The 56,712-nt window shown below is 54.1% G+C and carries 55 protein-coding genes (2 of these 55 only partly in view); 30 read left to right on the plus strand and 25 right to left on the minus strand.

Annotated features, from left to right (window positions below):
* Positions 1-48, plus strand: partial view of a murein biosynthesis integral membrane protein MurJ gene (gene murJ, locus OC597_RS08190; RefSeq protein ID WP_261256504.1) — the final stretch only. It extends 1,488 nt beyond the left edge of the window; 48 of the gene's 1,536 nt are visible here — the last part of the coding sequence; its start codon lies off the left edge, out of view; its stop codon occupies positions 46-48.
* A 73-nt stretch (positions 49-121) separates the two neighbouring features.
* On the opposite strand, the gene argS is transcribed toward murJ, so the two are convergent.
* Positions 122-1,852 carry an arginine--tRNA ligase gene (gene argS, locus OC597_RS08195; protein WP_261256506.1) on the minus strand — a complete coding sequence of 577 codons (1,731 nt, stop codon included), beginning with the start codon at positions 1,850-1,852 and terminating at the stop codon, positions 122-124.
* A gap of 898 nt (positions 1,853-2,750) precedes the next feature.
* Between argS and OC597_RS08200 the strand changes: the two genes are divergently transcribed.
* Positions 2,751-3,314 carry a VOC family protein gene (locus tag OC597_RS08200; RefSeq protein ID WP_261256507.1) on the plus strand — a complete coding sequence of 188 codons (564 nt, stop codon included), beginning with the start codon at positions 2,751-2,753 and terminating at the stop codon, positions 3,312-3,314.
* On the opposite strand, the gene OC597_RS08205 is transcribed toward OC597_RS08200, so the two are convergent.
* Positions 3,311-4,462, minus strand: a complete 1,152-nt coding sequence (locus OC597_RS08205) for a MalY/PatB family protein (RefSeq protein WP_262208328.1) — start codon at positions 4,460-4,462, stop codon at positions 3,311-3,313. The two genes, OC597_RS08200 and OC597_RS08205, sit on opposite strands and share 4 nt — an antisense overlap.
* Positions 4,463-4,563: 101 nt before the next feature.
* Here OC597_RS08205 and cutC point away from each other — a divergent pair, with 101 nt between their 5' ends.
* Together cutC and OC597_RS08215 are read left to right on the plus strand one after the other, a co-directional pair.
* A complete protein-coding gene (gene cutC, locus OC597_RS08210) occupies positions 4,564-5,322 on the plus strand; it encodes a copper homeostasis protein CutC (RefSeq protein ID WP_261256511.1) in 759 nt (252 codons plus the stop codon).
* A 409-nt stretch (positions 5,323-5,731) separates the two neighbouring features.
* Positions 5,732-6,229: a hypothetical protein gene (locus tag OC597_RS08215; RefSeq protein ID WP_262208330.1), complete on the plus strand. Its 498-nt coding sequence runs from the start codon at positions 5,732-5,734 to the stop codon at positions 6,227-6,229.
* 57 nt (positions 6,230-6,286) lie between these two features.
* Here the strand turns inward: OC597_RS08215 and cmoB are convergent, their stop codons facing one another.
* The 5 genes from cmoB to OC597_RS08240 form a co-directional block, all read right to left on the minus strand.
* Entirely contained in the window at positions 6,287-7,258 is a 972-nt protein-coding gene (gene cmoB / locus OC597_RS08220) for a tRNA 5-methoxyuridine(34)/uridine 5-oxyacetic acid(34) synthase CmoB (RefSeq protein ID WP_262208331.1), read from the minus strand.
* Positions 7,255-7,998 (minus strand): carboxy-S-adenosyl-L-methionine synthase CmoA, encoded by a 744-nt coding sequence (gene cmoA, locus OC597_RS08225; RefSeq protein ID WP_262208333.1) that lies wholly within the window; start codon positions 7,996-7,998, stop codon positions 7,255-7,257. The genes cmoB and cmoA overlap by 4 nt, the downstream gene beginning before the upstream one ends.
* 103 nt (positions 7,999-8,101) lie before the next feature.
* Positions 8,102-8,497, minus strand: a complete 396-nt coding sequence (locus OC597_RS08230) for an MAPEG family protein (RefSeq protein WP_085117161.1) — start codon at positions 8,495-8,497, stop codon at positions 8,102-8,104.
* Positions 8,498-8,599: 102 nt separating this feature from the next.
* Positions 8,600-9,415 carry a DUF72 domain-containing protein gene (locus tag OC597_RS08235; protein ID WP_261462914.1) on the minus strand — a complete coding sequence of 272 codons (816 nt, stop codon included), beginning with the start codon at positions 9,413-9,415 and terminating at the stop codon, positions 8,600-8,602.
* Positions 9,416-9,489: 74 nt separating this feature from the next.
* A complete protein-coding gene (locus tag OC597_RS08240; protein ID WP_261256517.1) occupies positions 9,490-10,068 on the minus strand; it encodes a hydrolase in 579 nt (192 codons plus the stop codon).
* Between the two features lie 241 nt (positions 10,069-10,309).
* Between OC597_RS08240 and OC597_RS08245 the strand changes: the two genes are divergently transcribed.
* The 7 genes from OC597_RS08245 (at position 10,310) to ruvB (ending at position 15,919) form a co-directional block, all read left to right on the plus strand.
* Positions 10,310-10,501, plus strand: a complete 192-nt coding sequence (locus OC597_RS08245) for an FmdB family zinc ribbon protein (RefSeq protein WP_261256518.1) — start codon at positions 10,310-10,312, stop codon at positions 10,499-10,501.
* Between the two features lie 74 nt (positions 10,502-10,575).
* On the plus strand, positions 10,576-12,366 hold the full coding sequence (gene aspS / locus OC597_RS08250) for an aspartate--tRNA ligase (protein WP_261284804.1): 1,791 nt from the start codon (positions 10,576-10,578) through the stop codon (positions 12,364-12,366).
* Positions 12,366-12,812 carry a dihydroneopterin triphosphate diphosphatase gene (gene nudB, locus OC597_RS08255; protein ID WP_262208334.1) on the plus strand — a complete coding sequence of 149 codons (447 nt, stop codon included), beginning with the start codon at positions 12,366-12,368 and terminating at the stop codon, positions 12,810-12,812. Before aspS ends, nudB begins: the two co-directional genes overlap by 1 nt.
* A 19-nt stretch (positions 12,813-12,831) precedes the next feature.
* Complete coding sequence (locus OC597_RS08260) at positions 12,832-13,575, plus strand: YebC/PmpR family DNA-binding transcriptional regulator (protein WP_174351989.1); 744 nt, start codon at positions 12,832-12,834, stop codon at positions 13,573-13,575.
* A 73-nt stretch (positions 13,576-13,648) separates the two neighbouring features.
* Positions 13,649-14,170, plus strand: a complete 522-nt coding sequence (gene ruvC, locus OC597_RS08265) for a crossover junction endodeoxyribonuclease RuvC (RefSeq protein ID WP_112348395.1) — start codon at positions 13,649-13,651, stop codon at positions 14,168-14,170.
* A gap of 112 nt (positions 14,171-14,282) precedes the next feature.
* On the plus strand, positions 14,283-14,894 hold the full coding sequence (gene ruvA / locus OC597_RS08270) for a Holliday junction branch migration protein RuvA (RefSeq protein ID WP_261256524.1): 612 nt from the start codon (positions 14,283-14,285) through the stop codon (positions 14,892-14,894).
* A 20-nt stretch (positions 14,895-14,914) separates the two neighbouring features.
* A complete protein-coding gene (gene ruvB / locus OC597_RS08275) occupies positions 14,915-15,919 on the plus strand; it encodes a Holliday junction branch migration DNA helicase RuvB (RefSeq protein ID WP_099064267.1) in 1,005 nt (334 codons plus the stop codon).
* A 70-nt stretch (positions 15,920-15,989) separates the two neighbouring features.
* On the opposite strand, the gene znuB is transcribed toward ruvB, so the two are convergent.
* Positions 15,990-16,775 (minus strand): zinc ABC transporter permease subunit ZnuB, encoded by a 786-nt coding sequence (gene znuB / locus OC597_RS08280; RefSeq protein WP_261256525.1) that lies wholly within the window; start codon positions 16,773-16,775, stop codon positions 15,990-15,992.
* On the minus strand, positions 16,772-17,530 hold the full coding sequence (znuC, locus tag OC597_RS08285) for a zinc ABC transporter ATP-binding protein ZnuC (protein ID WP_085117150.1): 759 nt from the start codon (positions 17,528-17,530) through the stop codon (positions 16,772-16,774). The genes znuB and znuC overlap by 4 nt, the downstream gene beginning before the upstream one ends.
* Positions 17,531-17,608: 78 nt before the next feature.
* On the opposite strand from znuC, the gene znuA reads away from it, so the two are divergent.
* From znuA to lpxM, 3 genes are all read left to right on the plus strand, one after another.
* The gene (gene znuA, locus OC597_RS08290; RefSeq protein WP_261256527.1) at positions 17,609-18,574 is read left to right on the plus strand and encodes a zinc ABC transporter substrate-binding protein ZnuA; all 966 of its coding nucleotides are present in this window, start codon (positions 17,609-17,611) and stop codon (positions 18,572-18,574) included.
* Between the two features lie 21 nt (positions 18,575-18,595).
* Complete coding sequence (gene mepM, locus OC597_RS08295; RefSeq protein ID WP_261256528.1) at positions 18,596-19,918, plus strand: murein DD-endopeptidase MepM; 1,323 nt, start codon at positions 18,596-18,598, stop codon at positions 19,916-19,918.
* Positions 19,919-20,067: 149 nt separating this feature from the next.
* Positions 20,068-21,036 carry a lauroyl-Kdo(2)-lipid IV(A) myristoyltransferase gene (lpxM, locus tag OC597_RS08300; RefSeq protein ID WP_012145495.1) on the plus strand — a complete coding sequence of 323 codons (969 nt, stop codon included), beginning with the start codon at positions 20,068-20,070 and terminating at the stop codon, positions 21,034-21,036.
* A gap of 66 nt (positions 21,037-21,102) precedes the next feature.
* Here lpxM and OC597_RS08305 read toward each other — a convergent pair whose 3' ends face one another.
* The 3 genes from OC597_RS08305 to OC597_RS08315 form a co-directional block, all read right to left on the minus strand.
* Positions 21,103-21,987, minus strand: coding sequence for a leucine-rich repeat domain-containing protein (locus tag OC597_RS08305; RefSeq protein ID WP_262208339.1), 885 nt, complete (start codon positions 21,985-21,987; stop codon positions 21,103-21,105).
* A 106-nt stretch (positions 21,988-22,093) separates the two neighbouring features.
* On the minus strand, positions 22,094-23,536 hold the full coding sequence (pyk, locus tag OC597_RS08310) for a pyruvate kinase (protein ID WP_085117145.1): 1,443 nt from the start codon (positions 23,534-23,536) through the stop codon (positions 22,094-22,096).
* Between the two features lie 188 nt (positions 23,537-23,724).
* Positions 23,725-24,597, minus strand: coding sequence for a MurR/RpiR family transcriptional regulator (locus tag OC597_RS08315; protein ID WP_261256532.1), 873 nt, complete (start codon positions 24,595-24,597; stop codon positions 23,725-23,727).
* 352 nt (positions 24,598-24,949) lie between these two features.
* Here OC597_RS08315 and zwf point away from each other — a divergent pair, with 352 nt between their 5' ends.
* The 4 genes from zwf to mdtI all read left to right on the plus strand — a co-directional run bounded on the left by zwf (position 24,950) and on the right by mdtI (position 28,469).
* Complete coding sequence (gene zwf, locus OC597_RS08320; RefSeq protein ID WP_085117144.1) at positions 24,950-26,425, plus strand: glucose-6-phosphate dehydrogenase; 1,476 nt, start codon at positions 24,950-24,952, stop codon at positions 26,423-26,425.
* Between the two features lie 152 nt (positions 26,426-26,577).
* Positions 26,578-27,219: a bifunctional 4-hydroxy-2-oxoglutarate aldolase/2-dehydro-3-deoxy-phosphogluconate aldolase gene (locus OC597_RS08325; RefSeq protein ID WP_261462918.1), complete on the plus strand. Its 642-nt coding sequence runs from the start codon at positions 26,578-26,580 to the stop codon at positions 27,217-27,219.
* Positions 27,220-27,784: 565 nt separating this feature from the next.
* Positions 27,785-28,153, plus strand: coding sequence for a multidrug/spermidine efflux SMR transporter subunit MdtJ (gene mdtJ / locus OC597_RS08330; RefSeq protein WP_176979420.1), 369 nt, complete (start codon positions 27,785-27,787; stop codon positions 28,151-28,153).
* The gene (mdtI, locus tag OC597_RS08335; protein WP_261256536.1) at positions 28,140-28,469 is read left to right on the plus strand and encodes a multidrug/spermidine efflux SMR transporter subunit MdtI; all 330 of its coding nucleotides are present in this window, start codon (positions 28,140-28,142) and stop codon (positions 28,467-28,469) included. The genes mdtJ and mdtI overlap by 14 nt, the downstream gene beginning before the upstream one ends.
* A gap of 58 nt (positions 28,470-28,527) precedes the next feature.
* On the opposite strand, the gene OC597_RS08340 is transcribed toward mdtI, so the two are convergent.
* Positions 28,528-28,872 carry a RidA family protein gene (locus tag OC597_RS08340; protein WP_044551823.1) on the minus strand — a complete coding sequence of 115 codons (345 nt, stop codon included), beginning with the start codon at positions 28,870-28,872 and terminating at the stop codon, positions 28,528-28,530.
* 133 nt (positions 28,873-29,005) lie between these two features.
* On the opposite strand from OC597_RS08340, the gene yoaA reads away from it, so the two are divergent.
* The 5 genes from yoaA (at position 29,006) to rnd (ending at position 35,490) form a co-directional block, all read left to right on the plus strand.
* Positions 29,006-30,910 (plus strand): DNA repair helicase YoaA, encoded by a 1,905-nt coding sequence (gene yoaA, locus OC597_RS08345; RefSeq protein WP_085117141.1) that lies wholly within the window; start codon positions 29,006-29,008, stop codon positions 30,908-30,910.
* Between the two features lie 80 nt (positions 30,911-30,990).
* Positions 30,991-31,692, plus strand: a complete 702-nt coding sequence (gene tsaB / locus OC597_RS08350; RefSeq protein WP_262208345.1) for a tRNA (adenosine(37)-N6)-threonylcarbamoyltransferase complex dimerization subunit type 1 TsaB — start codon at positions 30,991-30,993, stop codon at positions 31,690-31,692.
* Between the two features lie 100 nt (positions 31,693-31,792).
* Positions 31,793-32,383, plus strand: coding sequence for a Slp family lipoprotein (locus OC597_RS08355; protein WP_085117140.1), 591 nt, complete (start codon positions 31,793-31,795; stop codon positions 32,381-32,383).
* A 207-nt stretch (positions 32,384-32,590) separates the two neighbouring features.
* On the plus strand, positions 32,591-34,279 hold the full coding sequence (fadD, locus tag OC597_RS08360) for a long-chain-fatty-acid--CoA ligase FadD (protein WP_261256539.1): 1,689 nt from the start codon (positions 32,591-32,593) through the stop codon (positions 34,277-34,279).
* An 89-nt stretch (positions 34,280-34,368) separates the two neighbouring features.
* Positions 34,369-35,490 (plus strand): ribonuclease D, encoded by a 1,122-nt coding sequence (gene rnd / locus OC597_RS08365; RefSeq protein WP_261256797.1) that lies wholly within the window; start codon positions 34,369-34,371, stop codon positions 35,488-35,490.
* Positions 35,491-35,728: 238 nt separating this feature from the next.
* On the opposite strand, the gene minE is transcribed toward rnd, so the two are convergent.
* From minE to minC, 3 genes are read right to left on the minus strand one after another with little or no spacing between them, the layout of a single operon-like run.
* On the minus strand, positions 35,729-35,998 hold the full coding sequence (gene minE / locus OC597_RS08370) for a cell division topological specificity factor MinE (protein WP_012145482.1): 270 nt from the start codon (positions 35,996-35,998) through the stop codon (positions 35,729-35,731).
* Between the two features lie 3 nt (positions 35,999-36,001).
* Positions 36,002-36,814, minus strand: a complete 813-nt coding sequence (gene minD / locus OC597_RS08375; protein WP_012145481.1) for a septum site-determining protein MinD — start codon at positions 36,812-36,814, stop codon at positions 36,002-36,004.
* Between the two features lie 25 nt (positions 36,815-36,839).
* A complete protein-coding gene (minC, locus tag OC597_RS08380) occupies positions 36,840-37,541 on the minus strand; it encodes a septum site-determining protein MinC (RefSeq protein WP_085117126.1) in 702 nt (233 codons plus the stop codon).
* Between the two features lie 136 nt (positions 37,542-37,677).
* On the opposite strand from minC, the gene OC597_RS08385 reads away from it, so the two are divergent.
* The 3 genes from OC597_RS08385 (at position 37,678) to OC597_RS08395 (ending at position 39,800) form a co-directional block, all read left to right on the plus strand.
* The gene (locus tag OC597_RS08385; RefSeq protein WP_261256544.1) at positions 37,678-37,950 is read left to right on the plus strand and encodes a YcgL domain-containing protein; all 273 of its coding nucleotides are present in this window, start codon (positions 37,678-37,680) and stop codon (positions 37,948-37,950) included.
* Between the two features lie 63 nt (positions 37,951-38,013).
* Positions 38,014-39,060, plus strand: coding sequence for a lytic murein transglycosylase (locus tag OC597_RS08390; RefSeq protein ID WP_262208350.1), 1,047 nt, complete (start codon positions 38,014-38,016; stop codon positions 39,058-39,060).
* 83 nt (positions 39,061-39,143) lie between these two features.
* Entirely contained in the window at positions 39,144-39,800 is a 657-nt protein-coding gene (locus tag OC597_RS08395; protein ID WP_261284796.1) for a fumarylacetoacetate hydrolase family protein, read from the plus strand.
* A 73-nt stretch (positions 39,801-39,873) separates the two neighbouring features.
* On the opposite strand, the gene OC597_RS08400 is transcribed toward OC597_RS08395, so the two are convergent.
* Positions 39,874-40,122 (minus strand): CsbD family protein, encoded by a 249-nt coding sequence (locus tag OC597_RS08400; protein ID WP_012145476.1) that lies wholly within the window; start codon positions 40,120-40,122, stop codon positions 39,874-39,876.
* A gap of 409 nt (positions 40,123-40,531) precedes the next feature.
* Here OC597_RS08400 and ycgN point away from each other — a divergent pair, with 409 nt between their 5' ends.
* Positions 40,532-40,978, plus strand: a complete 447-nt coding sequence (ycgN, locus tag OC597_RS08405) for a cysteine cluster protein YcgN (RefSeq protein ID WP_012145475.1) — start codon at positions 40,532-40,534, stop codon at positions 40,976-40,978.
* A gap of 506 nt (positions 40,979-41,484) precedes the next feature.
* Here the strand turns inward: ycgN and dsbB are convergent.
* Together dsbB and nhaB are read right to left on the minus strand one after the other, a co-directional pair.
* A complete protein-coding gene (dsbB, locus tag OC597_RS08410) occupies positions 41,485-42,015 on the minus strand; it encodes a disulfide bond formation protein DsbB (protein ID WP_261256550.1) in 531 nt (176 codons plus the stop codon).
* Positions 42,016-42,139: 124 nt separating this feature from the next.
* Entirely contained in the window at positions 42,140-43,711 is a 1,572-nt protein-coding gene (gene nhaB, locus OC597_RS08415; RefSeq protein WP_261284794.1) for a sodium/proton antiporter NhaB, read from the minus strand.
* A gap of 242 nt (positions 43,712-43,953) precedes the next feature.
* On the opposite strand from nhaB, the gene fadR reads away from it, so the two are divergent.
* A complete protein-coding gene (gene fadR / locus OC597_RS08420; RefSeq protein ID WP_262208354.1) occupies positions 43,954-44,673 on the plus strand; it encodes a fatty acid metabolism transcriptional regulator FadR in 720 nt (239 codons plus the stop codon).
* Between the two features lie 180 nt (positions 44,674-44,853).
* Here fadR and OC597_RS08425 read toward each other — a convergent pair whose 3' ends face one another.
* Both OC597_RS08425 and OC597_RS08430 read right to left on the minus strand, forming a co-directional pair.
* Positions 44,854-46,818, minus strand: a complete 1,965-nt coding sequence (locus OC597_RS08425) for an acyltransferase family protein (RefSeq protein WP_262208355.1) — start codon at positions 46,816-46,818, stop codon at positions 44,854-44,856.
* A 245-nt stretch (positions 46,819-47,063) separates the two neighbouring features.
* The gene (locus OC597_RS08430) at positions 47,064-48,599 is read right to left on the minus strand and encodes a SpoVR family protein (protein WP_262208357.1); all 1,536 of its coding nucleotides are present in this window, start codon (positions 48,597-48,599) and stop codon (positions 47,064-47,066) included.
* 537 nt (positions 48,600-49,136) lie between these two features.
* Between OC597_RS08430 and OC597_RS08435 the strand changes: the two genes are divergently transcribed.
* The gene (locus OC597_RS08435; RefSeq protein WP_262208358.1) at positions 49,137-50,441 is read left to right on the plus strand and encodes a D-amino acid dehydrogenase; all 1,305 of its coding nucleotides are present in this window, start codon (positions 49,137-49,139) and stop codon (positions 50,439-50,441) included.
* Between the two features lie 72 nt (positions 50,442-50,513).
* On the plus strand, positions 50,514-51,587 hold the full coding sequence (gene dadX, locus OC597_RS08440) for a catabolic alanine racemase DadX (protein ID WP_262208359.1): 1,074 nt from the start codon (positions 50,514-50,516) through the stop codon (positions 51,585-51,587).
* A gap of 3 nt (positions 51,588-51,590) precedes the next feature.
* Here the strand turns inward: dadX and OC597_RS08445 are convergent, their stop codons facing one another.
* From OC597_RS08445 to OC597_RS08460, 4 genes are all read right to left on the minus strand, one after another.
* The gene (locus tag OC597_RS08445) at positions 51,591-52,784 is read right to left on the minus strand and encodes a multidrug effflux MFS transporter (RefSeq protein ID WP_261256561.1); all 1,194 of its coding nucleotides are present in this window, start codon (positions 52,782-52,784) and stop codon (positions 51,591-51,593) included.
* Between the two features lie 109 nt (positions 52,785-52,893).
* Positions 52,894-53,454, minus strand: a complete 561-nt coding sequence (locus tag OC597_RS08450) for a 3'-5' exonuclease (RefSeq protein WP_261284785.1) — start codon at positions 53,452-53,454, stop codon at positions 52,894-52,896.
* A gap of 62 nt (positions 53,455-53,516) precedes the next feature.
* Positions 53,517-55,235: an ABC transporter permease subunit gene (locus OC597_RS08455; RefSeq protein WP_261463405.1), complete on the minus strand. Its 1,719-nt coding sequence runs from the start codon at positions 55,233-55,235 to the stop codon at positions 53,517-53,519.
* On the minus strand, positions 55,235-56,712 hold the 3' portion of the coding sequence (locus tag OC597_RS08460) for an ABC transporter substrate-binding protein (RefSeq protein WP_261463406.1). Its footprint extends 31 nt past the window's final position; 1,478 of the gene's 1,509 nt are visible here — the last part of the coding sequence; the start codon falls outside the window, past its right edge — the gene reads right to left on this strand; it ends in the stop codon at positions 55,235-55,237. Before OC597_RS08460 ends, OC597_RS08455 begins: the two co-directional genes overlap by 1 nt.

The raw sequence follows: 56,712 nt of genomic DNA on the forward strand, positions 1-56,712 counted from the left end.
GGCGGGTTGGGCTTCCGACCACGCGACTTTGCCCGTCGGGTGGCGTAAGCGGGTATTGCTGTCGCCAAAGCAGTAAAAAGGGTCGCCGTGGCGACCCTTTTTCGTATTCAGCCTTGATGGCTTACATACGTTCTACGGTTTCGATACCCAGCGTATCCAGGCCGGCTTTCAGCGTTTTGGCGGTCAGCAGCGCCAGCTTCAGGCGGCTCTGACGGGCTTCTTCGCTATCCGCATTCAGGATCTGGCAGTGCTCGTAGAAGCCGGAGAACAGGCCCGCGAGGTCGTACAGGTAGCTACACATTACGTGCGGAGTGCCTTCGCGCGCCACGGTGGTGATCACTTCTTCAAACTGCAGCAGACGGGTCGCCAGGGTGATTTCACGCTCTTCGGTCATTACCAGCGGCAGGGTCAGATTGCTTTCGTCAATCCCTGCGCGCTTGAATACGGAGGCCACGCGGGTATAGGCATACTGCATATAAGGTGCGGTATTGCCCTCAAATGCCAGCATGTTGTCCCAGTCGAAGATGTAATCGGTAGTGCGGCTTTTCGACAGGTCGGCGTATTTAACCGCACCGATACCAACGGCATTGGCCAGGCTTTGCATTTCTTCTGCCGGCATGTCCGGGTTTTTCTCGGCGATCAGTTTACCGGCGCGATCCACGGCTTCGTCCAGCAGATCGGACAGTTTCACCGTGCCGCCTGAGCGAGTTTTGAACGGTTTGCCGTCTTTGCCCAGCATCATGCCGAACATGTGGTGTTCCAGCGACAGAGTGTCCGGGATATAACCGGCTTTGCGCACGATGGTCCAGGCCTGCATCAGGTGTTGGTGTTGGCGCGAATCGATGTAATACAGTACGCGATCGGCGCCCAGCGTTTCATAACGGTATTTGGCACAGGCGATATCGGTGGTGGTGTACAGGTAGCCGCCGTCCTTTTTCTGGATGATGACGCCCATAGGCTCGCCGTCTTTGTTCTTGTATTCGTCGAGGAAGACCACGGTAGCGCCTTCGCTTTCCACCGCCAGGCCCTTGGCCTTGAGATCGGCGACGATGCCCGGCAGCATCGCGTTATACAGGCTTTCACCCATCACGTCGTCTTCGGTCAGGGTGACGTTCAGACGGTTATAGGTCAGCTGATTCTGCGCCATGGTGATGTCGACCAGCTTGCGCCACATCTTCAGGCAGTATTGATCGCCGCCTTGCAGCTTCACCACATAGGCGCGAGCGCGTTCGGCAAAATCAGCGTCTTCATCGTAGTGCTTCTTCGCTTCACGATAGAACTGTTCCAGGTCGGACAGCTCCATATTGCTGGCGCTTTCGTTCTGCATTTTTTCCAGATAGGCGATCAGCATGCCGAACTGGGTGCCCCAGTCACCGACGTGGTTGGCGCGGATCACTTTATGGCCCAGGAACTCCTGGGTACGCGCGGCGGCGTCACCGATGATGGTGGAACGCAGGTGCCCAACGTGCATTTCTTTCGCCACGTTAGGGGCTGAGTAGTCAATAACGATGGTCTGCTGCTTAACCGGGGTAATATCCAGTTTGGGTGCGCTCAGCACGCGATCGGCTTGCTGTGCGACCCATGAGCTGTTCAGGAAGATATTGATAAAGCCGGGGCCGGCGATTTCCACTTTGCTGGCGACGTCGCCGAGATCAAGCAGCTGTACCACTTTTTCCGCCAATTGGCGCGGTGGCATGCCGAGTTTCTTGGCAACGGACATCACGCCATTGGCCTGATAGTCGCCAAACTGCGCTTTTGCGGATTGACGGACCTGGGCTTCGCAATCGGCGGGTGCGCCTGCGGCGATCAGCGCCTGGCTGACTTTATCTGAAAGAAGAACCTGAATATTCACCGGGTTACCTTAATGACGAACGAGGGGCCGTGTGCCTGCCCCTGCGGGATTCAAAGGTGGTTTTCTGGCTGCGCGTCAAGACGGCGGCCTACCACAAAACAGCCTGTAATTGTAACCGATCTGATGGGTTACGTCAGCAGTTGGCGTGGGCGGATTAGGTGAAAGTCGGGGTTCATTAATGATTGCCTGCAATGAGTGAAAATTGCAGATGGCAGAGAGAGGGGGCATTCGAGAAAAACATCAATGAGACAAAATGGAAGCTAGCGAGGCTAGTGCTTTTTCTTTCGACGGCCGGCATCCAGCGTGTTATTGCGGCGTGATTTAAAGTGGCGATATATTGCATAGGCGGCAATGATTACTAATAGCAAAGAAACTATTAAAAGGAACATAAGTGATTCTCTCTAACTCAATTTTCACTAAAGTAGCTCAATTGATATTTCCAAGCAATTACACAGCTTATGTTTAGGAAGATTCTCAGGTGTTGTTTTTTATAAAATTCTTTTTAAACAATGTGTTGTAAAATTTGTTTAAACCTTCGCCCATTTTTCTTGCTCATGGGTTAACTATTTCTTAAGATTTTTTAAGTATCCTATGGCGTGAATTACCTTACTTAATAAGCTAGTAATGCTCCCGGAATTTTTTGTCAGAAGAAAAAGCTATAAACTTATACTGCAACTATTTTCATGAATTAATAATTGAGAAAGGTTAAGTTGGGGTGTAATAAAAATGGGGGGGTTATTCTTTTGTGCTTTTCATGACAAATGAAAGGCAGATTTATTCTTTCGCGGAAATTTGGCCTCCAAAATGGCAACTTGCCGTGCCAGCCGGGTGGATAGCTACGCCTCAGCCGTGTAAATTACACCCCCTGAAAACCGCTTTCCGTAGTTGCGAGGATCCTATGACTACCTTCCCGGCGATTGCCGAACTGAACGATTTAGCGCTGGACCTGCCACGCTTTGAACTGGCACTGAGTCGGTTTGCCGAGAAACTGCATCTGGATTTGTCCCAGTTTACGGCCGATCATATCTCGGTACGCTGCCACCAAAACACCACGGCCGATCGCTGGCGGCAGGGGCTGCAGCAGTGTGGCTCACTGTTGTCAGAGTCGATGATCAATGGTCGTCCGATTTGTTTGTTTGATCTCCGGCAACCGCTCGCGGTTGGACCCTGGCTGATCGACTGCGTGGAGTTGCCTTATCCCGGAGACAAACGCTATCCACACGAGGGTTGGGAACATGTGGAACTGGTGCTGAGCGGCGAACCGGCCACCTTGTATGCACGGGCGTTGAGTCATTTGCCTGATGAAGCGCTGCTGGCACCCGGGATCAAATTGAAACAGAGCTCGCCACAGGGGGAGGGCGAACGTTTGCCGAACCCAACCCTGGCAATTACCGATGGTACGGTAACCATTAAATTTCATCCTTATTCGATCCGGGAGATTGTCGCCAGCGAACAAGCCTAAATGGGCATCAGCGCCTGGGTGGCCAGCATCATGCGATCCAACGCCTGGAGCAACAATTCGCGCCGACAACCGAAATTTAAGCGGACAAAATGCCGGTTGCCAAAATCCAGCCCCGGACTTAGGCCGACACCGGCCTGCTCAAAGAAGGCGTGTGGGTTATCGACCGCCAGTTGGCTGCAGTCGATCCAGGCCAGATAGGTCGCTTCGATGGGCTGCAGCAGCAGACCGGGCATGGCATTAATACGCTCGGTCACCAGATCCCGGTTGGCGCGCAGATAAATCAACAGTGCGTCCAACCAGTCTTGTCCATGCTGGTAGGCGGCCTGTGCGGCAACCAGTGCCAGCACATCCACTTCTGGCACGATGCCACTGCGCGCACGGACCAGCTTTTGCCGTAACTCGGGGTTGGGAATAATCGCCATCGAGGCGCCCAACCCGGCAATGTTGAAGGTTTTCGACGGTGACATCAGCGTGATGCTGCGCTGGGCAGCGTCATCATTCAAGGTAGCAAAGGGGATATGTTGGCCGCCAGGCTCAAGCAACAGGTCGCAATGAATTTCATCCGAACAGACAATCAACTCATGGGCCTGGGCAAACGCGTGTTGCTGCAATAACTCCTGCCTGCGGTAGACGGTGCCGCCCGGGTTTTGCGGATTGCACAGCAACAGTAATTTCTCTTTGCCATTGAGCTGCCCGGCGATGGCGCTGAAATCCAACAGCCAGCGATGGTCTTGCAATCTCAACGGCACCGACAGCTGCGAGCGCCCGGCGAATTTTGCCGCTTTGCGAAATGGGGGATAAATCGGTGACGGTGCCAGGGTGCCTTCACCTTCGGCGGTAAAGGCGCGCACGCATAAATTAAGACCGCAAACCATCCCTGGCAGGAAAATCAGCCACTCGGGGTTGATACGCCAGCCGTAGCGTTCTAGCATGCGGTGGGTAAAAACCTCAATAAGCTCAGGGGAAGGATGGCTGTAGCCGAACACCGCATGCGCTATGCGTTGCTGTAATGCGGCGATGATAGCTGGCGGTGACGGGAAGTCGGTATCGGCGACCCAGAGTGGAATAATGTCGCGGTCACGATATTTATCCCACTTAACGCTGTCACTGTGACTACGGTCTACCCATTGATCAAAATTGAATGCCATAGTTACTACCCTGTATAGGTTAATACCTCTGTATCAGCCTACGAGATAAATTGAAAAATTAACAATTGCCGTCGCAGGTTAGCCGTCATCTGGGGGTGACAATGATTAAACTGGAAGTTTGCTGCTATAGCGTCGATTGCGCGCTGACGGCTGAGCGGGCAGGTGCCGATCGCATAGAATTATGTGCCAGCCCGAGTGAGGGCGGTTTGACACCCAGCTACGGCTCATTACGCCTGGCCCGCGACAGGGTCAGCGTGCCGGTGCATCCTATTGTTCGTCCACGCGGCGGGGATTTTTGCTACGGCGCGGTGGATTTCGACGTAATCAAGCATGATATTGCACAAATCCGCGACATGGGTTTTGCCGGTGTGGTAGTTGGTATGCTGGATGAAGAGGGGCATATCGATCTGCCGCGTATGCGCGAAGTGATGCGCTTGAGTGGCAATATGGCGGTGACCTTTCATCGCGCGTTTGATATGTGTCAGAACCCGATGGTCGCGCTCGAGCAACTGACTCAGTTGGGCGTAGCGCGGATACTGACCTCGGGCCAACAGCAAAACGCAGAGTTGGGTTTACCCTTGTTGCGTGACCTGCTGCAGGCCAGTGAGGGGCCGGTAATTATGGCGGGAGCCGGTGTACGGCTGAGCAATCTGCATAAGTTTGTCGATATCGGCATTCGGGAACTGCACAGCTCATCCGGTCATGCGGTGCCTTCGACCATGCGCTATCGAAAGGCCGGCGTGACCATGTGTTCCGACAGTGAGTTTGACGAATTTAGCCATTATTGCGTGGATGGTGAAATGGTTGAGGCGATGAAAAACTCGCTGGCGCTGGTTGATCCGCTGGCGCAAAGCGCCTAACGCAGATGGCCAAACCCTTTCCGGGCTAAAAGCCCCTTTGAACGGTCGAAAATACCTGGCCCCGGCAAATCGCCGGGGCTTTTTTATGCCTATAAATCAATGCCATGTTGATCTGGGATGTTGATGTCATTCTGTCAGCGCTGGCACAAACAGCTTTGTGTGACCGCCTTATACCTGGCGCAGTACCCTGTGCGACAGGCCATGCTGAATGGCCGCCTTAATCAAAGGGATCTGCGTCGTTATGGAGGAGTCATGAAATTCTATTTTATTTGCCTGCTGGTGGCCTGCCTTCCCTTATCCGGCTGTGTTGCAGCCTATTACCGCTAAGGAGAGCAGCATGCGTTATTTGATTATTATCTATCTGGTTTGCAGTTTAACGGCCTGTGCAACGTTGTATTACAGGTGAACGATGAGATTACTCACGGTTATTACGATGCTGATGTTGACGGGCTGCGTGTCTGTCTATGGGCCGACAAAAACGGGGAATCAGCCAGTGGAAGGAAACTCTTCCGCTGAGCCCAGCGTCTCTGAGACCGTCAATACCACTTTAATCGGCAATAGGAAGCCCGACGAACTGTTTGACCGGGTAGTTGCTGCGCTTGATGCAAAAGGGATAACCCCGACTCTGACGGATCCGCATTTGGGTGTTGTCGGGGTCGCAGGCAGCGATGTCGAGTTGGCACAGCTCTATCTGGATTGTACCGATCAAGCAACGCCCACAAATCTGACTGAGGAGTACCGAATTCTGATACAGGTTTATTCTGCCGGGGAAGGGAGTCATGTGATGGTACAGGTTAACGGTGTGGCGGAACTGACAACGCCGGATGGCAATGACAAGGTAAAACCTTTTGCATGCAAATCCAGCGGCGTGCTGGAAAAAGATTTGCTGGAGGCTTTGCGAAAATAATACGAATCACGCCATCTCCCACGAACATAGGGGGGATGGCGTTGATTTTATTTCGATTTAAGGCTTTTTCGCCACCAGTACGGCACGTAACGGCGCGGGGTAGCCTTCGATGGTTTTGCTTGAGTCGTTGGGATCGAGGAACTCGGCCAGTGACTCACTGGTCATCCAGTCGGTGCGGCGCTGCTCTTCGGTGCTGGTCACACACATGTCGGCAATCTTCACGTCGATGAACCCGCACTTCTCCAGCCAGCATTTCAGCGCTTCGGCAGACGGAATAAAGTAGACGTTACGCATTTGTGCATAGCGGTCGCCTGGCACCAGGACCTGATTGCGGTCGCCTTCTATCACCAGGGTTTCCAACACCAATTCGCCTTCGTTAACCAACTGGTTTTTCAATTGGTACAGATGATCCAGCGGCGAGCGACGGTGATACAGCACGCCCATCGAAAATACCGTATCGAAGGCAGCCAGTTCAGGCAGTTGTTCAATGCCGAGTGGCAACAGGTGAGCGCGCTGATCGCCGCCCAGCAGTTTACGCACCGCTTCGAACTGACACAGGAACAGCTGCATCGGGTCGATGCCCACCGCCAACTGCGCACCCGCGCCAAGCATGCGCCACAGGTGATAGCCGCTGCCGCAGCCGACATCGAGAATAGTACGGCCGGCCAGAGGTGAAATATGCGGTAAAACGCGATCCCATTTCCAGTCGGAATGCCATTCAGTGTCGATATCGATGCCGTACAGAGAGAACGGCCCTTTACGCCACGGCATCATGGTGCGCAGCATTTTTTCGATACCTTCCAACTGGCCCGGTGACAGCGGTGGATCCATTTCGGCACGCACGCCGTCCAACAGGTCGAGGCGGGTCGGCGTCAGGGCCGGCAGGTGTTCAACCGAGTTAAACCACTGTTTGAACTTGCCGTGCAGCGATTCGCGCTGCCAGGCGCTGAGCTGCGCGGGCAGAGTATCCAGCCAGTGGCTGAGGTTGCCTTTCGCGATACGCTGATAAAAATCACCGAACTCAATCATGCTGCGGCTCCCGATTTCAGGGCAATCAGTGAACCGAAGTTAAAGCACTGGAACCAGACTTCCGCATGCTCAAAACCGGCCTGTTTCAGACGGGCCTTATGGGCGGCTACGGAGTCGGTCAGCATGACGTTTTCCAGCATGCTGCGCTTCTGGCTGATTTCCAGTTCGCTGTAGCCGTTGGCGCGTTTGAAATCGTGATGCATGTTGAACAGCAGCTCACCGACGTCGGTATCTTCAAAGCTGAATTTCTCCGACAACACCAGCGCGCCGCCCGGGCGCAGTCCGCGGTAAACTTGCTCCAGCAAGCGCAGACGATCGGCGGGTTCCAGGAATTGCAGGGTGAAGTTAAGCACCACCATGGAGGCGTTTTCGATGTTGATATCGAGGATATCGGCCTCGATCACTTCTACCGGGGTGTCGGCGCGGAAGGCGTCAATATGGCGGCGGCAGCGTTCCACCATCGCCGGGGAATTGTCTACGGCAATGATGTTGCACCCGGCCACCTTGATATTCCTTCGCATCGACAGCGTTGCTGCGCCCAGTGAACACCCGAGGTCATAGACCTGGCTGTCGGGCTGAACGAAACATTCGGCCAGCATGCCAATCATCGAAATGATATTGGAATAGCCGGGAACGGAACGCTGGATCATGTCAGGGAACACTTCAGCGACGCGTTCGTCGAAGGTCCAGTCGCCCAGTTTGGCGATTGGGGCAGAAAAAAGAGTATCGCGGTTTGGCATGGCGGCAAATCAGTTCAGAATTCGAAGGCGCATATGCTAACAGAAAATGGCAAGAAAGAGCAGCGGAAGCAGGCGGCGTAACCGCCTGAGGACGAGCAGGGGATTAATGAAGGCTGAAAATAAGATCCCACGGCAGATAGAAAATATTGGCCAGAACCATCAGTACCAATGAAATGTAGGTGGCTGCCATACCTGAGCGACGCCAGCGAACCTCTCGATTACGTAAACCGTAGTAATGCACCAGACGGCCGGCCATCAACATCAGACCACAAATATGGATCATCCATACTTCAGCACCGTTCATTTCCATGATCACCAGCAAAACGGCGGCGATAGGAATATATTCTACGGCATTGCCGTGAACGCGGATGGCGGTCTGTAGCTCATAAAAGCCGCCGTCTCCGTAAGCGACACGGTATTGCATCCTTAGCCTAACCACGTCATAAGAGAGTTTGATTAACAACAATGCGCCGAGCACTACATAAAGCGCGCTTACCATTTTTAACTCCATTCCCTAACCAAAACTGGCAGCCAGCATCATAGCTGCCATTGCATTCACTGTCGCGAGGAAAAATCTGATGTTATTGGTCAGATTAATAGGTCAAAACAGTGCATCCTGCTCGGGCCAGTCTGGCGGGGGCGGTAAATTCGGAATAGCCTGATGCAGTTGCTGCCAGATTTTCTGTGCCTGCTGGGGGGAATCGCCGTTATCCGGCGTATGGATAAACAAGAAAGGCTGATGCTGTGATTGCCAGGCAGGCAGTTTCTGTTGCCAAACGTCGAACCAGCGCAGGTTATCTTGCAACACATCACCACCGATAAAACGCACCAGTGGATTGTTGGCAGTGACTAGCGCATGCACCGGCAGCTTGGGCTTTTTCTGCTGAGCATCACGGACTGCCGCACTGTTGGGGATGGCGTTATGCACCGGGCGACTGTCGAGGATCACCCGGTTGATGCCGCGCTGATGTAATCCCTGATTCAACAGCCGTTCTTCTTCTCCTTTGCCAAAGAACGCCGGATGACGGACTTCCACCCCGTAGGTGAACTCTTTCGGCAAGGCATCAAGGAATTGCCACATTGCCGGTAATTCCGCCGGGCCAAACGCGGCAGGCAGTTGCAGCCAAAGCTGGCCGATGCGCTGATGCACCGGACTTAGACAGTGGTAGAACGCCTGTAGATCGGCGTCGCAGTTGCGTAGCGCAGCCTTATGGCTGATGGTGGCGGGGAATTTGAAACAGAAGCGAAAATCATCGGTGGTCATGTCGCGCCAGCGCTGAACGATCTCCAGTTTAGGTAACGCGTAGAAGGTGGTATTGCCTTCCACGCAGTTAAAATAGCGGCTGTAATCCGCCAGATCGCGCAGCCCGATACGGTTCCAGGCCGGGTGTTGCCACTGTGGGAGTCCGATATACATCAAGCTGGCATCTTCCTTAATTTTCCCTGTCAGTCAAAGGCGGGCGCAGTATGCCGCGCCTCGACAACTTAACCTTACTTGCTGAGGGCGGCAAGAATTTCGCGGGTGCTGCGAACGCGGGCCAGACGCGGGAAGATGTTGTTGAAGGCGAACTGGTGCATTTCAGCGTTGAATGCGCTGCACAGATCTTCGGCGATCACCAACTCGTAGCCATGCTCCCAGGCAGCACGAGCGGTGGACTCTACGCCAATGTTGGTGGCAATCCCCCCCAGCACGACGGATTTAATGCCGCGACGACGCAGTTGCAGGTCAAGATCGGTGCCGTAAAATGCGCCCCATTGGCGTTTGGTCACCAGAATGTCACTGTCGTTAACCGCCAGCGATTCAGGGAATTCCCACCAGTTGGCTGGCAACCCACCGGCAGGGGCTGGGGAGGGTTGATCCACCGGTTGTTTCAATGCTTCGGCAAAGGTCTCTGACCAACCAACGCGCACCAGGATCACCGGCGCACCCAGCGAGCGGAAGTGTGCCGCCAGTTGCGCTCCATTGGCCACCACGCTCTCGGCGCTGTGAGGCCCGCCGGCGTAAGGCAGAATACCGTTTTGCAAATCAATCAATACCAGGGCGGTGGTTTGAACATCAAGTTTTAACATAGGGATATCTCGTGACCAGGTGGATGAAATACGCACAGCAGATGTGACGCGCTAAACAAGCGTGGATTCAGGCTACGTGAAAAAAGCGTCACGGGTTAATGAGAAATTTGTTAAGCAATGTGTTATTTCGGACAAAAACAGGTCATTTAGTGCTGCAACAAAGCTGTGTTCGCACTTATCTGGCGCATGAATTTCCTTTATAATGATCGCCTTTTTTCAACACACTTTACTCTAATGACCTATGCCGATTTATGAATATGCATGTGGTGCTTGCAGCCTTCGATTAGAGAAACTGCAAAAATTTTCCGATGCGCCGCTGACGGATTGTCCGGCGTGTGGGCAGCCCGCGTTAACCAAGCTGATTTCGTCCACCGGTTTCCAGTTAAAGGGCACCGGTTGGTATGCATCAGACACCAAACCGGGTAATAAATAGAGTTCATCAGAAAACAGCCGTGTGGCAGGTGCCAAAAGCCCGCGCGGCATCGGCTTAAGCCAAAAGGATAGCGTATGCGTACTGAATATTGCGGGCAGTTGAATCTGTCTCACGTGGGCCAGGAAGTCACTTTGTGTGGTTGGGTCAACCGTCGTCGCGATCTGGGCGGCCTGATCTTTATTGATATGCGCGACCGCGAAGGCATCGTGCAGGTGTTCTTCGATCCGGACCAGAAGGTCGCGTTCGATAAGGCATACGACCTGCGCAATGAATTCTGCATCCAGATCGTCGGCACCGTGCGTGCCCGTCCGGACAGCCAGATCAATAAAGATATGGCGACTGGCGAAGTGGAAGTGTTCGCCCATGCTCTGGAGATCATCAACCGCTCCGAGCCATTGCCGCTGGACTCCAACCAGGTCAACAGCGAAGAAGCGCGCCTGAAATATCGCTACCTGGATCTGCGTCGCCCTGAAATGGCCGACCGCCTGAAAACCCGCGCCAAGATCACCAGCTTCGTGCGTCGCTTTATGGACAGTCATGGCTTCCTCGACATCGAAACGCCGATGCTGACCAAAGCCACGCCTGAAGGCGCTCGTGACTACCTGGTACCGAGCCGCGTACATAAAGGCAAATTCTACGCGTTGCCGCAGTCACCACAGCTGTTCAAGCAGTTGCTGATGATGTCCGGTTTCGATCGTTACTACCAAATCGTCAAATGCTTCCGTGACGAAGATTTGCGTGCTGACCGTCAGCCTGAATTTACCCAGATCGACGTGGAAACCTCCTTCATGACCGCTGAACAGGTACGTGAAGTGATGGAGAAACTGGCGCGTGAACTGTGGCTGGACGTGAAGAAGGTGGATCTGGGCAACTTCCCGATCATGACCTTCGAAGAAGCCATGCGTCGTTACGGCTCAGACAAACCTGATCTGCGTAACCCGCTGGAACTGGTGGACGTTGCCGATCTGGTGAAAGACGTGGAGTTTAAAGTGTTCTCTGGCCCGGCTAACGATGCCAAAGGCCGCGTTGCCGCGATCTGCGTTCCGGGCGGCGCACAGCTGACGCGTAAGCTGATCGACGAGTACGGTGCTTTTGTTAACATCTATGGCGCCAAAGGTCTGGCCTGGCTGAAGGTCAATGACCGTGCCGCCGGCATGGAAGGCGTACAGAGCCCGATCGCCAAATTCCTCAGCGCGGAAGTGCTGGAAGCGATCCTGGCGCGCACCAATGCGCAGTCCGGCGACATTCTGTTCTTCGGTGCCGACAGCTTCAAGATTGTGACCGATGCGATGGGCGCGCTGCGTCTGAAGCTGGGTCGTGATTTGCAACTGACCAAACTCGACAGCTGGGCACCGCTGTGGGTGGTCGATTTCCCAATGTTCGAAGAAGACGGCGAAGGCGGCCTGGCGGCGATGCACCATCCGTTTACCGCCCCGCGCGACATGAGCCCGGAAGAGCTGAAAACTGCGCCAACCACCGCTATTGCCAACGCTTACGATATGGTCATCAACGGCTACGAAGTGGGTGGCGGTTCGGTGCGTATTCACCGCAGCGAAATGCAGCAAACGGTGTTCAGCATCCTCGGGATTAACGAACACGAACAGCGCGAGAAGTTTGGCTTCCTGTTGGACGCCTTGAAGTACGGTACGCCACCGCACGCCGGCCTGGCTTTCGGCCTGGACCGTCTGGTGATGCTGCTGACCGGCACCGACAACATTCGTGACGTCATCGCCTTCCCGAAAACTACCGCTGCGGCCTGTCTGATGACCGAAGCGCCAAGCTTCGCCAACCCGGCGTCGTTGCAGGAGCTGGGGATTTGTGTGGTGAAGAAAGCGGCCGACGATTCAAAGTTAGAGAACGTGTAATGAACTACAAGCGACCCGAGTCAATTCTGGTAGTGATTTATGCCATCTCCAGTGGCCGGGTGCTGATGTTACAGCGGCGCGATGATACCGAATTCTGGCAGTCGGTGACCGGCAGCCTGGAAGAGGATGAGTTGCCGCCGCATGCCGCACGGCGTGAGGTCATGGAAGAAGTCGGCATCGATATCGAAGCAGAGAATCTGCCGTTGTTCGATTGCCAGCGCTGTGTGGAGTTTGAACTCTTTGTCCATTTGCGACATCGCTATGCGCCGGGAACCACGCGCAATAAAGAGCACTGGTTCTGTCTGGCTTTGCCTGAAGAGCGCGATCCGGTGATTACCGAGCATCATGCCTACCAGTGGCTTGAGGCGGCACAAGCCGTGAAGTTGACCAAGTCCTGGAGCAACCAGCAAGCGATTGAAGAGTTTGTGATTAATTCAGTCCAGTAATTTTTTTCGGAGATTTTTTATGGCAGGTCATAGTAAGTGGGCCAACACAAAGCACCGTAAAGCAGCGCAGGATTCCAAGCGCGGTAAAATTTTCACCAAAATTATTCGCGAGCTGGTGACCGCCGCGAAACTGGGCGGTGGCGACCCGGGGGCTAACCCACGTCTGCGTGCGGCGGTCGACAAAGCGCTGTCCAACAACATGACGCGTGACACCCTGAACCGTGCCATTGCGCGCGGCGTGGGCGGCGATGATGATTCCAACATGGAAACCATCATCTATGAAGGCTACGGTCCAGGCGGCACTGCCGTGATGATCGAATGCCTGAGTGACAACCGCAACCGTACCGTGGCCGAAGTGCGTCATGCCTTCACCAAGTGCGGCGGTAACCTCGGCACCGACGGTTCCGTGGCTTACCTGTTCACCAAGAAGGGCGTAATCACTTACGCACCGGGCCTGGATGAAGACGTGGTGATGGAAGCGGCGCTGGAAGCCGGTGCTGAAGATATCGTCAGCTACGACGACGGTGTGATCGACGTATTCACCGCCTGGGAAAACCTCGGCGAAGTGAAAGACGCGCTGACCGCTGCCGGTTTTACCGCCGACTCGGCAGAAGTTTCCATGATCCCATCGACCAAGGCCGATATGGATGAAGAAACCGCGCCTAAGCTGTTGCGCCTGATCGACATGCTGGAAGACTGTGACGATGTGCAGGAGGTTTACCACAACGGTGAGATCTCCGACGAAGTTGCAGCGACGCTGTAATCGGGTTGAAGTACGGCGCTGCTTTGTGGCAGCGCCTGGCGAAGTTAATGCTTAACGCAAGGTGGGTGTAGGGATGACGATCATTCTCGGTATCGATCCCGGATCGCGCGTCACCGGTTATGGCCTTATTCGCCAGCAGGGCCGCCAGTTGACCTATATTGCCAGCGGCTGTATCCGCACCGTGGTGGATGATATGCCGACGCGTTTGAAGCTGATTTATGCGGGCGTTAGCGAAATCATCACTCAGTTTAAACCGGACTTTTTCGCCATCGAACAGGTGTTTATGGCGAAGAACCCGGATTCGGCGCTCAAACTTGGGCAGGCGCGCGGCGTGGCGATTGTCGCTGCCGTGAACCAGGATCTGGAAGTGTTTGAATATGCGGCCCGCCAGGTGAAGCAAACGGTGGTCGGTACCGGCGCAGCGGAAAAGGCGCAGGTGCAGCATATGGTGCGATCCTTGCTTAAGCTGTCGGCCAATCCCCAGGCTGACGCCGCCGATGCTCTGGCCATCGCCATTACCCACTGCCATCTCAGCCAAAACGTGCTGCGGATGAGCGAAGGGCGGTTGAACCTGGCGCGGGGACGTTTAAAGTAGGGTTTAATCAGTGATCACTTAGGCTGGATATTCATCCAGCCTTTTTTATGTTATAAGCTTTACCAGCACGGCATGGCAGCAGGTCATGCTCATGAATTCTGCAGGAGGGTAAATGATAGGTCGTCTCAGAGGATATATTCTGGAAAAGCAGCCGCCACTGGTATTACTGGAGGCAAACGGCGTGGGCTATGAAGTGCATATGCCGATGACCTGCTTTTATGAGCTGCCGGAACTGGGGCAAGAGGCTATCGTGTTTACCCAATTTGTGGTGCGCGAAGATGCACAACTGCTGTACGGCTTTAATGATAAACAAGAGCGTGCATTGTTCCGCGAGTTGGTCAAAGTCAACGGCGTAGGGCCAAAGCTGGCGCTGGCTATTTTGTCCGGCATGTCGGCGCAACAGTTCGTCAGTGCGGTAGAGCGTGAAGAGATCACCACGCTGGTGAAATTGCCTGGGGTTGGCAAGAAAACCGCTGAACGCCTGGTGGTGGAAATGAAAGACCGCTTTAAAGGGCTTAATGGCGATCTGTTCAACAACAGCAGTGAAATCACGCTCCCTACTGCAGCGCAAGCAGCTGAAGTGGATGCGGAAGCCGAAGCGGCCTCTGCGCTGGTGGCCCTGGGCTACAAACCGCAGGAAGCCAGCCGCATGGTCAGCAAAATCGCCAAACCGGGTGCCGATTGCGAAACCCTGATCCGTGACGCGTTGCGCGCCGCGCTGTAAGCGTCAATAAGGGGTAGAGAATGATTGAAGCCGATCGCCTGATTTCTGCCGAACCGATCAATGAAGAAGAATTTCTTGATCGCGCCATCCGGCCGAAGCTGCTGACAGAGTACGTCGGTCAGCCGCATGTCCGCGAGCAGATGGAAATCTTTATTCAGGCGGCTAAACAGCGTGGCGACGCGCTGGACCATTTACTGATCTTCGGTCCGCCAGGGCTGGGTAAAACCACGCTGGCCAACATCGTTGCCAATGAAATGGGCGTTAATCTACGCACCACTTCCGGGCCGGTATTGGAAAAGGCGGGCGATCTGGCCGCGATGCTGACCAACCTCGAACCCCACGACGTCCTGTTTATCGATGAAATTCACCGCCTTTCTCCGGTAGTGGAAGAAGTGCTGTATCCGGCGATGGAAGATTATCAGCTGGATATCATGATCGGCGAAGGCCCGGCCGCACGCTCGATCAAACTCGATTTGCCGCCGTTCACGCTGGTGGGCGCAACCACTCGCGCTGGCTCACTGACCTCGCCACTGCGTGACCGCTTTGGCATTGTGCAGCGTCTGGAGTTTTATCAGGTCGCCGATTTGCAGCACATTGTTTCACGCAGCGCCAACTGCCTGGGACTGGATCTGTCGGAAGAGGGGGCCCATCAAGTGGCTCGCCGCGCACGTGGGACTCCGCGTATTGCCAACCGCTTACTGCGTCGGGTGCGTGACTTTGCCGAAGTCCGTGCCAATGGGGTGATCAATGGTGAAGTGGCGATGCAGGCACTGGATATGCTGAACGTTGATGCCGAAGGTTTCGACTACATGGACCGCAAGCTGCTACTGGCGATTATCGACAAGTTCACCGGTGGGCCGGTGGGTTTGGATAACCTGGCGGCCGCGATTGGCGAGGAGCGGGAAACTATCGAAGACGTTATCGAACCCTTCCTGATCCAGCAAGGCTTTATCCAACGCACGCCGCGCGGACGTATGGCCACCAATCATGCTTATAAGCACTTTGGCATGGTGCGCGAAGAGTAAGTATTGGATAACCGTCAGCATCAAAAAAGGGCCGCGTTGCGGCCCTTTTTACATCTGTAGCAGCCTGAAATCAGGCTTGCTGCTTTTTGGATAAGCTCAAAACAAACAGTGCAGCGGCGCTTAAGACGACCGATGGGCCGGCCGGGGTATCGTAGAAGGCCGAGAAGGTTAACCCACCGGTTACGGCCAGCACACCCACCAACACCGCGTAACCGGCCATTTGTTCTGGCGTACGGGCGAAGCGTCGAGCGGTCGCCGCCGGAATAATCAACAGTGATGTGATAATCAGCGCACCGACGAATTTCATCGCCAGGCCAATGGTCAGGGCAGTCACCAACATCAACACGGTACGCGCACGTACCAGATTAACGCCGTCAACGTGCGCCAGTTCAGGGCTGACGGTCATCGACAGCAGGTTACGCCACTGCCACCACAGGATCAGCAGCACGACTGTGACCCCAATGCCAATCATCCAGATATCGTTGAGGGTGACCGACAGCAGATCGCCAAACAGATAGGCCATCAGATCGACCCGCACGTTGGACATCAGCGCGACCACGACCAGCCCCAATGAAAGTGCGCTATGAGCCATAATGCCGAGCAGAGTATCAACGGAAAGCTGTGGGCGACGCTCCAGCCACACCAGCACCAGAGCCAGTACCAGCGTTACGGCAATCACCGCATAGAAGGGGTTCACATCCAGCAGCAGGCCGAACGCGACGCCTAACAACGAAGCGTGTGCCAGGGTATCGCCGAAATAGGACATCCGACGCCAGACCACAAATGAGCCGAGCGGACCGGCGGCACAGGCCAACAACACGCCGGCCAGCCAGCCGGGTAATAACAGTTCGATCATGCCTCACGGCCCCCGGTTTTCTTCAACACAATTCGTCCTTGCAGGTCGTGACGGTGATTATGGTGGTGACGATAGACCGCCAGCTGTTCCGCACCGCGATTACCGAACATGGCGATAAATTCAGGATGCATCGAGACCACCTCCGGCGCGCCGGAACAGCAGATGTGTTGGTTGAGGCACAGCACTTCGTCGGTTTTCGCCATCACCAAATGCAGGTCATGGGACACCATTAATACCGCGCAACCCAACTCTTTACGCAGTTGATCGATCAAATCATACAGTGCCAGTTGGCCGTTGACGTCCACCCCCTGGGTGGGTTCATCCAGCACCAGTAGCTGTGGCTTGTTCAGCAGCGCACGGGCCAGCAGTACGCGCTGGTTTTCACCGCCGGAGAGTTTTTGCATGGGCTGATCGAGCAGGTGGGCCGCTTGCACGCGTTTCAGTGCAGGCAGAATATCGGCCTTCTTGACGCCGGGCTTCAGGCGCATAAAGCGGCTGACGGTAAGCGGCAGGGTGGCGTCGAGGTGCAATTTTTGCGGCACGTAGCCAATGCGCAGGCCAGGCTCACGCACCAATGTTCCCTCGGTGGGCGCAACCAGCCCCAACACTACTCGTACCAGCGTGGATTTACCCGCGCCATTAGGGCCGAGCAACGTCAGAATACGGCCCGGCTGCAGGCTGAGCGAAATATTCGACAGCACCTTGCGGTTACCAAAGGAGACGGAGATATTTTTTAGCGTTGTCAGTGTGGACATCTCATGATTACATTTTGCAGAACTAACCGAATGTTATAATATCACGCCTCGCTGATGAAAACGACGGGATAACTGAGAATGGCACAGAAAAATAAATGGCTGCAGCGCACGCTGCTGGCTAGCGCACTGATGATGGCCGGGCCCCTGAGCAGCGCCTCTGCGGCGGTGGTGACCTCGATTCGCCCGGTCGGTTTTATCGCTGCGGCGATAGCCGACGGCGTGACGCCGACTGAGGTGCTGTTGCCGGATGGTGCATCACCGCACGATTTCGCGCTGCGGCCTTCCGATATCCAGCGCCTGCGCGCCGCCGATCTGGTGGTGTGGGTGGGGCCGGACATGGAGGCTTTTCTGACCAAACCCTTAACCTCTGTGTCGGCTACTCGCCAACTTGCCATCAGTGAATTGAGTGGGGTGAAACCTCTGCTGATGAAGGGCGAAGACGACGATCACGACCATGAGCACGACCATGATCATGCAGCTGATGCGCATAATCATGCCGATCATGCCGGGGACGATGGACACCATCACGGCGAGTATAACATGCACGTTTGGCTGTCTCCGGAAGTGGCAAAAGTGACCGCGATCGCGATTCACGACAGGTTATTGGAACTTATGCCACAAAATAAGGACAAATTAGACGCAAACCTGCGCCAGTTCGAGAATCTGCTGACGCAAACTGACAAAAATGTTGGTAACATGCTTAAGCCTGTGCAAGGTAGGGGATATTTTGTTTTTCATGATGCTTACGGCTATTTTGAGAAACATTTCGGCTTGAGCCCATTGGGCCATTTTACCGTTAATCCCGAAATCCAGCCTGGAGCACAGCGCTTACACCAAATTCGAACACAGTTGGTTGAGCAGAAAGCAGTCTGCGTTTTTGCTGAGCCACAATTCAGGCCGGCCGTAATCAATGCGGTTGCCAAGGGGACCAAAGTGCGTTCTGGAACGCTGGACCCGCTGGGCACCGGCATCGCACTGGGGAAAGACAGCTACGGGAATTTCCTGACTCAGCTGTCAAACCAGTACGTGAGCTGCCTGAAGTAAAGATTATGAGGATAAAATCGAGTGCAGCAGATAGTCAAAACTATCGCTCTGGCGTATAACAACCTGCCACGGCCCCATCGCGTCATGCTGGGGTCGCTGACAGTGGTTACATTGGCCGTTGCCGTTTGGCGGCCTTTTGTTTATCACCCAGAACATAACCCCATCGTTAAGAGTATTGAATTAGAATCCAGCCAGTTACGGTCCTTGCTGCCAGAAGCCAGTGAGCCGATCGATCTCGACCAAGCCACCCCCGATGATGACATCCCACAGGATGAGCTGGACCAGAAGGTCGCCGGCGAGGATGGAGTGCATGAATATGTGGTTTCCACTGGTGATACCCTGGGCAGTATCCTGACCCAATATGGTATCGATATGTCGGACGTCACGCTGCTGGCATCGCAAAACCGCGATCTGCGTAATCTGAAAATTGGCCAACAGCTGTCATGGACAGTGAATGATGCCGGCGATCTGCAGCGTTTGACCTGGGAAGTCTCCCGGCGTGAAACCCGCACCTACGATCGTACAGGCAACAACTTCAAAGAAACCCAGGAAGCTCAGCAGGGCGAATGGCGCAACAACGTGATCAGCGGCCGTTTGAACGGCAGCTTTGTCACCAGTGCCAGCAGTGCCGGCCTGAGCCGAGCAGAAATCAATTCGGTGATCAAAGCGCTGCAGTGGCAGTTGGATTTCCGCAAACTGCGCAAGGGCGATCAATTCTCGGTATTAATGTCCCGCGAACACTTTGACGGCAAGAGTGCTCAGAGCCAGTTGCTGGGGGTGCGTATGCGCACCGGCGGCAAGGACTACTACGCTATCCGTGCCGAAGACGGTAAATTCTACGATCGTCAGGGTTCCGGTCTGGCGAAAGGCTTTATGCGTTTCCCAACCATGAAGCAGTTCCGCATTTCTTCCAATTTCAACCCGCGTCGGGTTAATCCGGTCACCGGGCGCATTGCGCCGCACAAAGGTGTCGATTTTGCGATGCCGGTCGGCACCCCGGTGTTGGCCGTGGGTGACGGTGAAGTGTTGATCGCCAAGCGTAGCGGCGCTGCCGGTAACTATGTGGCGATCCGTCATGGCCGCCAATACACCACGCGTTATATGCACCTGAAAAAACTGCTGGTTAAGCCAGGGCAGAAGGTGAAACGTGGTGACCGTATCGCATTGTCCGGCAACACCGGCCGCTCAACCGGCCCGCATCTGCACTTTGAAATGTGGACCAACCAACAGGCGGTGAACCCGTTGACGGCGAAACTGCCACGCTCCGAAGGGCTGAGCGGTAAAGATCGCAGTGATTATCTGGCGCAGGTGAAAGAAGTCACCCCGCAGCTGCAGTTGGATTAATCCCTTTGTTCGGGCGCGTTACTGCGCCAGTGGTTCCATCGGCCTGATTTCGGGCCGATGTTGTTTTATATTGGTGCTTCGCCGGAGTTAATTGCAAAATCGACCTTTGCAATTATGATTAGCCGAACCGCTAAGTTAAGAGCTTGTGCATGCAAAACGAAAAAAAATCGAACTCAGAGTTCATTCCACAATTTCAGAAAGCCTTTTACCACCCACGCTACTGGGGCGTTTGGCTGGGAACCGGGCTGATGGCCGGCATTTCATTGGTGCCTGCGCGCCTGCGCGATCCGGTGCTTGGTGCGGTTGGCAAGCTGGCCGGTAAAGTGGCCAAAGGTGCCCGACGTCGTGCGCGTATCAACCTGCTGTACTGCCTGCCGGAAGTGCCGGAAAACGAGCGTGAGCACATCATTGATGAGATGTTCGCCACCGCGCCACAATCGATGATCCTGATGGCCGAACTGGCCTGCACCAAACCGGAGAAAGTGCTCAAGCGCGTTCGCTGGCATGGTGAAGAGGTGCTGGATAAAATCCGTGAAGAAGGCCGTAACGTGATTTTCCTGGTGCCGCATGGCTGGGCGGTGGATGTTCCGGCGATGCTGATGGCGGCTCGCGGTCAGCCGATGGCGGCGATGTTCCACAACCAGAGCAATCCGTTAGTCGATTATCTGTGGAATACGGTGCGCCGCAAATTCGGTGGCCGGATGCATGCGCGCAATGACGGCATCAAGCCGTTTATCAGCTCGGTGCGTCAGGGCTACTGGGGCTATTATCTGCCTGACCAGGATCACGGTGCTGAACACAGTGAATTCGTCGATTTCTTCGCCACCTATAAGGCGACGTTGCCGGCGGTTGGGCGCCTGATGAAAGTCTGCCGTGCGGCCATTGTGCCGCTGTTCCCGGTTTATGATGGCAAAACCAGTATGCTGGATGTGTATATTCGCCCGCCGATGGACGATTTGGCCACGGCCGATGACCACACTATTGCGCGTCGGATGAATGAAGAGGTGGAGAATCTGGTGGGGCCAAACCCCGAGCAATACACCTGGATCCTCAAACTGTTGAAAACGCGTAAAGAAGGCGAGATTGAACCGTATTCACGCGATGATTTATACCGCTAAGCGAGGTTTTGCTTAGGGCCAGGGGCCAGTCATCTCAGGGTGTCTGGCCCTTTGTTTTTGCTGTGCTTAAATATGGACCATGCAGCCCTGAGCCATCAGCGGCTCCAGCACGGCGGGTATCCGGGCAAAGTTGTTCCAGCGCAGGTCCAACCGTCGCAGGCGGGTCAATGCCGCCATGCTGTCAGGCAGGCTACTCAGGTGATTAGCGCGCAGGTCAAGCGTGCTCAGGGTCGTTAGCTGACCAAAATCCTCCGGTAACTGCTGCAGTTGATTAGTTCGCAGGTTGAGGTGAGTCAGGTTGGGCAAGTGGCAAAATGCAGCCGGTAGCCGGTTGATGGCATTGTTTTCCAGATCCAGCACGGCCAGCTCGGGCAGCAGGGCTATTTCATCCGGTAGCGTGGTCAGGCGGTTCTTCATCAGGTGCAGTTCCCGCAGCGCGGTCAACTGCCCGACAGTGGGTGGCAAACTGGCAAGTTGATTATTGTACACCCGTAGCTCCTGCAGGGCACCGAGTTGAACAATGGCCGCCGGCAGTTCACTGAGCTGATTATCCGTCACGTTCAGATAGCGCAGCTTGTGTAACCGGCCCAGCTCGACAGGCAAGTCACAAAAGGCATTGTCGCTCAGATAAAGATAGGTCAACTCACGCAGTTCACAGATGCTTGCAGGTACGCTGCTGGCCTTATTGTGGCCACAATCCAGCATTGCCAGCCGTCGCAGTTGGCCGATTTCAGCCGGTAATTCGCTAAGTTGGTTACAGGAAATATTCAATACCTGCAGATCGGTATGCTGCAAAATTTGCATCGGGAACTGACGAAGTCGATTGTCGTACAGACTGATTTTCAGCAGCGAGTTACCTCGCAGGCTTCCCTCTGCCAAATTTTCCAGCCCCAGGCCGTCGAGATCCAACGTTTGTTCAGTGTAGCTTTGCTGTGGGTGTTGATGAAGCATCGATGGCTCTCCATTTGCCGTAGTGGCGACTGGAGATGAGTTTAACAGGGGGAAAGGGCGGAGCGGGAAAAAATGCCGGCCGAGGTACGGCCGGCAGCAGTCTGGGTTACTCGACGCGCAGGATACGGCTGGTGTTGGTGGTCCCTACGGTTTCCATCACGTCGCCCTGGGTGACGATCACCAAATCGCCGGACACCAGGAAGCCCTTGTCGCGCAGGCGGTTAACCGCGTCATTGGCCGCGATGACGCCGTCTTCGTGGCTGTCGAAGTACACCGGCGTAACGCCACGGTACAGCGCGGTCAGGTTCAGCGTGTGCTCATGACGTGACATGGCGAAGATCGGCAGGCCGGAGCTGATACGTGACATCATCAGCGCGGTGCGACCGGACTCGGTCATGGCGATCAGGGCAGTCACGCCTTTCAGATGGTTAGCCGCGTACATTGAAGACATGGCGATAGCTTCTTCAATGTTGTCGAACTGCACGTCCAGACGGTGTTTGGAGACGTTGATGCTTGGGATCTTCTCAGCACCCAGACAAACGCGTGCCATCGCCGCTACGGTTTCTGCCGGGTACTGGCCTGCCGCAGTTTCAGCAGACAGCATCACGGCGTCGGTCCCATCCAGTACGGCGTTCGCCACGTCCATGACTTCGGCGCGGGTCGGCATCGGGTTGGTGATCATCGACTCCATCATCTGGGTCGCGGTAATCACGGCGCGGTTCAGCGTACGGGCGCGACGGATCAGTTTTTTCTGGATGCCGACCAGCTCCGGATCGCCGATTTCGACGCCCAAATCGCCACGGGCCACCATCACTACGTCGGAGGCCAGGATGATGTCATCCATAGCTTCGTCGCTGCAGACGGCTTCGGCACGTTCCACCTTGGACACGATCTTGGCGTTGCAGCCTGCATCACGCGCCAGACGGCGGGCGTAGTTCAGGTCTTCACCGGTACGCGGGAAGGAAACCGCCAGGTAGTCGACGCCGATTTTTGCCGCGGTGACAATATCGGCCTTGTCTTTCTCGGTCAGGGCTTCAGCGGACAGGCCACCACCCAGCTTGTTGATGCCTTTGTTGTTGGACAGCGGGCCGCCAACGGTCACTTCGGTAAACACTTTCATGCCCTGAACTTCGAGCACTTTCAGCTGTACGCGACCGTCATCCAGCAGCAGGACGTCGCCTGGCACCACGTCGGCAGGCAGGCCTTTATAGTCGATACCGACTTTTTCTTTATCGCCTTCGCCCTTGGACATATTGGCATCAAGCAGGAATTTATCACCGATGTTAAGGAAGATTTTGCCTTCCTTAAAGGTGGAAACACGAATTTTCGGCCCTTGCAGGTCACCCAGAATAGCGACGTGACGTCCCAACTTGGCAGCAATTTCGCGCACTTTGTCAGCGCGGATCTGGTGGTCTTCTGCGGTGCCGTGGGAAAAGTTAAGCCGAACTACGTTAGCGCCGGCGGCAATGATCTTTTCCAGATTATTGTCGCGGTCAGTAGCCGGACCCAGGGTGGTAACAATTTTGGTTCTTCTGAGCCGTCTGGACATGTATTACTCCGTTGACTGGTGAAGCAAATTATTGGTGTTGCGATAACGTCGGATAACGAAACCAGGAGTGAAATGTAATTTTACTACACTGATGTTTCACTCGGGTTACCCGCATGAGCGTTTTAACAGGGTACTGCCTCTAATGCCGCCGTTCAGACTGTTTTGAACGACAGGTTTTTTCACATCGGTTACGAGTCGAAATTGTTGGGGATGATTACCCCCTTATCAAAGCGCGATTCTTTCAACGCTTCCTTGACCCGCTTCAAGTTATCTCTGAATTTGGCCCCTCTGCGCAAGGTAAATCCGGTGGCCAGAACGTCGATGAGCGTTAATTGCGCAATTCGTGACACCATCGGCATATAAACGTCGGTATCTTCCGGTACATCGAGCAACAGTGCCAGGGTTGCCTCGTGCGCCAGAGGGGTATCACGCGAAGTGATGGCAATGACCGTGGCGTCATTTTCACGTGCCAGCTGTGCCATTTCCACCAGGTTTTTGGTGCGGCCGGTGTGAGAGATTAACACCACCACATCTCCCTCGCTGGAGTTCATGCATCCCATGCGTTGCATGACGATGTCATCGAAATAGACTACCGGAATATTGAAGCGGAAAAATTTGTTCATGGCGTCGTGAGCGACGGCCGCCGAGGCGCCTAAACCGAAGAAAGAGATTTTTTTTGCCTGGGTTAGCAGGTCAACCGCACGATTGATTGCTGCAATATCCAAATTTGCCTTTACTGTATCCAGACTGGCCATTACAGATTCGAAAATTTTACCGGTATAGGAAGCAACGCTGTCATCTTCCTCCACGTTACGGTTTACGTACGGGGTGCCGTTGGCCAGGCTTTGGGCAAGATGCAGTTTAAAATCGGGAAAACCCTTGGTATCGAGGCGGCGACAAAAGCGGTTGACGGTGGGCTCGCTCACGTCCGCCATGCGGGCCAGCGTCGCGATACTGGAGTGAATAGCGGTCTGCGGGGAGGCCAGGATCACCTCAGCGACTTTCCGTTCAGATTTGCTCAACAGCTCCAGATGGCTCTGGATTTTTTCCAGCGTATTCATATAACGAGAGTCACTCATGGGTTTTGTCGATTTCAATCAAAGGAGAAATCAATGCCGGTTTAGTGAAAATATACTACGTGCTGGTAACCGTTGGCAGTGTCGACAGAGGGTATGCAGAGTTTTTTCATCAGAACATGACCTGTGTCTAACTTTCATAATGGTAAAAGGGCGTCAAAAAAGACAGAAAATTACAGTTTTTAGTTTGGTCAGCGGGATTTACCACCGACAGCGCTTAACACTGCAATTTCTGGGGCTTTTTTTCTGCTTTTGATCCGGGTTTACTGGCCGTAGTTAAAGAGAGTACATTAGTAATGTAAGAAAATTACAAATATCCTGCAACGAGGAGATGAACATGGCGGTAACCTCTACAGCCCAGGCGTGTGACCTGGTTATTTTCGGCGCGAAAGGCGATTTGGCGCGTCGTAAGCTGTTGCCTTCCCTGTACCAGTTAGAGAAAGCCGGTCATATCCACCCGGATACCCGTATTATCGGCGTCGGCCGTGCCGAGTGGGATAAAGAAGCCTACACCAAGGTAGTCAAGGAAGCGCTTGGCACCTTTATGAAAGAAAAGCTGGATGACGAACTTTGGGCCACGCTGAGCGCGCGCCTGGATTTCTGCAACCTGGATGTGAACGACAGCAAGAACTTTGCCAAACTGGGCAAAATGCTGGACCAGAAACATCGCACCACCATTAACTACTTTGCCATGCCGCCAAGCACCTTCGGCGCGATCTGCAAAGGCTTGGGTGAAGCCAAGCTGAACCACGATCCGGCGCGCGTAGTGATGGAAAAACCGCTCGGTACCGATCTGGCGTCTTCCCGCGTGATTAACGATCAGGTTGCGGAATACTTCAACGAGACTCAGGTTTACCGTATTGACCACTATCTCGGTAAAGAGACAGTGTTGAACCTGTTGGCGTTGCGTTTTGCCAACTCACTGTTCGCCTCCAACTGGGACAACCGTACCATCGACTCCGTGCAGATTACGGTGGCGGAAGAGGTGGGGATTGAAGGGCGCTGGGGCTACTTTGACCAGGCTGGCCAGATGCGCGACATGATCCAGAACCACCTGTTGCAGATTCTGACCATGATCGCCATGTCACCCCCGGCGGACTTGAGCACTGACCGCATTCGTGATGAGAAAGTGAAGGTTCTGCGCTCACTGCGCCGCATCAATCAGACCAATGTGCGTGAAACCACGGTACGTGGCCAGTACACCGCCGGCTTCGTACAGGGCAAAAAGGTACCGGGCTACCTGGAAGAGGAAGGGGCGAACAAAAGCAGCAATACCGAAACCTTCGTCTCCATCCGTGTCGATATCGACAACTGGCAGTGGGCCGGCGTGCCGTTCTACCTGCGTACCGGTAAGCGTCTGCCGACCAAATGTTCTGAAGTGGTGGTCTACTTCAAGAACCCGCCGTTGAACCTGTTCAGCGATTCTTACCAGCAGCTACCGCAGAACAAATTGACCATTCGTCTGCAGCCGGATGAAGGCATCGAGATCCAGGTGTTGAACAAGGTCCCGGGGCTGGATCACAAGCACCGTCTGCAAACCACCAAGCTGGATCTGAGTTTCTCAGAGACCTTCAACCAGGAGCACGTGGCCGATGCCTACGAGCGCCTGTTGCTGGAGACCATGCGTGGCATCCAGGCGCTGTTTGTGCGCCGTGATGAAGTGGAAGAAGCCTGGAAGTGGGTGGACTCCATCATGGACGCGTGGAAAGCGGATAACGAAGCGCCGAAGCCGTATCAGTCCGGCACCTGGGGCCCGGTTGCCTCGGTGGCAATGATCACCCGCGATGGCCGTTCCTGGAACGAGTTCGAATAATGACCCGGCCGGCAGATTATCTGCCGGCATTTTTTTGCCTGCAGTACCGGGGCGCAACATCACTTGGGGTACGGCCGGACGCCCGCGTTTAGACGCGGAGCCCTGTGGCAGGGGCGTGCCATTGATAACCCGTAAGTAATGGAGAAGTAACGATGAAAAACTGGAAAACCAGCGCAGAACAGATCCTGACCGCAGGCCCGGTGGTTCCGGTGATTGTGATTAACAAACTGGAACATGCGGTGCCGTTGGCCAGGGCGCTGGTAGCCGGTGGCGTGCGCGTATTGGAAGTCACCTTGCGCACCGCCTGCGCCATAGACGCGATCCGCGCTATTGCGACAGAGGTGCCAGAGGCGATTATCGGTGCCGGTACGGTGCTTAACCCGCAGCAGTTGCAGGCGGTGACCGAGGCCGGTGCGCAATTCGCCATCAGCCCGGGCCTGACAGAGTCGCTGCTGAAAGCGGCTACCACAGGTACCATTCCATTGATTCCGGGCATCAGCACCGTTTCAGAGCTGATGCTGGGCATGGATCATGGCCTGCGGGAGTTCAAGTTCTTCCCGGCGGAAGCCAACGGTGGCGTGAAGGCGCTACAGGCGATCGGCGGCCCATTCCCGCAGGTGCGTTTCTGTCCGACCGGCGGTATTACGCCGAACAATTACCGTGATTATCTGGCGCTGAAAAGCGTGCTGTGTATCGGCGGATCCTGGTTGGTGCCAGCCGATGCACTGGAAAATGGTGACTACGCCCGCATCACTGAACTGGCGCGAACCGCGGTTAACGGCGCCACGGCGTAACCCACGCCGGGCCTGGGTTCGGCGATTATTGGGCCGGTCCAACTTAAACAAAGGTTCAACGGCTTGTTGGGCCTTTTTTTATTTTTAAATTAGTTAACTTTCTTATTTTTAAACTGTTTTTTTATGGTTTTTGCGAAAACAGCGGTTTGCTTTATAATTATTGCTATGGTACAACTATCTTAGTTAAAAATTTTACTTGATGAGGATATTGGGCAAATCGCACTCCGTGTAACAAGATTATGTGCGGCTGAGAATAGAGAATACTTATGATGACAACTAATGGAATTACCCTCAGAACCTCTACTTGCCAGCTTTTCCTGTCTGCCATCCTTGCCAGTGAGCATCACTGGTGCAGCGAGCTATAGCGTCTTTCTCCCTTAACCGGTGCTGGTGACAGGCTCAGACCTCCGTCATTCCGCGTAGCCGGGCAAACATTTTTATTACGTTTGGGTCAGTTTATCCCCAGGGATCTCTGCGTCGTCAGCGCCTCGTTGCGCCTGTCTGACGAGATAAATCGGGATAAATATGCCTTAGCGTGCGTTATTCGCCGTTTGGGAGAGAAATCATGATTTATTGGATCTTTTTAGGTTTGGCCATTGTGACCGAAATTATCGGTACCCTGTCAATGAAATACGCCAGCGTCAGCGGCGGCATGACCGGCCATATTGTGATGTATGTGATGATCACCGCGTCGTATGTGATGCTGTCGTTGGCAGTTAAACGCGTTGCACTGGGGGTTGCTTATGCCCTGTGGGAAGGTATCGGCATTCTGTTTATTACCCTGTTCAGCGTAATGTGGTTTGATGAGCCGATCTCGGCGTTGAAAGTGTTGGGTCTGGTCACCCTGATTGCCGGTATCATGCTGGTCAAGTCCGGTACCCGCAAGCCACGTAAACAGGCCACTCCGCGAGGTGACAACCATGCAACAGCTTGAGTTGTACCACATCGCGTTTCTGGGGCTGGCGATCGTGCTGGAGATTATTGCCAACATTTTCCTGAAAATGTCGGACGGTTTCCGCAAAGTTTGGTTGGGTTTGCTGTCTTTGTTGTCGGTGCTGGGGGCGTTCAGTGCGCTGGCGCAGGCAGTGAAGGGGATTGATCTGTCGGTTGCCTATGCATTGTGGGGCGGTTTCGGTATCGCCGCGACCATTGCTGCCGGCTGGATCCTGTTCGGTCAACGACTGAATGCCAAAGGCTGGATCGGTCTGGTGCTGTTACTGACGGGAATGGTGATCATCAAACTGGCTTAATCAGCAGCCGGTGACACCCAATAAAACCGCAGGCGTTATCGTCTGCGGTTTTTTTACTTTACAGCGCGGCAATAATTTTGATTTCAACCTTGTACTTCGGGTTCATCAGTTTGGCTTGCACAGTGCAACGCACTGGGGCGCTACCGGCAACCACCCAGGCATCCCAGGCCGCATTCATTGCAGCAAAGTCGGCACCGTCGGCCAGAAAAATAGTGGCGTCCAGCACCCGGCTTTTATCGGAGCCCACACGGGCCAGGATCACATCAATTGCCGCCAGGGCGTTAGCGGTCTGCGCAGTAGCGTCATCATCCAGATTTTCCGGCACGCTGGTGTAATAAACGGTGTCGTTGTGAACCACGGCTTCGGACCAGCGCTGGTCCGGATCAATTCGTTCGATATTCATTCAGTTATCTCCATATCATCATCACCTTAAGGGTATCACAGCCCCCGGTAGAAATGCTTGATGATAAAGTCGGTGGTAGCCGCGCGGCAGGATTGGCATAATCAACGCTGAATGACACCGGCAGAGAGATAGCGTGACAGACGATTTCGCAACAGACGGCGCCCTGGCGCAGGCAATCAAGGGTTTCAAACCGCGTGAAGCACAGCGGCAGATGGCGGAAGCGGTTACCGAAGCCATTAACTTCAAGCAGGAACTGGTGGTCGAAGCGGGCACCGGCACCGGTAAAACCTTCGCCTACCTGGCACCGGCACTGCGGGCCGATCGCAAAGTGATTATTTCCACCGGTTCAAAGGCGCTGCAGGATCAGCTTTATGCACGCGATCTGCCCACCGTCGCCAAGGCGCTGAAGTACAAAGGCAAGATGGCGTTGTTGAAGGGGCGCTCCAACTATCTGTGTCTGGAACGTCTTGAACAGCAGTCGATGGCCGGTGGTGAACTGGCCGGACAGGCGCTGATCGATCTGGTCCATCTACGGAAATGGTCATCAATGACCAAAGAGGGTGACATCAGCAGCTGCAGCGACGTGGCGGAAGACAGCTTCGTCTGGCCGCTGGTGACCAGCACCAACGATAACTGCCTGGGCAGCGACTGCCCGCTGTATAAAGATTGCTTTGTGGTCAAGGCACGTCGCCGCGCCATGGATGCCGACGTGGTGGTGGTAAACCACCATTTATTCCTGGCGGATATGGTAGTGAAAGAGGGCGGCTTTGCCGAACTGATCCCCGAGGCCGATGTGATGATCTTCGATGAAGCGCATCAGATCCCGGATATCGCCAGCCAGTATTTTGGCAAACAGCTGACCAGCCGCCAACTGCTGGATCTGGCCAAAGATATTTCCATTGCCTACCGCACCGAAGTGCGTGACGCGGCTCAGTTACAAAAAAGTGCCGACCGCCTCAGCCAAAGCACACAGGACTTCCGTTTGATGCTGGGGGAGCCGGGGTTTCGCGGCAACCTGCGCGAGGTACTGAGCCAACCCAATGTGCAACGTGCCTTATTGCTGCTCGATGACGCGTTGGAGCTGTGCTACGACGTGGTCAAACTGTCTCTGGGTCGTTCGGCCCTGCTGGATGCCGCCTTCGAGCGTGCCACGCTGTATCGTGCGCGCCTCAAACGTTTGAAGGAAGTCAATGAACCGGGTTTTAGCTACTGGTATGAGTGCAACTCCCGCCATTTTGTCCTGGCGCTGACGCCGCTGACGGTAGCCGATCGTTTCCGTGAACTGTTGGACGAGAAACCGGGCAGTTGGATCTTCACCTCGGCAACCCTGTCGGTTAATGAACAAATGGGGCACTTTACCGAGCGCCTTGGCCTGAACAAGGCGAAAACCTTGCTGCTGGCCAGCCCGTTCGACTACGCCAAACAGGCATTACTGTGTGTACCGCGCTTTCTGCCTTCACCAAACCAGCCGGGGGGGGCCCGGCAACTGGCGCGTATGCTGCGCCCGCTGATTGAGGCCAATAACGGCCGCTGTTTCTTCCTCTGTACCTCTCACCAGATGATGCGCGAACTGGCGGAAGAGTTCCGTGCGACCATGACCTTGCCGGTCCTGCTGCAGGGGGAAACCAGTAAGGGCCAACTGTTAGCGCAGTTTGTTGAATCCGGTAATGCGTTGCTGGTGGCGACCAGCAGCTTCTGGGAAGGGGTGGACGTGCGCGGCGATGCTTTGTCGTGCGTGATCATCGACAAGCTGCCGTTTACCTCGCCAGAGGATCCGTTGTTGAAAGCGAGGATTGAAGATTGTCGGTTACGCGGTGGCGATCCGTTTAACGACGTGCAATTGCCGGATGCGGTCATCACCCTGAAACAGGGCGTTGGGCGTCTGATCCGCGATACCGACGATCGCGGCGTACTGGTGATCTGCGATAACCGGTTGGTGATGCGGCCGTATGGCGAAGTGTTCCTCAACAGCCTGCCGCCGACGCCGCGCACCCGTGATATCGCCCAGGCGATTGCCTTCCTGCAGGCAGAGCGCTAGCGGATAGGCGTGACCACAGGGCTGTGCTACAATGCGCGCCCTGTATGAAAAACCCTGTTTTTTTCCCGCCTGAGGTTGGCATGTCCACGCGAATTTTAGCGATCGATACAGCGACGGAAGCCTGTTCCGTTGCTATCTGGAATCAAGGCGAAATCCACGCCCTGTTTGAACTGTGCCCACGTGAGCATACGCAACGCATTTTACCGATGGTGCAGCAAGTGCTGGCGGAATCCGGTATCACCCTTAATCAGCTCGATGCTCTGGCCTTTGGCCGCGGGCCCGGCAGCTTTACCGGCGTGCGCATTGGCATCGGTATCGCACAGGGCCTGGCGCTGGGTGCCGGTTTGCCGTTGCTGGGTATTTCCACGTTGCAGACCATGGCGCAGGGCGCTTGGCGCGTCACCGGGGCTGATCGAGTGCTGGCGGCGATAGATGCGCGCATGGGGGAGGTTTACTGGGGGCAATTTGAGCGTCAGCGAGACGGTCATTGGCTGGAAAGTGAAGGCGAAGCGGTTCTTTCGCCATCGCAAGCGTTGGAACGAGCGCAAGGCCTGCAAGGCCACTGGGCCCATGTGGGTACCGGCTGGCAAACCTATCCGGATCTGGTCAGCGGTTCCTCGTTAAGCCTGAGTGATGGTCAAATGCTGCTGCCGCAGGCGGAAGATATGCTGCCGTTGGCGTTGCATGCCTGGCAGCAGGGGCTGGCGGTCGCGGTCGAAAATGCCGAACCGACTTACCTGCGTAATGAAGTCACCTGGAAAAAATTGCCGGGGCGTGAATAGCGCAACCTATTGTGCTTTGACGGCAATCGGGATATGAATGAACTGCAACTTGCTCTGTGAATTGATGTCAAAGTTACAGCTATTTCAGGAGATTGCGACGATGTTAACCCGCACTGTAAATAAAAAAATGTCGCTGCTGGCTATTGCCGGTGGCGCGCTGGTGCTGTCAGGCTGTGTCACCGTACCTGACGCCATTAAAGGCAGCACGGAAACACCGGTGCAGCAGTTGTCCTCGGTGCAAAATGCACCGAACCTGTTTGTTGGGGCCGAGGCCCGCTTTGGTGGTACCGTGGTGAATGTTGCCAATGATCAGGGGCGCACGGTGTTGGAAATCGCCACTGTACCGCTCGACTCCGGTGCCCGGCCTATTTTGGGCGAACCGTCGCGGGGGCGTTTGTTAGCCTCGGTTAACGGTTTCCTGGAACCGGTGGATTTCAAAGGTCAGCTGGTTACCGTGGTCGGGCCGATCACCGGCGTGAGAGACGGCAAGATTGGCATGACGCCGTACAAGTTTGTCACCATGAATGCTACCGGCTATAAACGCTGGCATCTTACCCAACAGGTGATGATGCCACCGGCGCCGATGGGGCCATGGGGCTGGCGTGGCGGCACCTGGGGCCCGGGGTGGGGCGTGGGTTATGGCTGGTACAATCCTGGCCCGGCACAGGTACAAACCATCGTTACCGAATAGTGTTAGTTAGGCATTCACCATTTTATTAGGGCGGCTCCGGCCGCCTTTTTCTTTTGGCGCAGGGAAACGGCGCCAATTAGTGACGTACATCGCAACCTGAATATTGTTTAAAACTCAAACTGGTCTGCTGAGTTAAAATATTGTTATGGTTTGGCTGCATATTTAGGGGCTGCGATGATAATGAATAATGATTTCAGGAGTAATACCTTGGATAAGGTCTGGTTAAAACGTTACCCGGCGGATGTTCCGGCAGAGATCGACGCCGATCGTTATTCATCTTTGGTCGAAATGTTTGAAAACGCGGTTCAGCGTTATGCGGATCAACCGGCTTTCATGAACATGGGCGAGGTGATGACATACCGCAAGTTGGAAGAGCGCAGTCGGGCTTTTGCCGCTTACCTGCAAAATGAGCTGGGTCTGCAGAAGGGCGATCGTGTTGCGTTGATGATGCCGAATCTGTTGCAGTATCCGATCGCGCTGTTTGGCATTTTGCGAGCCGGGATGGTGGTGGTCAACGTTAATCCGCTGTATACGCCGCGTGAACTTGAACACCAACTGAACGACAGTGGTGCCAGCGCTATCGTGATTGTCTCCAACTTTGCCCATACGCTGGAAAAAGTGGTGTTCAATACCCAGGTAAAACACGTGATCCTGACGCGCATGGGCGACCAGCTCTCCGCCGCCAAAGGCACCTTGGTTAACTTCGTGGTGAAATACATTAAGCGACTGGTGCCGAAATATCATCTGCCGGCTGCGGTTTCCTTCCGTAGCGCGCTGCAACGTGGGCGTCGTCAGCAGTATGTTAAACCCGACATCATCAATTCCGACCTGGCGTTCCTGCAATATACCGGTGGCACCACCGGCGTGGCCAAAGGCGCGATGCTGACGCACCGGAACATGCAGGCCAACGTGGCGCAGGCCAAAGCCGCCTACGAGCCGCTGTTCCGCGATGGTCAGGAACTGATTGTTACCGCACTACCGCTCTACCACATCTTTGCGTTAACGGTGAACTGCCTGCTGTTTATTGAATTAGGCGGCCGCAATCTGTTGATCACCAACCCACGCGATATTCCAGGGCTGGTGAAAGAGCTGGGGCGTTATCCGTTCACCGCGATAAGTGGGGTGAACACCTTGTTTAATGCGCTGCTGAATAATGACGATTTCCATCAGCTCGACTTCTCGACGCTGCGTTTCTCGGTCGGTGGCGGCATGTCGGTGCAGAAAGCGGTGGCGGACAAGTGGGAAAAAACCACCGGTAAGCACCTGCTGGAAGGCTATGGTCTGACCGAATGTGCGCCGTTGGTGACCTGCAACCCGCACGATTTGAAACACTACAGCGGCAGTATCGGTCTGCCAGTACCTTCCACCGATATTCGGTTGGTGGATGATAACGGCAATGATGTGCCGGTCGGCGAGCCGGGCGAACTGTGGGTCAAAGGGCCGCAAGTTATGTTAGGCTACTGGCAGCGGCCGGATGCCACCGATGAAGTGTTGAAAGAGGGCTGGCTCGCGACGGGTGATATCGTTACAGTGGACGAGATGGGCTTTGTACGTGTCGTCGATCGTAAGAAAGACATGATTCTGGTTTCCGGGTTTAACGTATACCCGAACGAGATTGAAGACGTGGTCAGCCAACATCCGAAAGTGCTGGAATGTGCGGCGATCGGCGTACCGAATGACGTATCCGGTGAAACGGTTAAGATCTGCGTGGTGAAGAAAGACGCCTCGCTGACCAAAGAAGAGCTGTTGACCCATTGCCGTCGGCAGCTTACCGGGTATAAAGTGCCTAAAATTGTTGAGTTCCGCGACGAGTTGCCGAAGTCTAACGTCGGTAAGATTTTGCGGCGAGAACTGCGTGATGAGCAGAAAAAACCTGTGGCGGCCGATGCCGCCTAGGCTATCATCCACGCCTTACAGATCAACAACGCCGGTGAATGCCGGCGTTGTTGTGTTTGAATCATGAAAGCGACCAAGAGAATGACGTTTTGAACTATCAGTTGATCACTACCGATGCCGGATTGCAGCAGGTCTGCGAGCAGGCGAAAAAGCATGCCCAGATTGCGCTGGACACCGAATTTGTCAGAACGCGCACTTACTATCCGCAGTTAGGCCTGATTCAGTTATACGATGGTGAACAACTCTCCCTGATTGACCCCTTGCCAATCAAGCAGTGGCAGCCGTTTATTGAGCTGCTGAGCAACACACAGATAGTGAAGTTCCTGCACGCCGGCAGTGAGGATCTGGAAGTGTTCCTCAACGCCTTCAAAACCCTGCCGACGCCCCTGGTCGATACCCAAATCCTGGCGGCCTTTACCGGTCGACCTATGTCCTGTGGTTTTGCCACCCTGGTCGCGGAGTATATGCAGGTGGAGCTGGATAAAAGCGAAGCCCGTACCGACTGGTTGGCGCGTCCATTAACGGAAAAACAGTGTGTTTACGCCGCTGCCGACGTGTTCTATCTGCTGCCAATGGCCAAACGGCTGGTGCAGGAGACGGAAGAGGCCGGTTGGACCGCGGCTGCCAGCAATGAATGCCTGCTGTTGTGCCAACGTCGTAGCGAGACGCTGGCGCCGGAATTGGCCTACCGTGAAATCACCAACGCCTGGCAACTGCGTCCGCGCCAGTTGGGTTGTTTGCAGAAGTTGGCGGAATGGCGACTTCGCCAGGCGCGTGAGCGTGACCTGGCGGTGAACTTCGTGGTGCGTGAAGAGAATCTCTGGCAGGTAGCGCGTCATATGCCGACCTCGCTGGGAGAGCTGGACTCGTTGGGCTTGAGCGGTCCGGAAATCCGTTATCACGGCAAAACGCTGCTGGCACTGGTGGCAGAAGCCGGTGAACTGGATGAGTCGGCATTGCCGGAGCCGTTACCGAACCTGATTGACCAGCCGGGTTATAAGAAAGTGTTCAAGGAAATCAAAGCGGCGATCGTCATTGTCAGTGAGCAGAGCGGCTTAAGCAGCGAATTGCTGGCCTCGCGTCGGCAGATTAATCAGTTGCTGAATTGGCATTGGAAATTGAAAGCGGGCGACAATTTGCCAGAATTAGTCAGCGGTTGGCGCGGTGATTTATTAGCGGCGCCGCTTCAGGACATCTTGAAGGATTATTAATCGGGTTGTGAAAAAATCGGGGCAGGGTTAAGGAAACACTGCTCTGAATATTGATTAAAAATAATTGAAGTAAAGACACTTACTGGCAGCATTTACTTTAAACAACCATGACGCAAGATTAATTGAGATTATTCCCAAAGGGTAAAAATGATTATTGGGTCTTTTTTATCTCAATAACTGGTTATGCATACAGTTACCCCCTGTAGAAAATATACAGGGGGTAATTAATGCGTCACGCTCATTTAGTTACTTCTTCCGATTCCGGTAATGTCACGTTGAGTTCAAGTACCGAAATATCATCCCCTTTCTGCTCAAACTGCACGTGCAGCATTTCAGGGTCGATTTGAATGTATTTGCAAATTACCGCCAGAATATCGCGTTTCAAATCAGGCAGATACGGGGGCTCGCTGTCCCCCCTACGACGCTCCGCGACGATAATCTGCAGCCGTTCCTTGGCTATATTGGCTGTCTGCTTTTTGCGGGACAGAAAGAAGTCTAGTAATGCCATGGTTTATCCCCCAAAAAGGCGTTTCAGGAAACCCTTCTTCTCTTCTTCAATGAAGCGGAAGGGGCGTTCTTCCCCTAACAAGCGGCTAACGGTATCGTCATAGGCCTTGCCGGCATCGGATTCGGCATCAAGGATCACGGGTTCACCCTGGTTGGAGGCCCGCAGTACGGACTGGTCTTCCGGGATAACGCCAACCAGTGGAATGCGCAGTATCTCCAGCACGTCTTCCATGCTCAGCATATCGCCACGGCTAACGCGACCCGGATTATAGCGAGTCAGCAGCAGATGTTCCTTGATCGCCGATTCGCCTCGTTCAGCACGACGGGATTTGGACGACAAAATGCCCAGGATACGGTCAGAGTCACGTACTGAGGAGACTTCCGGGTTGGTGGTGATGATGGCTTCATCAGCGAAGTACAGGGCCATCAGTGCGCCGGTTTCAATGCCCGCCGGAGAGTCACAGACCACAAAGTCAAAATTCATCTCACCCAAATCGTTAAGGATCTTTTCAACGCCTTCGCGGGTCAGCGCGTCTTTATCGCGTGTCTGCGATGCAGGCAAGATAAACAGGTTATCGGTGCGCTTGTCTTTGATTAACGCCTGATTCAGCGTGGCATCACCCTGAATGACGTTAACGAAATCGTAAACAACCCGGCGTTCGCAGCCCATGATCAGGTCAAGATTACGCAGACCGATATCGAAATCGATCACCACGGTTTTCTTACCTTTCTGGGCTAAGCCGGTAGCGATGGCCGCGCTTGAAGTGGTCTTGCCAACGCCCCCTTTACCCGATGTAACAACAATAATGCGTGCCATGAAATGGATTCCTTGTCAAAAGGGCTTAATTTAAAGGTTGTATGGTTAAAGCGTTATCCAACAGGCTGAGTCGTACTGCCTGCCCGACATAGTCGGACGGGATTTGGTCGCTCAACCAGTACTGCCCTGCGATAGAGACTAGCTCAGCACCCAGGTGCGTGCAAAAAATCTGGCACTGTGTATCACCTGAAGCACCGGCCAGCGCACGACCGCGCATCATGCCGTAAACGTGAATATTGCCATCAGCAATTAATTCGGCGCCGGCGCTGACGCTGCTGGTCACTATCAGATCGCTGTTGCGGGCATAAATTTGTTGGCCGGAACGGACAGGGGCACTGATGATGCGCGTCTTGGCGGGGGCGTTGGGATCCACCACCGGGGCAGGCGCGGGCGCCGGTTCCGGGGCGGCCATCTTCTGGCCTTTACCTTCGTTCAACAACGGTAACCCGGCACGGGCTATCGCGCGTTTTTGCCGCTCATCTCTGCAACCGCTGATACCCACAACGCGCAGCCCTGCTGCCGTGACAGCCTGTTGAAGTTCTTTCCAGTTTGCATCGCCGTTCAGCGTAGCAACGTTGATAACAACAGGGGCGTTTTTCAAAAAAGCGGGCGCTTGCTCGACTTTTTCCAGTAACGCCTGACGTATTACCTCGGGTTCCGAATTATACAAATGAACAACCGATAGGGTAAAACTGCTGCCTTTTAGCTCAATTGGCGATTGTGACATCTATCCTGACTCAGTCTCAGCAACTTTAAATCCCCGGAATACCAATCGGGGTGCGATATTCCGAAGTACTATAAGCATGTTATAGTCAGAGTTATATCCAGGCAAGACGCTGCCCCAATTAAATAGAGTTAAAAACATGCTTTGTGTGATCTATAGAAGCCCCAAACGCGATCAAACTTATCTTTATGTCGAAAAAAAAGACGATTTCTCCCGAGTGCCGGAAGATCTGATGAAAAGTTTCGGTGCGCCACAATTGGCGATGGTGCTTTCCCTTGAAGGTCGGGAAAAACTAGCCTCGGCAGATATTGATAAAGTGAAAGAGGCCCTAAAAGAAGAAGGGTTTTATCTGCAGGTGCCACCGCCGTTGGAAAATTTATTAAACCAGCATCTGTCTGACGACAAAAAATAACCGTCGTTGGCGTGCAGGGGCTACGCTGGATCAGTAACCCCCAACCGACAAAGGAGCTGCGTAATGAGAGGGTCAGCGAAGACAACGATAGTGGCTCTGCTGATACTGGCATACGGTGCCAGTCCGCAGGTGATGGCACAGACGGCTTCGCCAGCCGCCGCCACTGCGCCTGTGCAGAGTACCTTGGCTGAAACCGGCCGTGACCCCGCGCAGTTCCCGGCCTATGTTGAGCAACTGAAACGTCAGGCGTTGGCGCAGGGCATTAGCCCGGCTATTGTCGACAGTGCTTTTACCAACGTGCATTTTGTTGATCGGGTGATCAAGGCGGACCGCAATCAGCCGGAAAAGAAAATCACGCTGGATGATTACCTTAAGCGTGTTTTGCCGCCGGCCAAGATCGCCCAAGGCCGTGCCCTTTACCGGCAATATCAGCCGCAGTTGTCGCGCGTTACCGCTCATTACGGTGTGCCGGGGCGTTACGTGGTGGCGCTGTGGGGGATGGAAAGTGCCTTCGGCAAGATCCAGGGCCGCGAAGATGTCATATCTGCGCTTGCTACCCTGGCGTTTGAAGGCCGCCGTGAGGCTTTCTTCAGTCAACAATTGATGGCAGCGCTGCGTATCCTCGAACAAGGGCATGTCAGCCGCGAACAGCTAAAAGGCTCCTGGGCCGGGGCAATGGGCCAGTGCCAGTTTATGCCGACGTCGTTCCTGAGCTACGCGGCGGATGGTGACGGTGATGGCCGTATTGATATCTGGAATAACGTTGACGATGTGTTTGCCTCCGCAGCCCATTATCTGTCGAGTGAAGGCTGGCAACCGGGGGTTGGCTGGGGCAGGGAAGTTAAACTGCCCGCCGGTTTCAGCAGCGAGAGTCTGGGACTGAAAGATCGCCAGGCGCACAGCGTCAATGAATGGCAAAAGCGTGGCGTACGTCGTGCGGATGGTTCAGCATTGCCGCATTCTACTCTGCGCAGTTGGGTGATCACGCCGGATGACATGCAGGGCCGTGCGTTCATGGTTTATGACAATTTTCGCACTATCATGCACTGGAATCGCTCTTACTATTTTGCCATCGCTGTGGGTATGATGGCTGACGGTATCGGGCAATAAAACAGGGTCACGGTGCCTCCACCAATGCGTGGGATAACGGGCTTAGCATGCTAAGCCCCTACATGATTGTAGGGAGAAGCGGTATGTATCAACATAGAGACTGGCAGGGTTCATTACTTGATTTTCCGGTGAATAAGGTGGTTTGCGTTGGCAGTAATTACGCCGACCATATTAAGGAAATGGGCAGTGCAACCTCGGCAGAGCCGGTCGTATTTATCAAGCCTGAAACGGCGCTGTGCGATATCCGCCAGCCGGTGGCGATCCCAAAAGAGTTCGGGTCGGTTCATCATGAAGTGGAACTGGCGGTGCTGATCGGCACGCCGTTAAAACAAGCGAATGAAGATCGCGTGGCGCGTGCCATCGCCGGATACGGTGTTGCGCTGGATCTGACGCTGCGCGAACTGCAGGCTGGTTTTAAGAAGGCGGGGCAGCCCTGGGAGAAAGCCAAGGGTTTCGATGGATCCTGCCCGATTTCCGGTTTTATTCCGGTGGCAGAGTTTGGCGATCCGCAAAATGCCGAACTGACCCTGACGGTAAATGACCAGATACGTCAGCAGGGCAATACTCGCGACATGATCACTCCAATCCTGCCATTGATCAGCTACATGAGCCGTTTCTTCACGCTGCGTGCAGGCGACATTATTCTTACCGGAACCCCACAGGGTGTTGGCCCGATGAGCTCCGGCGACATGCTGAAGATTACCCTCAATGGGAAATCGTTAACCACCCGCGTGATTTAAAGCCTGGGTTCGATGCATTAAAAAAGGCCCGAAGGGGCCTTTTGTCTTTTTCGGTGGTCATAGGGCAATGGACTTATTTACGGCCCAACAAGAAACCGAAAACGATCCCGACCGCCGCTGCGATAGCTACGCCGGCAAGCGGGTTGGATTCAACCTGGGTCCGCACCGTATCAGCCGCATCGCGAGCTGCATAGCTGGCCTGAGAGGCATACTTGCGGGCTGCGCCTTTAACCTGGTGATCCGGCGAGTCCGTTGCTTTACCAAAGGCTTCCTCAACGGCGCCGGCAGCTTCATTAACTTTGTCTTCTGCTTTTCCAAACATACTTGGCTCCTTATCTCGGTTCTAAAGGCGAACAATAAACATAGCAGGATTATGCTGTGCCTGGCGGCAAATCGTGCGTTATAAGATGAATCTTACCGGTGAATTGAAGTAACGGTTGGCGCAAATCTGGGGATAAAACGAAAGGGTGATAGACCTGTGATTTGTACGTATAATTAAGCGATAAGCGTGGCATTTCTATCGGCAGGAAGCAAACCGCAAGCGGCGGATAGTCACGGCGTGTAATGTTGAATGCCGTTGTTTTAAATAGCATTTTTTTTAAGCGAATCTCTTGTTATCGCTATGATTATATTGTGTTTTCAGTCTTTCTATTTGGCTGGGATATCTATATAGTGCACCCTCAAAACCTGTACGCAGGTTCTCTATTCATTTACCTATACCGGACGCGAACATGTCACAAACCCCTTTTTGGCAACAAAAAACGCTGGCGGAAATGTCAGAACAAGAGTGGGAATCGCTGTGCGACGGTTGTGGGCAATGCTGTCTGAATAAGCTGATCGACGAAGATACCGACGAGATTTATTTCACCAACGTAGCCTGCGACCAGCTGAATATTAAATCGTGCCAGTGCCGCAACTATGAACGTCGCTTTGAGTTGGAAGAAGATTGTATCAAGTTGACGCGCGAGAACCTCACGACGTTTGACTGGTTGCCCCCGACCTGTGCATATCGCCTGATTGGCGAAGGCAAACCCCTGTTCTCCTGGCACCCATTGGTTAGCGGCTCCAAGGCGGCGATGCACGGTGAACGTATTACGGTGCGCCACATTGCGGTACGCGAAAGCGAAGTGGTGGACTGGCAGGATCACATCATGAATAAACCGAGCTGGGCGAGATAAAGAAAAAAGCCCCTGCAAAGAAGAGGGGCAAGACACACAACAACACCAGGGAAATCGTTACTATTAACTTGCGGATACTATAAGGATTTTTCGGCAGAACTTCATCAAAATATTGATGCAATAATGCATCACTATGATGAGTTTTTTTGTATGAAGTGAGTGAGGGGGAAATGAGTCGTTCCACTGTATTACGATTTACGGTCGATAAAGTGAGGTTGTACTCCTGCGAATAAGGCTTTTTACCCCTCCAACTTAATGTTATGTAAATTACGTACCAAATCCCATCCGAATGCTTCTTTTTATACAGAAGGTTAGGTAGTTTGACCGCTCTCACGCTGAGTACCGAGAGTACAATAATGAAAATGATACGTCTGTTTGCCGTGGCTGGGGCGCTGATCGTGCTCGTTTATTACCTTACACACACTTAATGTCGCTTCAACTCTGAACAATATCCGCAATTCCATAAAAAACGGCGCCCTGAGGCGCCGTTTTTTATTTGGCTACGCTTAACGACCAAACAGGTCACGGCGACGCGGGCGAACAAACTGTGCGATTAACACGATGACGGCGAACATCAAATAAGCGGTGAAGATACCCACCAACCACTGTGGCATTTCCAGCGTCAGGAACTCCCATTGGCGCACGGAGCAGTCACCGGATGCGTGGAACACCGCCGGCAGCCATTTATCCAGCGGTAGCCAGGATGGGAAGCTGACGAAGAAATCGCAGGTATTAAATGGCGAAGGATGCAGTTGGATCATGGTGTGTTTCCATGCCAGTTGCAGGCCTTCCCAGGCACTGTAAATCCACAGCAGAATAGCGACATAGCGCAGTGGCGTTTTCGGCGCGATGGCACCGAGCAGCGAGGCGCCCAGAATGCCAAACAGCGCGCAGCGTTCATAAATGCACATTACACAGGGTTGCAGCAGCATTACGTGCTGAAAGTAGAGAGCAACTAATTCCAGCACCAGTGCAGTCAGGGCCATCAACAGCCAAGCACCGCGCCCCTGCGAGCAGCGGTTAAAGAATTGCAACATATATTTATTCTTCCATGCAGTAAGCAATTGAACTGGCAGTGTAAACCAATTCAACTCTGCTGCCAGCTACCTGGGCCTGATTCAGCACAAAAATAGTCGCTGGCAGCGGAGTGGGTTAACAGAGTTAATGTGCAACGGCTTCAATCGCTGGCAGCGTCAGCCAATGCCACTCGGTTAGCAGGTCAGTCATCGGCGCCAGAGTAAACTGGACGCACAGCAGACCGACCAGCGTTAATACCACAGTATAGGGCAAAGCCATCCACACCATTCGTCCGTAAGACAAACGTACCAGCGGTGCCAGCGCGGAGGTCAGCAGGAATAAGAAGGCCGCCTGACCATTCGGGGTGGCAACCGATGGCAGATTGGTCCCGGTGTTAATGGCGACCGCCAGCATTTCGAACTGCTTCAGGGAGATCGCCCCGTTTTCAAACGCGGCGCGGGCCTCATTGATATAGACCGTACCGACGAACACGTTATCGGATACCGAGGACAGCAGGCCGTTAAACAGATAAAACAGCGCCAGTTGTGAAGAGGGTTCCGCCTGCAGAACAAACCGGATGATCGGTGTGAACAGGTGTTGCTCAATAATTACCGCCACCACGGTGAAAAATACCGTCAGCAGGGCAGTAAAGGGCAGCGCTTCCTGGAATGCCTTGCCGATGGCGTGCTCATCGGTTACGCCGCACAGAGAAGTGGCGAGGATGATCACCGAGAGACCAATCAGACCGACTTCCGCCAGATGGAAGGCCAGCGCTACCACCAGCCAAATGCCGATCAACGCCTGAATCACCAATCTGACCTGTTCTTGTTTACTGCGTCCTGCGGTAGCCTGGCGGTCAAACTCGGTCAGCACCTCACGGACGCGTTCCGGCAGTTTTGCCCCGTAGCCAAAGATGCCGAAGCGTTCGAGCAGCAGGCAAACCAACAGGCCGCAGACAAACACCGGCAGGGTAACCGGTGCCATGCGTAGGAAGAAGTCGACAAATCCCCAGTCGGCGCTTTTGGCGATGATCAGGTTCTGCGGTTCACCCACCATGGTCATTACGCCGCCCAGTGCGGTACCGACGCCAGCGTGCATCAACAGGCTGCGCAAGAAGGCTCGGAACTGTTCGAGCGTCTGTTTGTTATCGTCACTGACCAGCGTGCTGTCGTCACCGACGTCAGCGTTACCGTCAGAACGGTTTGAAACCACGTTGTGGTAGATCGAATAAAAACCGGTTGCGACGCTGATCACCACCGCAACCACCGTCAGCGCATCAAGGAAGGCTGACAACAGCGCCGCCGCAAAGCAGAATGCCAAAGAAAGCAGCATTTTTGAGCGGATATTGAGCAGTAGCTTGGTGAAGACGAACAGCAGCAACTGTTTCATAAAGTAGATGCCGGCCACCATAAAGATCAGCAACAGCAGTACTTCAAGATTATGAGCAATCTCTTCGCCTACCCGATCGGGGCTGGTCATGCCAATCAGCACCGACTCAATGGCCAGCAGGCCGCCCGGCAGCAAGGGGTAGCATTTCAGCGCCATTGCCAGGGTAAAGATAAATTCGACCACAAACAGCCAACCGGCAATGAACGGATCGACCAGGAAGAAAACCAGTGGATTGATCACCAGGAAAATGAGAATGGCCAGTTTGTACCAGTCAGGTGATTGCCCAAGGAAGTTTTTCACCAGGGCACTGCGTAGGGTTGTTTCCATTGTGTAATACACGTCCTGAAAATAAGTTGTCTTATACTAGCCTAACAATGCCGCCGGGGCAGATGCAATACGGGCTTGCTTTACGACGAGAAATTTCTCTAAGCGGTGTTTTTGCACGTTTTTTGCCACTTTATGCACAGTTTCGTTCAATGTTTTTCGCTCACGCTAGGTCATGCAATTGCGATCTGGTATGATCAGCAGACTACTATTACTGATTATCGTCGCTACGGAACGTCAAACACATGGTCATAAAGGCGCAGAGTCCTGCCGGTTTCGCGGAAGAATACATTATCGAGAGTATCTGGAATAATCGCTTCCCTCCTGGCACTATTTTGCCCGCGGAGCGTGAGCTTTCAGAACTGATTGGTGTTACGCGCACCACGTTACGTGAAGTTTTACAACGCCTGGCCCGTGATGGCTGGCTAACCATTCAGCATGGCAAACCGACCAAAGTAAATAATTTCTGGGAAACTTCCGGCCTCAATATCCTTGAGACGGTGGCACGCCTCGACCATCAGAGCGTCCCACAATTGATCGATAACCTGTTGTCGGTGCGTACCAATATCGCGGCGATCTTTATTCGCGCAGCGGTGCGTAACCATCCTGAGGCCGCTCAGGAAGTGTTGGCGAAAGCCACTCAGGTGGAAGATCAGGCGGATGCTTTCAACCTGTTGGACTACGAAATTTTCCGCGGTCTGGCATTTGCCTCCGGCAACCCGATTTACGGTCTGATTTTCAACGGTCTGAAAGGCTTGTATACCCGCGTTGGCCGCTACTATTTCTCAAACCCGGAGTCTCGCAAGCTGGCGCTGACTTTCTATAGCAGACTGTCGACGCTGTGCCATGAGAAGTCGTACGATCAGGTAATGGATTGCGTGCGTAACTACGGTAAAGATAGCGGTGCCATCTGGCAAAGCATGCAAGGCACCATGCCAAGCGATCTGACCGAAGCCCGCCGCTAACATCATCACCCACATTAAGCAAAAGGGGCGCCAATGGCGCCCCTTTGTTATGGAGTAAGACTGTGGACTGAAATACGATTAATCTGTCAATATTCTAACCAGTTATCTTCTCTGTAAAATACAAAACACTCAATCAAGCTTATATCGGCTGTTAACAGTACTCTATCGCAAGGCTGACGCTTACATGTCGTTTAAAGCCAGTGCACTGCCTAAATAGGTCAGATGTTGGTCGTCATAGTAAAGTGGTCGATTATTGCTTTTAAATTTACAACCTAAAGCATCACACAAATTTTTTGTCGGATTAAATACTTCAATATGGTGATCCTTTGCAACTGATGTCAGCAGTGTATTGACTTTATCTTTTGGTAAGCGATAGTCGTTTGTAGACTCGCTTTCCGATGGTGACGGTTGAATAATTTGATTAGCGACTCGCCGTAGAGGGATTTGCTGATTGTCGATGGCTCTGACAGCGTTGAAGTTTAGGAAAGGAACATCCTTAACCAAAATGACTTTTTTATGCGAATCTGTCAGTGTTTTGATGACGTTATTTAACCCTGAAGCCAGCGCGTTGAGTCCGTTTTGGCCCGTATTAATGACGATGTAACCACCACCAATATCATCAATGCCGGAGTCCCAAAGTGCGGAAATGATGACAGTTTTGATTTTTTCATTGTTGGTGATGAGCTCCAGTACTTTTTTATTGTATGTTTCACATTCAGTGGCATGGGAAGGGTAACTGCTCATCGTTCTTGTTACTCCTAATAGCATAGGGCACGAAGCTTTGGTTAATTGATAAACACCCATATTGGATTTTTTCGCATATTGTTCAACCCCACCTCGTAAAGCTGCTGCATGGCTGTCGCCAACCAACGCAACGGCGTCTTGCTGACCATTGGCCAAGCAAGAATTACCTTTGGAATAAGAGGTTGAACCATAACCAACGAGACAAGGATCTGCAATGCGATCCAATTTGTCGTTCTCCGCTTGTGCCACTACGGGGTTCACTCGTTGTGGCATTCCTTTTAATAAATAACCTATTGAAGTAGGTAAAAACAATAATATTGATATTGCTGTATACCCTAGAATTATTTTTTTGTTTTCTAACTTAAAACCTTTTCTGAATGGAGTTTCAATAAACAGGTAAGATAGATAAGCAATAAACAAAGCACTCGCTGAAATTAATAGTCCACTATAGACCGATAGTTTACCGTCTATACCTATGCGTGCGAAGGAAAGTAATGGCCAGTGCCATAGGTACCAAGAGTAAGAAACCAGGCCGATAAAGACCATGATACGGTTTCCAAGCAGAATTGAACTAATACGACCATTACCAAGAATGATCATTAAGGAACCTAACACCGGCAAGATCGCTGCAAAACCTGGAAAACTTGTGTGTTTATCGAAAGTAATGGCAGAAAGTAAAATTAATGTGAGACCAAAAATAAAAGAAAGCTCTTTTGCTCTTAACGATAAGCTATTTAACCTTCCTTCTTTATGCATTATTGATAACATAACCCCCAAACCAAGTTCCCAGGCACGAGTTGGCAGCATAAAGAAAGAGAACAGTGGGCTGGTTCTCGTTAAAATAACGCACAATACGAACGAGACAATGGAAATGACTGCAACTGAAGCCACGACTTTCTTATTGAATTTAATGACAATAGAGAGAATGATCGGTAGGAAAATATAAAACTGTTCTTCAACCCCTAAAGACCATGTCATTAGTAAAGGGTTCAGCTCGGCATTGGGTGAGAAATAGTTGGTTTTATGCCAAAGCATAATGTTGGGAACTGATAATATTGTTGATCCTGAGAAAAGACTAAAATCTTTAAGCTCGAGAGGCGATAAATAAAATAAAGAGAAAATTGAGCAAAATAACAGCATTACCAACAGCGCGGGCGCAATTCTTTTTATTCGGCGAGTATAAAATCGACTGTAGGAGAAGCTTTTATTGTTAAGCTCTGTATAGATAATTCCGCCAATTAAAAAGCCGGAGATAACAAAAAAAACATCGACTCCGATAAAGCCGCCACTTAGAAATGTAACGCCAGAATGATAAAGGACGACTAAGAGTATAGCTAAGGCACGTAAGCCATCAATATCTTTTCTATAATTCTTGACCGTTTCCCTTACTACGTTTTCCATTGATTCACCTAGCTAATCACAGGATTTATAAAGTATTACAACATGAGTGTTACTTAAATTTAACTCGCAAGATAGTGCAAGGGCATGCTGGGTTTGTAAAGGGAAAATACTTACATTCCTTGCTTTCAGATTTTTCCCGTATATGAAAATTCGCCCTCAGTCGGCAGGTTTATGATAAAGGGCCAAGCAAAAAGGAGATAGAGCACTTCGTATGTACGGAGTGCTCTAGGTTGAAGCTTAACTGCTTACAAAGGCGCTGGTCGCGGTGGACAACGTTCCAACAGCTCAATGCTGCCGTCCTCATTTTGCTGTTCCAGAATAATGTCGAAGCCCCACAGGCGGTGCAGGTGCTTCATCACTTCACGCCGGCTCTTGTCCAGCGGCGCCCGGTCCTGCGGGATATAGCGCAACGTCAATGAGCGATCGCCACGTAAGTCTACATTCCAAATCTGAATATTCGGCTCGTGGTCACTCAGATTATATTGCGCCGACAGCTCTTCGCGGATCGCCCGATAACCGGCTTCATCATGGATCGCTGCAATTTCCAGGTAGTTATTGCGATCGTCATCCAGCACGGTGAACAACCGGAAATCACGCATGATCTTCGGTGACAGGAACTGGCTGATAAAGCTTTCATCCTTGAAGTCACGCATGGCGAAGTGCAGTGTTTCCAGCCAGTCTTTACCGGCGATGTCCGGGAACCAGTAACGATCTTCTTCGGTCGGCGACTGGCAGATACGCTTGATGTCCTGGAACATGGCAAAGCCCAGAGCGTACGGATTAATGCCGTTGTAATAAGGGCTGTTGTAGGGCGGTTGATACACCACGTTGGTATGGCTGTGCAAAAACTCCAGCATAAAACGTTCGGTTACCCGGCCTTCGTCGTACAGATGATTAAGGATGGTGTAGTGCCAGAATGTGGCCCAGCCTTCGTTCATCACCTGCGTTTGTTTCTGCGGATAAAAATACTGGCTCACTTTGCGCACAATGCGCAGAACCTCACGTTGCCAGGGTTCCAGCAACGGCGCATTCTTTTCCATAAAGTAGAGGATGTTTTCCTGCGGCTCGCTTGGATAGCGGCGCGCCTGTTCAGGTGCCTCTTCACGTTCAACCCGTGGCAAGGTCTTCCATAATGTGTTCACCTGGCTTTGCAGGTACTCCTCGCGGCTTTTCTGGCGGGCTTTTTCCTCGACCAGTGAAATTTTCTGTGGTCGTTTGTAGCGATCTACGCCGTAGTTCATCAACGCATGGCAAGAGTCGAGCAGCTTCTCCACTTCTTCAACGCCGTAGCGCTCTTCGCACTGGCTGATGTAGTGGCGGGCGAACAGCAGGTAATCGACGATCGAACTGGCGTCGGTCCAACTGCGGAACAGGTAGTTATTTTTGAAGAAGGAGTTGTGCCCGTAGCAGGCGTGCGCCATCACCAAGGCCTGCATGGTGATGGTGTTTTCTTCCATCAGGTAGGCGATGCAGGGATTGGAGTTGATCACGATCTCATAGGCCAGGCCCTGCTGCCCATGTTTATAGCGCTGCTCAGTCTCAATGAATTTCTTACCGAACGACCAGTGGGTGTAGTTAATCGGCATGCCGACGCTGGAATAAGCGTCCATCATCTGCTCGGAGGTAATGACCTCGATCTGATGCGGGTAGGTGTCGAGCTTGTAATGTTTGGCTACGCGATCGATGTGCTCCAGATACACCTGCAGCAACTCGAACGTCCAGTCCGGTCCATCGCTCAGACGTTTATCTTCCTTGACCTTATCATGTGTTGAAGTAGTCATCAGCGCACCCTCGTTATTACGGACCTTGCTCGAACGGCAGACCCTGTATCAATCGTAGCTCAATCTGCGCAGAGGTAATAATGATATAAAGCTTAAAAATTCAACGATCTGTCTCAAGGATCTCACCACTGCGGTACCGGGGGGATTTTTCAGCGAGTTTTTTCTGCTGGAGCAGGTTCTAATGTCTGCAAAGCGTTATCTTGGTTAATGCCGTATTTTGTAGTTTTTTATTCTGTTGTTGTAGCGATGTTTCATTTTTATATTCTGTTAAATCCTTGTTGCATGCGGTGGCTTTTCTTGTCGCTATCAATGCTGTCATTGACATCATATTGGTCGCTGTTTCGCTCTAAAACGGGTCTTTCACAACATCTTATCGCTATTTATAGGTAGCTATTGCAAAAGACCCGGCCATGAACGATAAATTAATTGTGAATGTTGTCACGTTTAATGACGAAGATGTTGGACGGATTTTTCCACTGAGTTAATTTCCTGTGAGCAGAAGATTATGCTTTGTGAAGCCTTGAGCTGGAGTCAGCGATGCGAGTGGTAATTTTAGGTAGTGGGGTGGTAGGGGTTGCCAGCGCCTGGTATTTGGCGAAAGCGGGCCATGAGGTGACGGTGATCGATCGTCAACCCGGTCCGGCGATGGAAACCAGCGCGGCGAATGCCGGACAGATCTCTCCAGGCTATGCGGCTCCCTGGGCTGCGCCTGGCGTCCCGCTTAAGGCGGTTAAATGGATGTTCCAACGCCATGCGCCGCTGGCGGTTCGTCTGGATGGCAGCAGCTTCCAGTTGAGCTGGATGTGGCAGATGTTGAAAAACTGCAATACCGAACACTACATGACCAATAAAGGGCGCATGGTGCGGTTGGCGGAATACAGTCGTGACTGTATCAAGGCGCTGCGTCAGGAAACCGGTATTCAGTACGAAGGCCGTCAGGGCGGTACGCTGCAACTGTTCCGTACCCAGCAACAGTTTGAAAGTGCGTCCAAGGATATCGCGGTATTGGAAGATGCCGGTGTGCCCTACAAACTGCTGGAAGCCAGTCAGTTGGCCAGTGTTGAACCTGCGTTGGCACAGGTGGCACATAAGCTGACCGGCGGGCTGCAACTGCCTAACGACGAAACCGGCGATTGCCAACTCTTTACTCAGCAATTGGCCAAACTGGCACAGCAGGCGGGCGTCACCTTCCTGTATAACCGCAGCGTTGATCGCCTGCTGGTGGAAGGGGACAAGATCAGCGGCGTACAGTGCGGCGGGGAAGTCTTCAAAGCTGACAGCTACGTGGTGGCTTTTGGTTCTTATTCCACCGCGCTGTTACGCGATCTGGTGTCGATCCCTGTCTATCCGTTGAAAGGCTACTCGCTGACCATTCCTATTACCGATGAGTCTGCGGCACCGTTCTCAACCGTGCTGGATGAAACCTATAAAATTGCCATTACCCGGTTCGATCAACGTATTCGCGTCGGCGGCATGGCGGAAATTGTTGGTTTTAATACTCAGTTGGAGCAAAAGCGGCGAGAGACACTGGAGATGGTAGTACGCGATCTTTACCCTAACGGTGGACGGGTGGAAGACGCGACCTTCTGGACCGGTTTACGCCCGATGACGCCGGACGGTACGCCGATTGTCGGCAAGACCTCGCTGAAAAATCTGTTCCTGAATACCGGACACGGCACTTTGGGCTGGACCATGGCTTGTGGCTCCGGGCAGCTGCTATCCGATTTGATTTCCGGCGTTACCCCGGCCATTCCTTCAGACGACCTGGGGGTGGCGCGCTACAGCGCTGGATTTCGTAGCCTCTACACCGGCCCCTTGAACGATGTGCATCCCGCGCGTTAAACATCCTGATTTATCATGTTATTGTCACGGGCGTTGGCCCGTGACTGTATTCGCCGGCCCGTAGGAGTGCCCATGCCTCGCCCGATTTCCGCCACGTTGCACCTTTGCGCCTTTGAAAATAACCTGCAGGTGGTTCGTCGTTTTGCCCCTAACGCCAAAGTCTGGTCGGTGGTCAAGGCCAACGCGTATGGCCATGGTATTAAACATGTCTGGCGCAGTCTGGCGCAGACCGATGGTTTTGCCTTGCTGGATCTCGCCGAAGCCATTTTGCTGCGCGAGTCCGGCTGGCAAGGACCGATTTTGCTGTTGGAAGGGTTTTTCAAACCGCAGGATATTGCCCTGCTGGATCACTATCGTTTAACGACGTCGGTACACAGTGATTGGCAACTGGCGGCGATCGCCGAAGCCAAACTCTCTGCACCGCTGAATGTTTACCTTAAAGTGAACAGTGGGATGAACCGTCTGGGGTTTGCGCCGGAACGTTTGCACTCTGTGTGGATGAAAGCTCAGGCGATCGGCAATATCGCCAGCCTGACGCTGATGAGTCATTTCGCCACCGCTGACGGCCCACAGGGCATTGAGGCGCAAATGGCCACCATTGAACAGGCTGCAGCGGGCATCACCTTGCCACGCTGTCTGGCTAACTCGGCCGCCACGCTGTGGCACCCGGAAACGCATGGCAGCTGGGTACGACCGGGTATCGTACTGTATGGTGCTTCACCGAGTGGCCAATCGCGCGATATTGCCGGCAGCGGTCTGCAGCCCACCATGACGCTGAGTAGCGAAATTATTGGTATTCAAACACTGAAGTCCGGCGACCAGGTTGGTTATGGCTGGCGTTACCGCGCCGAGGGTGCGCAGCGCATTGGTGTGGTGGCCTGTGGCTATGCCGACGGTTATCCTCGCCATGCACAGACCGGTACGCCAGTCTGGGTGGAGGGGGTGCTGACGAGAACGCTAGGCACGGTTTCGATGGATATGCTGGTGGTTGATTTGACGCCCTGCCCAGATGTGGGTATTGGGGCGGAAGTGGAACTGTGGGGGCGACGCCTGCCGGTTGACGATGTCGCCGCCGCGGCAGGCACGCTGGGTTATGAATTACTGACGGCCCTGACCGCCAGAGTGCCGGTCATCACCGAGGCATAAGCCTCAGGCAATTTTCTTCAACTGACCTTTTATTTGCTTGCTGCGCTGCCGTGCATGCAGCGCCAGCAGGCAACCCACCAGCATCACCAGCGCCAGTGACAGCTTGGGTTGCAACGGCAGTGCCATCGCCAACAAGCCCAGGCCTGCACCGCCGGCCATCTGCACAAAACCGACCAACGCAGAGGCCACACCGGCCTCATTGGAATACGGCTCCAGCGCGTAGCTGGTTGCCGGCCCCATCACAAAGGCCAGCCCGGCACAGGCGCAGGCTACCGGCAACATATAGGCCAGCCAATGGGTTTGTGCCGTACCGGAAAGCAAGGCCACGCCCAGCAGCAATCCAAGACAGCCGATGCCCATCAAAATTCCGCCGGTCGCCAGGCAGACCGGACGTCCGACCTTGTGAATAATACGGTTGGCGAAAAAGCTCACCAACATGATCCAAAAGCCGTTGGCACCAAACACCAGCGAGAATTGCAACGGCGTCAGCCCGGCGGTGCCCATTAACACGTTGGGTGCCAGTGAGACGTAGGTTAACGCCATGCCCATGGCACCGGAGTTGACCACGGCAAAGGACAGAAAACGACGGTCGCTGAGAATACGAGCATATTGACGCACCGGTAATCCTTTGACGCGCACGGTATCTGCCGGGCGGGTTTCCGGCAGGCGCAGGGCAATCAATACCAGCACGGCCAGGGCATAACACACCAGGAACCAGAACGGGGCACGCCAGCCAAAGGCTTCTGCCAGCAGTCCGCCGAGCAACGGTGCCAGCGCAGGAATAATGTTCAGCGTACCGTTGAGAAAACCAAAGGCACGGGCTGCATCGTCGCCGTTCATCCGATCGCGCACGCCGCTGAATGCCACTACGGCGGTACAACAGACGGCCACGCCTTGCAGCAGGCGTGAGGCCACAAACATGGTTGGCGTGGTGGCCAGCGCCGCCATGGCTGCACCAATCATGTAGATCACAATACCGGCCAGAGCCACCGGCTTACGACCGTAGTTATCTACCAGCGGGCCGGCGATAATTTGTCCAAGGCCCAACACCAGGATGAACAGGGAAATGGTGGACTGGATCAGCGCTTCACTGCTGTTAAGGCCAAGAGCGATAGCGGGGATGGTCGGCAGATAGAGATCGATACCCAGCGGGCCGAGCAGCACCAGGCTAAGAAGCAGAAACAGAAATTTTTGCATAACAAAAACAGCACATCCAAGTGACAAAGAGGGCTAGAGTAGAGATTCTGGCGCTAAATGGAAAGAGGCAAAGCATAAGCCTGCCACCGGGATGCCGGTCTTGTTCGATTCAGGGGGCAGAGGCTTTGCGATAGTAAAGTGCCGATACCGTGTCCGCCACATAGCGCGCCTGATGTTTGGCGTCATCCAATGCCCTATGGGGCGTACCTTCGAACGCCCGTTCTTTCTTCGGGTTAAAGCCCAGCATTTCCGCCAGGGTGATCACCGTGCGCACATCCTGCGTATCCCAAAATTTCCATGGGCAAGGCATTTCCAACTGCTGGAAGGCATGCTCGAGGATCGCACAATCGAACTCTTTACCGTTGCCCCAGACTTTGACCTGGTCGGTGCTGTTCATATGGATAAATCGACTCAGGTTGGTCAGCATGCGTTTAAGGCTCTCTGTGCCACCGAATGCCAGCTTGCGTGCTTCGTCCGACTGTTTCGCCCACCAGGCGACGGTATCCAGGCTGATAGTTCTGCCGGGCTGATCTTTTTGACTGCTGACGGCGTTTTCAAACTCCGCGCCGAGCTGGCCGGTTTTGGGATCGAAAAATACGGCGGCGACCACCAGGATCACCGCGCTGGGTTTTATATCCAGCGTTTCAATATCTAACATCAGATGGTGCATGGGGTCTCCCGGCGGGTTGAGGTATCGCATAATGTTACTACAAACCGGGTGAGGATGCGCCGTCAGCCCCGGCGGTTACCGGCAGTATTTGCCAGCGTTACCGCGAGTACTGCCAGTAATATCAATGCGACCGCCGGTGCCAGGACTCCCCAGGGGGCCCGTTCGAGATAAGGCATGCCTTCCGCCAGCACCAGTCCCCATTCTGCGCTGGGCGGCTGCGGCCCAAGACCCAGGAAACCCAGCGCCGCCAGCGCCAGCGCAATGCCCGGCAGACGCAGCATGGCGTGGCGCAACAGGGGTGCCCAGAGCGCTGGCAGCAGGTAATGAGTCAGAGTGCGCAGTCGGCCGACGCCCAATACCGGCAACATACGGATATAGGGTTGCGTACGGGCTTCCGTCAGTAACGACGCGCAATGGGCGGCCAGCGGCGCCCAACTGACCAACATCACCGCGCAAGCGGCACCGTAAGCTGAAGGGCCGCTTATGGCGACCACTAACAGGCCGGCGACGATTGGCGGTGTAGCGTTGGCCAGTTCAATCACCCCGCACATCAGCCGTGGCATCAGCCCGAATATTATCCCGAGGAATAGCGACGCGAAGCTGACCGCCAGCGCCAGCAGGCTGGTATTCAGTGCACCATAAGCGACGCGAGCCAGAATATCGCGGCCGGTGGCGTCTGCGCCGAAGGGCAGATCCAGGCTGGGCGGTTGCAGGCGGATATGCAGCGACGAGAGCGGATCGCGGATGATGCCGCTCAGCACCAGCAGACATAACAATAGCGCGGCACCGGCGGCGAAAAGATAGCTGATCTTGGTGCTGTGCTGTGGCGGTGCCGAATTGGGTAAGCTTGCCGCTATCCGGCCCAGCAACAGATAATGCATGCCCTGAGCCAGAAACCCGGCGCTGAAGGCAATCAATAACAGGATCAAAATGCCGCATTGCAGTGCCGGCAGGTCCTGCGCAATGGCGGCACCCAATGTTGCTCTGCCCAGGCCGGGAATGGCGAACACTTTCTCGACGGCGATGGCACCGCCGGTAAGCCCCACCAGCACTAACCCGATTTGCGGCAACAGGGCGGGTAGTGTGCGACGTAACACCGCCAGCAAACGCTGCCGCCGGGAGATACCGGCCAGACTCCAGGTGGTCAGCCAGCGTTCGCTGAAGGTGGCGGCCAGGCCGTCATTGAACAGTAGCGCCAGCAGGCCCCCGCCAGGCAGGCCTAACGCCAGCGCCGGCAGTACGACATGCCGCAGGCTTTGCCAGCCGTAGGGCGGAAACCAGTTTAGCCAGACGGCACCGACAATCAGCAATAGCGCCGCCAGCAAAAACTCGGGCAGGGCAGTCAGCGTCACCGCCAGAACCCCGGCAGGACGGCGAGGGTCACCCTGTATGCCGCGCCACAGGGTGGGTAGCGCCAGCATCAATGCCACCAGCAACGCTATTGCCAACGCGTAGCCCATCAATGTCAGAGAAACCCCAGTCGCCTGTAACATCCCTTCCAGTACCGGACTGCCGGAGATCCAGGAATTCCCTGCATCGCCGTGCAGCAGCCGGTTAAACCAGCGGCCAAGCAATATCAGCGGCCCGTCATCCAGGCCAAAGCGTTGCCGAATGGCGTTCAGGGCTTCTGGCGTAGCTTCCTGTTCCGCAGAGCGGGCTCGCAGCAGGCTGAGCGCCGGATCGCGACCGGACAGCCAGGGCATCAGGCCGACCAGCGTTATCATTGCCAGCAGGGCAAACAGGCGTGAGGCCAATGGCAATAGCCGCTGTGCCAGTGTCATCAGGGTTGTCCGCTGGCGATCCGGCTGCGTGGTGTCACCAGCAGGCGTTCACGCGGGTCGCGTTCGGCATTCTTCATGACTGCGGCTTCACCCTGGATCACTCGCTCATGCAATAAGGGGATCGCCGCATGGGTGGCCAGAATACGATTTTCTGCTGCGATGATCGCCTGACGCCGTGAAGCACCGGCAGGGAACGCAGCGGCGTGGGTTAAGGCTGCGTCTACCTGCGGGTCGCACAGTTGGGCGATATTGAACGAACCCTGGCAGGCGAAATCACTGTACATGTAGGCCAGCGGATCGCCGGAGTCCAGCACCGTGGCACGTGACAGAATAAACGCGTCGAATTTGCCCGCCAGCGCATCGGCTTCAATATGCGCATATTCCCGTACTTCCTGTTTCACCACAAAACCGGCGGCGCTGAGCTGTTGCGCCAAATAAACCGCGACCTCCGGCAGCTCGGCGCGATCGCTGAAGGTGGCCAGGGTGATGGTTTTTCCTTCGACCACAGTGGCTGGCAACAAGGGTTGTGGCTGTCGCAAGGGTGCGGCCCAGGGCAGCGCCGGACCCAGTAACCCGCTGGCGACATCGGCACGGCCCTCGTAAACGTTGTCCACCAGAGGTTGGCGCTGAATGGCCGCTGCCGCCGCGGCACGCACCGCCGGATCGCGGAAGACCCCGACCCGGGTGTTCAGATACAGCGTGTTGGTGCGCGGCATCGGCACCTCATGGATCAGTTCTGCTGCAATCAGCGGTAGCTGCGATACGGGCAGCGCTTCAACCAAATCGGCACTGCCGGTGCGTAGCGCGGCGGCGCGGGCGGCGCTGTCCGGCACAAAGCTGACGTCGATGCCTGGCGCTGCGGCTTTTTCACCCCAGTAGCCGTCAAAACGGTTTAGCCGTGCGCTGCTGGTCCCGTTGATTTCCGTCAACACAAAGGCACCGGTCCCGGCCTGCAAGGGATTAACCACGCCATTGGCAGCGTAAGCCCGCTCGGCGAGGATCGCCAATTGTGGGCTGGACAGCCGTTGCGGCAGCAAAGGATCGGGCACCGCAGTAGAGATAAGCAGGGTGTGATCGTTTTCTGCGCTAACGGATAATTCAACGCCGTCGAGGATGCGAGGTTTTGGCGCGGCGTTCATTGCTGCCGAAAGCGAACGGACGACACTCTGTGCCGTCATAACGCTGCCGTCATGGAAGCTGACTCCCGGGCGCAACACAAAACGCCAGCGGTGTTGATCGATTTGCTGCCATTTGGTGGCCAATGCCGGTTCAGCATCGCCGTTGGCGTTCAGCACAACCAGCGTTTCAGCATTGCTCCAGCGAGAAAGTTTAAACGCGTCATCGCTCAGCGGCGTGAGTCCGGAACGAGGCGGTTGCAGCATGGCCAGCCGGATGCGCCGTTCTTCATTGGTGCTTCCTTTCGGTTCGGCAGGATCAAAGCAGCCGCCAAGCAGCAAACTGCCCGCGAGCAGGCAGC

The sequence above is a fragment of the Serratia proteamaculans genome, from assembly GCF_946227095.1.
GTDB classification, from domain to species: Bacteria; Pseudomonadota; Gammaproteobacteria; order Enterobacterales; family Enterobacteriaceae; genus Serratia; species Serratia proteamaculans_E.

What these genes read in the sequence shown, in the direction of transcription:
- OC597_RS08200 (WP_261256507.1), top strand. Translation starts at nt 2,751, where the DNA reads ATGACTACCTTCCCGGCGATTGCCGAACTGAACGATTTAGCGCTGGAC.
- OC597_RS08205 (WP_262208328.1), bottom strand. Translation starts at nt 4,462, where the DNA reads ATGGCATTCAATTTTGATCAATGGGTAGACCGTAGTCACAGTGACAGC.
- cutC (WP_261256511.1), top strand. Translation starts at nt 4,564, where the DNA reads ATGATTAAACTGGAAGTTTGCTGCTATAGCGTCGATTGCGCGCTGACG.
- OC597_RS08215 (WP_262208330.1), top strand. Translation starts at nt 5,732, where the DNA reads ATGAGATTACTCACGGTTATTACGATGCTGATGTTGACGGGCTGCGTG.
- cmoB (WP_262208331.1), bottom strand. Translation starts at nt 7,258, where the DNA reads ATGATTGAGTTCGGTGATTTTTATCAGCGTATCGCGAAAGGCAACCTC.
- cmoA (WP_262208333.1), bottom strand. Translation starts at nt 7,998, where the DNA reads ATGCCAAACCGCGATACTCTTTTTTCTGCCCCAATCGCCAAACTGGGC.
- OC597_RS08230 (WP_085117161.1), bottom strand. Translation starts at nt 8,497, where the DNA reads ATGGTAAGCGCGCTTTATGTAGTGCTCGGCGCATTGTTGTTAATCAAA.
- OC597_RS08235 (WP_261462914.1), bottom strand. Translation starts at nt 9,415, where the DNA reads ATGTATATCGGACTCCCACAGTGGCAACACCCGGCCTGGAACCGTATC.
- OC597_RS08240 (WP_261256517.1), bottom strand. Translation starts at nt 10,068, where the DNA reads ATGTTAAAACTTGATGTTCAAACCACCGCCCTGGTATTGATTGATTTG.
- OC597_RS08245 (WP_261256518.1), top strand. Translation starts at nt 10,310, where the DNA reads ATGCCGATTTATGAATATGCATGTGGTGCTTGCAGCCTTCGATTAGAG.
- aspS (WP_261284804.1), top strand. Translation starts at nt 10,576, where the DNA reads ATGCGTACTGAATATTGCGGGCAGTTGAATCTGTCTCACGTGGGCCAG.
- nudB (WP_262208334.1), top strand. Translation starts at nt 12,366, where the DNA reads ATGAACTACAAGCGACCCGAGTCAATTCTGGTAGTGATTTATGCCATC.
- OC597_RS08260 (WP_174351989.1), top strand. Translation starts at nt 12,832, where the DNA reads ATGGCAGGTCATAGTAAGTGGGCCAACACAAAGCACCGTAAAGCAGCG.
- ruvC (WP_112348395.1), top strand. Translation starts at nt 13,649, where the DNA reads ATGACGATCATTCTCGGTATCGATCCCGGATCGCGCGTCACCGGTTAT.
- ruvA (WP_261256524.1), top strand. Translation starts at nt 14,283, where the DNA reads ATGATAGGTCGTCTCAGAGGATATATTCTGGAAAAGCAGCCGCCACTG.
- ruvB (WP_099064267.1), top strand. Translation starts at nt 14,915, where the DNA reads ATGATTGAAGCCGATCGCCTGATTTCTGCCGAACCGATCAATGAAGAA.
- znuB (WP_261256525.1), bottom strand. Translation starts at nt 16,775, where the DNA reads ATGATCGAACTGTTATTACCCGGCTGGCTGGCCGGCGTGTTGTTGGCC.
- znuC (WP_085117150.1), bottom strand. Translation starts at nt 17,530, where the DNA reads ATGTCCACACTGACAACGCTAAAAAATATCTCCGTCTCCTTTGGTAAC.
- znuA (WP_261256527.1), top strand. Translation starts at nt 17,609, where the DNA reads ATGGCACAGAAAAATAAATGGCTGCAGCGCACGCTGCTGGCTAGCGCA.
- lpxM (WP_012145495.1), top strand. Translation starts at nt 20,068, where the DNA reads ATGCAAAACGAAAAAAAATCGAACTCAGAGTTCATTCCACAATTTCAG.
- OC597_RS08305 (WP_262208339.1), bottom strand. Translation starts at nt 21,987, where the DNA reads ATGCTTCATCAACACCCACAGCAAAGCTACACTGAACAAACGTTGGAT.
- pyk (WP_085117145.1), bottom strand. Translation starts at nt 23,536, where the DNA reads ATGTCCAGACGGCTCAGAAGAACCAAAATTGTTACCACCCTGGGTCCG.
- OC597_RS08315 (WP_261256532.1), bottom strand. Translation starts at nt 24,597, where the DNA reads ATGAATACGCTGGAAAAAATCCAGAGCCATCTGGAGCTGTTGAGCAAA.
- zwf (WP_085117144.1), top strand. Translation starts at nt 24,950, where the DNA reads ATGGCGGTAACCTCTACAGCCCAGGCGTGTGACCTGGTTATTTTCGGC.
- OC597_RS08325 (WP_261462918.1), top strand. Translation starts at nt 26,578, where the DNA reads ATGAAAAACTGGAAAACCAGCGCAGAACAGATCCTGACCGCAGGCCCG.
- mdtJ (WP_176979420.1), top strand. Translation starts at nt 27,785, where the DNA reads ATGATTTATTGGATCTTTTTAGGTTTGGCCATTGTGACCGAAATTATC.
- mdtI (WP_261256536.1), top strand. Translation starts at nt 28,140, where the DNA reads ATGCAACAGCTTGAGTTGTACCACATCGCGTTTCTGGGGCTGGCGATC.
- OC597_RS08340 (WP_044551823.1), bottom strand. Translation starts at nt 28,872, where the DNA reads ATGAATATCGAACGAATTGATCCGGACCAGCGCTGGTCCGAAGCCGTG.
- tsaB (WP_262208345.1), top strand. Translation starts at nt 30,991, where the DNA reads ATGTCCACGCGAATTTTAGCGATCGATACAGCGACGGAAGCCTGTTCC.
- OC597_RS08355 (WP_085117140.1), top strand. Translation starts at nt 31,793, where the DNA reads ATGTTAACCCGCACTGTAAATAAAAAAATGTCGCTGCTGGCTATTGCC.
- minE (WP_012145482.1), bottom strand. Translation starts at nt 35,998, where the DNA reads ATGGCATTACTAGACTTCTTTCTGTCCCGCAAAAAGCAGACAGCCAAT.
- minD (WP_012145481.1), bottom strand. Translation starts at nt 36,814, where the DNA reads ATGGCACGCATTATTGTTGTTACATCGGGTAAAGGGGGCGTTGGCAAG.
- minC (WP_085117126.1), bottom strand. Translation starts at nt 37,541, where the DNA reads ATGTCACAATCGCCAATTGAGCTAAAAGGCAGCAGTTTTACCCTATCG.
- OC597_RS08385 (WP_261256544.1), top strand. Translation starts at nt 37,678, where the DNA reads ATGCTTTGTGTGATCTATAGAAGCCCCAAACGCGATCAAACTTATCTT.
- OC597_RS08390 (WP_262208350.1), top strand. Translation starts at nt 38,014, where the DNA reads ATGAGAGGGTCAGCGAAGACAACGATAGTGGCTCTGCTGATACTGGCA.
- OC597_RS08395 (WP_261284796.1), top strand. Translation starts at nt 39,144, where the DNA reads ATGTATCAACATAGAGACTGGCAGGGTTCATTACTTGATTTTCCGGTG.
- OC597_RS08400 (WP_012145476.1), bottom strand. Translation starts at nt 40,122, where the DNA reads ATGTTTGGAAAAGCAGAAGACAAAGTTAATGAAGCTGCCGGCGCCGTT.
- ycgN (WP_012145475.1), top strand. Translation starts at nt 40,532, where the DNA reads ATGTCACAAACCCCTTTTTGGCAACAAAAAACGCTGGCGGAAATGTCA.
- dsbB (WP_261256550.1), bottom strand. Translation starts at nt 42,015, where the DNA reads ATGTTGCAATTCTTTAACCGCTGCTCGCAGGGGCGCGGTGCTTGGCTG.
- nhaB (WP_261284794.1), bottom strand. Translation starts at nt 43,711, where the DNA reads ATGGAAACAACCCTACGCAGTGCCCTGGTGAAAAACTTCCTTGGGCAA.
- fadR (WP_262208354.1), top strand. Translation starts at nt 43,954, where the DNA reads ATGGTCATAAAGGCGCAGAGTCCTGCCGGTTTCGCGGAAGAATACATT.
- OC597_RS08425 (WP_262208355.1), bottom strand. Translation starts at nt 46,818, where the DNA reads ATGGAAAACGTAGTAAGGGAAACGGTCAAGAATTATAGAAAAGATATT.
- OC597_RS08430 (WP_262208357.1), bottom strand. Translation starts at nt 48,599, where the DNA reads ATGACTACTTCAACACATGATAAGGTCAAGGAAGATAAACGTCTGAGC.
- OC597_RS08435 (WP_262208358.1), top strand. Translation starts at nt 49,137, where the DNA reads ATGCGAGTGGTAATTTTAGGTAGTGGGGTGGTAGGGGTTGCCAGCGCC.
- dadX (WP_262208359.1), top strand. Translation starts at nt 50,514, where the DNA reads ATGCCTCGCCCGATTTCCGCCACGTTGCACCTTTGCGCCTTTGAAAAT.
- OC597_RS08445 (WP_261256561.1), bottom strand. Translation starts at nt 52,784, where the DNA reads ATGCAAAAATTTCTGTTTCTGCTTCTTAGCCTGGTGCTGCTCGGCCCG.
- OC597_RS08450 (WP_261284785.1), bottom strand. Translation starts at nt 53,454, where the DNA reads ATGCACCATCTGATGTTAGATATTGAAACGCTGGATATAAAACCCAGC.
- OC597_RS08455 (WP_261463405.1), bottom strand. Translation starts at nt 55,235, where the DNA reads ATGACACTGGCACAGCGGCTATTGCCATTGGCCTCACGCCTGTTTGCC.